This is a genomic window from Arcicella sp. GW821-FHT09D11, from assembly GCF_059416265.1.
The window spans coordinates 57,672-115,342 of sequence record NZ_JBWKOV010000002.1 but is presented as its reverse complement, the minus strand read 5'-3'; the positions used below and the strand labels follow the sequence as shown (position 1 = coordinate 115,342).

The window sequence follows — 57,671 nt, the reverse complement described above, 5'->3', positions numbered from 1 at the left end:
TCCCGAATATCAATTTTTAGATTAATTTCTTGGAAAAACAATAAATTCAGTCATTTTTAGTACAAAAGTCTATTTGCGAACAAACAAACTACTCATCCTTTGAAAAACGATTTTTTCTCAAAAAAAATTACGAATTGGTATCTTCAACACAAACGAGATTTACCTTGGCGAAACAGCCAAAACCCGTATTACATCTGGTTATCTGAAATTATTCTTCAACAAACCAGGGTAGCACAAGGCATGCCTTACTACTATAAATTCGTAAATGCCTTCCCTACTATCCAAGACTTAGCCAATGCCGAAGAAAACGAAGTATTGAGACTTTGGCAGGGTTTGGGGTATTATTCAAGGGCAAGGAATCTGCACAAAACAGCCAAAATGGTTGTTGAAGATTATAACGGTATATTTCCAGAAAAGTATTCAGAATTATTAAAATTAAAAGGAATTGGTACTTACACCGCCGCAGCTATTGCCTCTTTTTCTTCGGGCGAAAAAGTAGCTGTGCTGGATGGCAATGTGTATAGGGTACTCGCAAGGGTATTTGGTGAAACAACTGATATTTCGGGCAAGGATGCCAAAAAAGTATTTACCCAATTAGCCGAAAGCGTATTGCCAGATGATAATTCGGCGATGCACAATCAAGCCATTATGGAGTTCGGGGCGCTACAATGTACTCCTGCTTTGCCCAATTGTATGTTTTGTCCACTTTCTATGGAATGTATTGCTTATGCTACAGGACGCGTGGGGATACTTCCTGTAAAATCTAAAAAGATAAAAGTAAAAGAACGTTTTTTTAATTACTTTATCATTGAACAAAATGGTAATTTTGCCATGCGTAAACGAAAAGGAAGGGATGTTTGGGAAGGAATGTATGATTTTTATCTCAAAGAATGTGAAGAAAATATTCAAGATTTATTGTATCTTGCTACTGAAGATGTGTTCTTGACTGACCTTATGAAAAAATCATTAATCAAAAGAGAATCAATCACATACACTCATATACTTACTCATCAACGCATACAAACCAAATTTTGGCATTTAGAAGTACAAGAACATTTTCTTGTAGATTTGCCCCAAGAACTTGAATGGTACAGCCTCAATGAAGTAGACGATTTACCAAAATCAACCTTAGTAAACAATTACTTAAAAGAGTTTGTATTTTAATAGAAAATAAGTGTTCAATTTGAACTTTTTGTAGATATTTAACGATAAAATATAATATCAGTTCCTATCGACAAATTTGTAACTTGAACTGTTTTTCATTAAATTCACATAGGTTCTCAAACTTTTAAAACAATTAAACAATGGCTGGTGTAAACAAAGTAATTCTGCTAGGACGATTGGGTGCTGACCCAGAAGTAAGATCACTCCCTAGTGGTTCTAAAGTAACAACTTTTAGTATAGCAACTTCTGAAGCTTATAATAATAGAGATGGACAGAGAGTTGAACAAACAGAATGGCATAGAATAGAACTTTGGGATAATTTAGCCAACATTGCAGAGCAATACCTTCATAAAGGAGATTCTGTATATGTTGAAGGTAAAATTCGTACCGAAGAATATACTGACAAAGATAATATCGTCAGAAAAACAACTAAGATTAGAGGTACTTCTATGACTTTGGTAGGTGGCAGAAGTAATGAAGGAGGCTCTGAAAGTGCTCAGACAGTACCTGCGCAACAATCACGCCCTGCACCAGAAAGAACGCCTGCTCCGACTCCTGAATTCAGTAGCAATACTGGTAGTGACGATAGTGATGATTTACCATTTTAAATTATAAGTTAGTTAGTGATTGAAGATTGGTAATTAGTATGTTTGCTTTCAGAACTATCAGACAAAAAAGTATCTAAACAATTAATTACCAATCATTACCATTTAATCACTAAAGCACTAAAACCCATTATATTTTGGAAACCCGATTATCCGACGAACCTCACCCGATTTTGGTGCTTTTAGCCCAAGTTGAAAGCACCTCATCTTACAGCGTTTATGGCATCAATGCGTTGATTCTATTAGGCTTATTAATGTTATCAGCCCTGTTGGCTGGCTCTGAAGTCGCATTCTTTTCATTATCTTCTGACGAACGTGCTGCTTGCCGTGAAAGTGATAGTGGAACAGAAAGAACTATATCTAAATTACTAGACAAACCACAGCTACTACTAGCTACTTTATTAATTTCCATCAATTTAGTAAACATTACCTTTATCACGATTGCTACTTATGTAACCGAGCAAGTAGTAGGCGAAAAAGAAAAGGAAGGCTTAGTGGCTACCTTAGTACTATTGGTAGGGGTTACTTTTATCATTACTTTTTTTGGCGAATTAATTCCTAAAGTATGGGCTCAGCAAAACAACCTCCGCTTTGCTAAAATAACGGCTCCTTTATTAGAAATTGCTACAATCATCTTTCAACCTTTGTCTTCGCTATTGCTGGGTATCAGTAATATCATCGAAAAAAGAGTGGAACGAAAGGGCTATACCATCACTGCCGACGAACTAAACCATGCCCTAGAAATTACGACGGGTAAAGACACATCAGAACAAGAAAAAGACCTTTTAAAAGGCATTGTAAACTTTGGCAGTACCTCGGCCAAAAGTGTAATGCGTTCGAGAAGAGATATTACGGCCTTTGATATTGCTTTTGACTTTCATGAATTGATGGATAAAATCAACAAATCTGGTTATTCGCGTGTGCCAGTTTATAAAGAAACTGTTGATAAAATAGAGGGTATTTTATATATCAAAGACCTTTTGCCACATCTGGAAAAAGACGAGCATTTTAAATGGCAAGATTTACTACATCAAACTTTTTTCATTCCAGAAAGTAAAAAGATTGACGACTTGCTATACGATTTTCAAGAAAAAAGAGTGCACATGGCGGTTGTAGTAAACGAATACGGCGAAACAGAAGGCATTGTGACAATGGAGGATATTATCGAGGAGATAGTAGGTGATATTCATGATGAGTCAGATGTAGAAGATTTAGGCTATGTGAAGTTAAAAGATGGCTCTTTTGAATTTGAAGGCAAAGTTTCGTTGAATGATGTATGCCGTGCACTGAGTGTGGATAATGATTATTTTGATAAAGCCCGAGGAGATAGTGAATCATTGGCGGGTCTGTTGATTGAGTTATTTACTCGCTTGCCTCATGCTGGCGAAGAAGTGGAGTATGACAAATACAAATTTAGAATTTCTTCAGTAGATACTCGTAGAATCAAGAAAGTAAAAGTAACGCTTAAAGTGGAGGAAGAACCAAATCCATCTCCGCAAGAAGTTGAATAGGCTTTGCAAAATTAATCTTAATATGAAAAAGCTTATTTTCTTATGGCTACTATCATTGGTGGCTTGCGAAAAAAAACCTACCCCAATTACGGTTAGTGACAACTTCGACAATCCGATAGATGTAGGATTAATCGAAAACAAATCTATCGACGAAGCCTCAGGGTTAATAGCAAGTCAGAAAAACAAAGGCTACCTCTGGACACATAACGATAGTGGAGATAGCAATCGGATTTTTTTGATAGATAAATCAGGTAAAGGCTTGTATGAGTTTTTTTTACAAGGTGCTACAAATAGAGATTGGGAGGCTATTGCGATGGCTACCTTTCCAGAGGGTTCGTATTTGTACATTGGCGAGATTGGTGACAATAATGCTCAATACGGCGAATATGCTATTTATAAAGTAGCAGAACCTACTATTGCAGCGAATACACCAACTGTCAACACGTTGACTAACGTTCAAAAAATTACGTTTAAATATCCCGACGGTGCAAGAGATGCTGAGTGTATGCTGATTGACCAAGAAACAAAGGATATTTACATATTAAGCAAAAGAGAAAAAAACCAACGACTTTATAGAATTCCTTATCCACAGTCTTTTTCGCAAACAATTACGGCCGAATTTATAGAAGAGGTTTCATTTTCAGTAGCTAGCAATCAAGGATTTTATATTACAGATGGGAGTATTTCTGCTGATAATCAAGAAATACTTATCAAGAATTATCTGCAAGTATTTCACTGGCGACGCCAAACCAATGAAAGTATTCCGACGGCCTTGAAACGTGCGGGTAGTTTGTTGCCTTATACAGCCGAACCACAGGGAGAAGGCATTAGCTTTAGTAATGATGGTTCAAGCTTTTATACCATCAGCGAGGAAAGCGACAATAAAATTCCAGTGCATTTATATCAGAGCAAACGCAAATAAGAATGCAGTTATAGTAAAATCACTAGAGAGGGACTTAAGTCCCTCTCTAGTGATTTTAAGACATTTTTAATGTGTGGGCTTATCTGGTACTGGAGCCGACGCATGAAAATTTTGATAAATACGATGGGCGTAATCATCTAAAATTTCAATGACTCTTTCTCTATTATCTGATTTCACAATCATACCAATGTGATATTCTTCGTTCATTCTCCAATAAATCTCTGGCGCATCAAATCCTGCTAAATTGGGATATTGCTGTCTGGTTAAAGAAATAATAATTCCAGAATAATTATTTTCAACAGGCGGCAACGTATATTCTTCTTTTTTGGCTACAGCCGTTTCAATATTTGCCCATTCTCGCCATAGATTAATCCCTGATGAAGCCTCAACCATTTCAGCGAGGTTCGCCCCTCCTACCCTTGACGCCGTTTCTAAAAAGATAATCTCACCCGTTTCATGGTCTTTGATAAATTCTGAATGAGTAGCAGAATAATTCATACCAAAGGCTTTCATTACTTGGGCATTAGCTTCTTGTAAGGCAAGGTCGAGCTCAGAACCAATAGGTACCGTGACAGAACGGAAAATGCCTCCGCCATGTGCCACTTCCATCGGTGTTGAGAGGTATTGACTTGAACGCGTAAATACAAATTCACTTTTTAAAGAAATTGAATCTACATGAAATACATCCCCAGGCTTGAATTGTTCAACCAAATATTCATGGCGACGGTCACCCAAATAATGAACTACCTCCCATAATTGTTCGGAATTATATACTTTTCTAATCCCTGTAGCAGAGGCCTCTGAACGAGGTTTTATGACACACGGATAGGTTACTTTCTGGGTAAATTCAAAAATATCATTATCATTAAATAAGCTTGAAAACATAGGTACTTTTATACCAGCATCCTCAGCTTTCATCCGCATAGCTAATTTATCCCTAAAATGTCGGCCAGTGGTTTGTCCCATACCCGGAATACGGAAATGTTCTCGCAAATGAGCCGCCTTTTCTACATCAAAATCATCTAAAGCCACAATTCTATCTACCTTTCTTGAACGCATCATATAGGCTAAGCCTAGAATGACCTCGTTCATATCAATAGAACCGTCGGCTTTTTCTTCAACGTAAAATATTTCATCAATAAATTCTCGAACCCAAGGTTTATGTTCTAGCTTTTTATTCGTCAATAAATACACCTTGTTTCCAGCTTGTTTACAAGCTCGCAAAAACTCATTCCCTTTAAAATAAGTAGAAATACAAAGAAAAGAAAGCGTTGATGACATAGTTTATCAGGATTAAATAGATTTTGCAATTAATTAAAATTAATAAAATCAACGGATTAAGCCAAGAAAGTACTAACTATATTTTACTTAAAAAATCGACTAATAGTCTTACTCCAAAAGCCGTTCCAGTTCTGTGCGGAGCAAACTCTGTGTCACCAAAGGCTGTTCCTGCAATATCTAAATGAGCCCACTTTGGATGATTATCAGTAAATACTTCTAAGAATTTTGCCGCAGAGATAGCCCCAGCCATTGGCTTACCCGAATAGTTGCGAACATCGGCAATATCCGAAGTAATGTCTTCTTTATACACATCCCACAAAGGCAAACGCCATAGTCGTTCTCCTGTCTCGGTAGCAGATTGGTTCAGAGTATCGGCTAATTCATCATTACTCGTAAACATACCCGCAGCATGATAGCCCAACGTGGCCACGCAACTACCTGTCAGCGTGGCTAAATCTATGATAGTATCCACCTTAAAATTCTTGGTTAGGTAACTTAAGCCATCTGCCAGAATCAATCTTCCTTCGGCGTCAGTATCAATCACCTCAATCGTTTTTCCAGCATAAGAATTTATTACATCGCTTGGTTTGAACGATTTGCCATCTACCGCATTTTCGCAAGCAGGTATGATACTTATTAAATGTACAGGTAATTCAAGCTTGGCGGCTAATTCTATCGCACCAAAAACAGCAGCGGCACCTCCCATATCCGACTTCATCAAGTGCATATTAGTCGACGATTTTATGGATATTCCACCAGTATCAAAAGTTACACCCTTGCCTACTAAACCCACTGTTTGTGTAGCTTTGGGCGAACGATATTCCATGATAATCAACATCGGGGGATGTTCGCTACCTTGCCCTACCGCTAAAAGGGCATTTAATTTCTGGGTATTCAACTGCTGTTTTTCAAGCACCTTTACTGAATAATTATATTTTTCGCCAGATGCTAACGCCCATTTCGCTAAAGTATGCGGTATTTTTTTATTAGCAGGGGCATTCATCAAATCAAACATCTGCATTTGTGTTTCGGCAATTGCTTTTCCTTTTTGAATGAAGGCATCTAAATTTTTCAATTCACTGATGATATTCAGTGTTCCTTCATTCCCCAACAGTGGAATATTGGCTTTATCATCCGTTTTATATAACCCAAAATCATAAGTACCCAATATACAGCCATTCACAAGGTATTCAACCCATGCTTCGGGCAATGTTCTGGCATCAATACACACTGTGTTGGGTAGCTTTGTTTTTTGTTCGTGAATCAGTTTCCTGAATGCACGAATAATATCAGCAGTGTTGGGATTTTTTCCTAAACCCAACAATATTACTTTCTGATGCTGAGCAGAATACACTACATGAATTTCTTTGAAATCTGCCTTAAAGTCTTGTTTGAGCAACAGGGCATCTATTCCAAAATTTTGGGCTACTTTTTCTAGCTCATCCGTAGGCTCATTAGTCTGCAAAATCGGCACAATGATAGCTTTATCCTCCTGATTGAACTGACTAATAATATTAATCCTGATGTTATTTTTCATGTAAGTAGTTTATTTGTAGCAATGAGTGCTGAGCTGTGAGCAATAGGCTTTTTTTGTTATTAATGTTAGTAATATAAACAGCTTATAGCTCATTGCTTAAAGCAATAATATATAATATCAACAAAAAAAATGCCACCCTCAACAGGTGGCACTTCGTAATTACTTTCTATTATCCAATTTTAATACTCATCTTCGTTAAAGAAGAAATCATCTTTAGTAGGATAATCTGGCCAGATTTCTTCGATGCTTTCGTAAGGTTGACCGTCGTCTTCCAATTCTTGCAAATTTTCAACTACTTCAAGTGGCGATCCAGTACGGATGGCGAAATCGATTAGTTCATCTTTCGTGGCAGGCCATGGAGCATCTTCTAGATAGGATGCTAATTCAAGTGTCCAGTACATATTATATGAATTTGATTACAATTAATTACTAATTTAAAAAATAAAATACTGATTATAAGAGACTTATACAGCTATTATTTAACCTGTTTTTCTCAGGATTGCAAAAGTATACGTTTTTTATTTATGAAAAGCTTTTTTCTTTAAAATCTTGTGTTGAATTAACTAAATTTATTTGAAAAAAGTACATTTAAAGCTATAATTATTTACAATTTTGTAGCTATATTCTTTTATTATCCTGAAATTCAATAAAATACTATAATCTTCCTAAGAGATTAAATAAACATTAAATTTGTCCCAATGAAGTATTCAACCCTTACTTTACAACAAAAACCCCTCGTAGAAGTCTGTGCTTATTCTTTTGAATCGTGTGTAGCGGCAGAAAAAGCCCAAGCAAATAGAATAGAACTTTGTAGTTCAATGTTTGAAGGTGGTACTACGCCTTCGGCTGGTTTAGTAAAAATGGTCACTCAAAAAGTAAAACTTGGAATCAATGCGATGATTCGCCCTAGGGGTGGAGACTTTTGTTATACCGATGAAGAGATTGCTATCATGAAAGAGGATATACTTTCCATGAAAGCTTTAGGTTGTGCAGGTATCGTATTGGGAATTTTACACCCCGATGGCCGTGTAAACATTCAACAAACTGCTGAATTGGTAAAACTAGCCTCGCCTATGGAAGTAACTTTCCACAGAGCAATCGATATGACGCCTGATTATTCAGAAGCATTAGAAGCTATTATTGAAGCAGGTTGTGACAGAATATTAACTTCTGGTCAAAAGAATGTAGCGATAGATGGCATAGCACAAATTAAGGCTATCGTAGAACAGGCACAGGGAAGGATACAAATTATGGTGGGTAGTGGCATAAATCTGAGCAACGTCATACAAATTGCCCAAACAGGCGTGGATGCTATTCACCTAACAGGAAAATCTACCAGAGATTCGACGATGACTTTCCGAAAAGAAGGCATTGCAATGGGCGGTTTACCAGCAGTACCAGAGTATGAAATTGCTTATTCGGATAGTGAAAAAATAAAAGCGGTAGTAGATTTGCTCAGCCAAGAATTTCAAGTAAAAAAATGAAACAAAACCTTAAAATTTGAAGTATTTTTGATATACCTAATTACAATATTATTCGTTAGTAGGCTTGAAACTAAATTGCATTTAATTCTTTAAGGCAATATTATTCAATAACGACTTAAATAGATTTTCCTTAACTTTGAAGAACGGAAAATACTGATACAGACAAAATTGTCTTGAGAAATGTTTTTTTCTTCAATCTGCTATATATTAAATGATGAATTTTAATCTTCGATATATTTTTTCATTACTGGCTACTTTATTAATAATTAGTCAGTTTTCGTATGCCCAAAAACGTGAATCTTCTAAGAAAAAAGAAGAGCAATCGCAAGCTCAATTGCTTGAAGCAGAATCGTTTTTTACCGAAGGAATGAAGTTCTATATGATGGAAGACTATGACAAAGCGGTTGAATTTTATGAAAAGGCACTTGCTATCGTACCTGATAACAGCGGAATTTTGTATGCTTTGTCTAATAATTACCAAAAATTAAAAGACGAAAACAAGGCTATTTTATATGCTGAAAAAGCATTTCAACTGAATAGCGAAAACGAAGCGTATGGAGAGTTATTGGCAGACTTGTATGTCAGAAAACAAAAATATGATGCAGCAGCAAGGGTATATCAAAACCTCATTGCCCTGAATCCTTCAAAATCTGAATTATATGTAGCGCAAGCCGCCGTTTATATTTTCGATAATCACTTTGATGAGGCACTGAAATCATACAGCCGAGCTGAAAAAATCATTGGTATTAATGAAGAAATTACGCGTCAGAAACAGATGGTTTTGGTAAAAATCGGTAAAGTAGATGAAGCCATAAAAGAAGGCGAAAAACTAATTTTATCAGACCCTGAAGAAATTGATTATAATATAGACCAAGCAGAATTGCTGATGTCGAACAAACGTAATGAGCAAGCCATTCCATATCTTGAGAAGATTCTGAAAATGAATCCTGAAAATGCACAGGCTCATATCATGTTAGCACAGTTGTATCAGGAAAAAGGAGAAATTGATAAATGTAATCGTGAGTTAGAATTAGCTTTTGCCGATGCCAGCCTTGATGCTACCACGAAGGCACGTATCCTGATTGGTTACATGAACATGGCCAAAGATGAAAAATCAAAACAAACAGCATTTAATTTGGTGAAGGTATTGATTAAGGCTAATCCACAAGACCCAAAATCTCATGCTATTTATGGTGATTTGCTTTTTCAAAAAGGTGATGAGAAATCAGCCAGAGATGAGTATGTAAAAGCAGCTAGGCTGGATAAATCTATCAATGAAGTTTGGGGAAATATCATCAACATTGATTTTAAGTTAAGACAAATAGATAGCGCCATTGTTCATAGCGAAGAAGCCATAGAGGTTTTTCCAAATCAATCTGCATTTTGGTATTTGAATGGTTCGGCATATTATCAAAAAAGAAATCATAACAAAGCGGCAGAGTCGTTAGAAGAAGCTAGACGACTAACACCCACAAATTCTGAGTTATTCCAACACATCAATGCGCTATTGGGTGATACTTATAATAGTTTAAGTAAATATCAGAAGTCGGATGAAGCCTATGAGGCTGCCCTAAAAGCTGACCCAAACAATGACCATGTACTGAATAACTATAGTTATTTCCTATCTTTAAGAAAAGATAAACTGGAATTAGCCGCTGAAATGGGTGCAAGACTGGTGGAAAAGCATCCAGATAATGGTACGTATTTGGATACGTATGCTTGGGTACTTTATGTGATGAAAGACTATAACAAGGCTAGAATCTATTTAGAAAGAGCCGTTGTTCAGAATAAAAGTAATAGTGGTACAATTGTAGAACATTATGGTGATGTGCTTTTTCAATTAGGTGAAAAAGAAAAAGCTGTAGAACAGTGGAAGAAAGCTAAAACCATAGGTACAACCAGTACATTAATCGACAAAAAAATTGCGGAAATGAAATTAATAGAATAGATATTCAAATCAGTAAGCTATTAATTACCTAATCTTAAAATATGAAACATTACTCATTAATGCTCTTAGCGTTTACATTTTTTATTGCTTCTTGTAAACGTCAACATATCAATAAAACCTCCGATGCTTCGTCTATTGATTCATTAAAAGTAGCTGAGACGAAGCCAGTAATTGATTCCCTGACTATCATACCATCTTCTAAACCAGAAGTAACTGTAACAGAGGAAGAAAAAGTTAAAATCGATGAGATTGATTTTAAATACTTAAAAGCAAAAGCAAAAGTTTCGTACAAATCTCCTAATGATAACCAAAGCTTTACTGTTGATATCAGGATGCGTAAAGACAGTTTAATTTGGATGAACGTATCAGCATTTGGTATTACAGTGGCTACAGCGCTTTTCAATGATAGCGTTGTAAAGCTTTACGATAAATACCATGGAGAATACAAAGAATATACGTATGATGACTTTGCCGAAAAATTCAACTTCAAGGTAAGCTATGATATTTTACAAGCTTTGGTGGTCGGGAATCGTCCCTTCAAAAAAAATAAATCCAGAGTAGTGCGTAGCAATGAATACTTTTTATTAAAACAAGAAGAAAACAAAGTATTGATAGATAATTATATTGGAGAAAATAAAAAGCTAAAAAAAATCTTGCTTACACAAGAAGATACAAGTAATAAACTAACTTTAGACTTTGATGACTTTACGACATTGAATCAGTTTTTATTTCCTCAATCAAGCTTAATCACGCTAGATTATCAGTCGAAGGAAGATCAAAAAATGTATCAAACCGTTGTTAATATCAAGCACACAAAGGTTGAATTATTAGACACTCCTTTGGAATTTCCATTTAGAGTACCCGAAAAACTTCTAAATAAAAATTAAAACTTTATCAAAAAGTTGAATTTACATATCAGTAATCATCAAGCAGCCCTAAAATTCGTTTCAGGACTGCTTCTTGTTTTGTTATATTTCATTCCCAACCTATCAATTGCACAAAATTCAACCCTTGCTAAAAGGAAAAAGTTGGAGGCTGCCAAGCAAGAGAATATCCAGAAGATTCAGGAAATCAATAAAATCATTGAAAAAACTGAACAGAAAAAAGAGGCAAGTGTAGGTAAACTTAATGCCTTAGGAGAAAGAATTGATAAACAAGCCAAACAGATTGACATCATTTCTGAAAATCAGCAATTACTTCAAAATGAAGCCGAAGAACTAAAAAAGGCTACAGGGAAACTCTCGGGAAATCTTGAAGAATTAAAGGCAGAATATGCCAAAATGGTTTTTACAGCAGCTAAAACCAGTAATAAAGTAAACAAGCTAAGTTTTTTGTTTTCTTCTGCAAATTTCAACCAACTGATTCGTCGTTATAAATACCTTCAACAATATTCTTCAGCACGCGAAAAACAAGCAGTTTTAATACAACAAGTACGTTCGGAATTATTGACAGAACAAGTAAAAATCTTGCAAAAGAAACAAGAGCAAGATGCTGTTTTGCGTGAAAAGATTACAGAAACACAAAATTTACAAGTATTAAAAGGAAAACAAACAGAAGTAGTTACGGAATTAAGCCAGAAAGAAAAAAGCCTAAGAGCACAATTGGAAGCTAATAAAAAGGTAGTAGAGCGCTTAGAGACGATGATTGCTAAAATTGTAGAGCGTGAAATAAAACGCTCGCAAGAACGTGAGCAATTAGCCAATAGGCGTAATCAAAACAAGAAGCCTGTTATTACTTCAAATAGAAAAGCCATTGCCCTGAATGTGGAAGAAACAAGGTTGGCCACTTCTTTTTCGGCATTACGAGGCAGGATGCCTTGGCCTGTTAATTCTGGCTTTATTTCTAGTCGTTTTGGGGTACATAATCACCCTGTTTTGAAAGGAGTCAGAACAAACAATAATGGTATTGATATACAAACAAGTGCAGGGAATGATGTAAATGTAGTTTATGAAGGCGTTGTTCAGTCTGTGGTTTCTATTCCAGGAACTTATATGGTTGTAGCGATTCAGCATGGCGATTATTTTACCATTTATAGTAAATTATCTAACGTATCAGTAAGAAATGGACAAAAAGTAGGTGCTGGACAAAAAGTAGGTGAGGTTGCCTCTGATACTGATGGTACTTCGGAGTTAAATTTCCAAGTTTGGAAAACTTTTGATAAGCAAAATCCAGAAAATTGGCTTCGTCAGAAATAGATTTTAGAGACAGAATCGATGGGAAAATCATGCTATTATCTCAAAATGTTTCGCTAAAAAGCACCTAAATCCCTTATTTTTTGATACTTTTGAAATTAGGCTTGAAAAGATTACACAAAAACCTTTAAAGTTCCAAGAGATTTCCTAATTTTGCAATCCGATTTTGAAGCTAGTAAAAAATGATTAGTTATTTGCTTTGTAAACTCATTATCAATTCATTATACAAGGATAAATAACCGACAACAAATAAAGATAAAAACCAACAATGACAAAGAAAGACGAAAAAACGCCACTTGATTTTTTGGAAACTGCTGATGGCTTAAAAAGCGAATTAGAGCATGACATTCATAAAGTTCAAGCGACTGTTGAAAAAAACAAAGGCGTAATTTATGGTGTAGCAGGTATATTGGTAGTGGCGATATTAGGTTATTTTGGCTACAAATATTACTTAACGACAAAAGACGAAGAAGGACAGGCAAAATTATTTAATGCTGTTTATCAATTTGAAGCAGACTCAAATAAAGTAGCTGCTAAAGAATTAGGTAAAATTGCTGATGATTTTGGTGGAAATACTGGAAATTTAGCAAGCTTCTATGCGGGTGTTGCTAATTTAAAAGAAGGTAAATTTGATGCAGCCATTGATCAGTTAAAATCATTCAGTAGCTCAGATTTATTGGTGCAGGCTCGTGCGTATTCTTTAATTGGAGATGCTTATACAGAAAAGAAAGCATATAGCGATGCTATAACATATTATAAAAAAGCTGCTGAATATAAGGCTAACAAATTCTTCACGCCTACATATTTAATGAAATTGGCTGCTGCTTATGAAGCAAACAACGAACAAAAAGAAGCGTTGGCTGTTTATACTGAAATTGTAGACAAATATGCAGAGTCGTCAGAATCCATCAACGCTAAGAAGTATAAAGCGGTGTTAGAAGGCTCTGTCTCAGAATAAAGGAATCAATAAAATATTGATACGAGAGGGATAAGAGCATAAGTTCTTATCCCTTTTTTTATAGTTATTAGTTTTAAACTTTCGTACACACGCTTTAATCCGTAAACTTTCGTCATTACTTTTTAGAGCCAATACCAACTATAAAATGTCTTCAGCACATAAAAATCTAAGTATTTTTTCCACAGAAAACTTACCAAACGTAAGTGATAAAAAGTTTGCCCTTGTGGTGGCAGAGTGGAATGAGGAAGTTACTAATGCCTTGGCAGCGGGTGCTCATAAAACTCTTTTAGCCTACGGAGCAAAAGAAGAGAACGTGATAAGAGTAAACGTTCCGGGAAGCTATGAACTAACGTTTGCAGCCCAAAAGATGGCGCAAAAAGCAGAAATTGATGCAGTGATTTGTATTGGATGTGTGATTCAGGGCGAAACTAAACATAATGATTATATTAATAACGCCGTAGCCCAAGGACTTACTACAGTAAGCTTAAAATATGATAAACCTGTTATCTTTGGTGTACTTACGCCCAATACAGAACAACAGGCATTAGACCGTGCAGGAGGAATCCACGGAAATAAAGGGGATGAAGCTGCTATTACAGCAGTGAAAATGTTGGCGTTTTAGGGATTAGAGAATAAAGAAAACTTTCAATTGTCAGAAAGTTTAGCACATTTTAACAACAAAATTATGCTACAAGCCATCGAATTTCCGACCGTTCTTACGGATAATCAACACATTGATATTCCGAGTAATCTTCGTTCTCAACTCAAAGCAAATCAATCTGTTAGGGTGATTGTTTTGGTAACCAGCGATGTTGAAGAAACTCCTAAGAAAAAACGACAATTAGGTACTTTAGCAGGGAAAATTTCAATTCCTGATGATTTTGATGAGCCTTTAGAAGACTTAAATGAATATATGTATTGATATGAAAAAATATCTTATTGATACCCACATTCTTATTTGGGCCTTACAGAATAACCCTAAACTCTCTATTAAACTGAAACAGATACTAGAGGATGATAATAATGCTATTTGGGTCAGTCAAGTAAGCTTATTTGAAATTGCCATAAAACAGAAGCTAGGGAAAATTCCAGATATGAAAATGTCAATCGAAGAATTAATCAAAGAGTTAATCTTAGTCGATTTTCAAATTTTACCTATTAAAAACGAATATATCAACGCTTACAATACTATACAATTAGTAGAAAACCACAGAGACCCTTTTGATAGATTACTTATAGCAACGGCTTTTCAAGAGGACATCTCATTAATCTCAGCCGACGAGAAATTTAAAAACTATCAATCTCAAATACAAATCATTGATAATCAATAATTAAAGAAGAAAAAATGCAAGTCTGGAAATTTGGGGGAACTTCCGTTGGGAAGCCCGAGCGAATGCACTCAATTAAAAATTTGATTACTGAAGACGGTAATCGTAAAATTGTCGTTTTGTCTGCCCTTTCAGGTACTACAAACGCTTTAATTTCTATCGGAGAATCTTTGAAGGCGAATAATGATGATGAAGCTACTCAGAAAATAAACGAGTTATTTGCGCATTACGAAGTCTTTATTAAAGAGCTCTATAGTACAGAAGCGGGTTATGCTGAAGGTAAGGCAATTATTGAAAAAGAATTTTCGTTTATCCGTTCTTTAGAAAGTATCAAGCCATTTTCAATAAAACAAGAAAAGGAAATTGTAGCTGAAGGTGAATTGCTTTCTACCCAAATGTTCGAAGCATATTTACGTGAACAAGGTATTAGTGCGGCTTTATTACCAGCGTTAGACTTTATGCTCATTGATGCAGACAACGAACCTGTATTGAAGTTTACTGAAGAAAAATTAGGGGCTATTCTCTCACAATTGACAGACAAGCAAATCTTTATTACCCAAGGGTTTATTTGCAGAAATCCACGTGGAGAAGTAGATAACTTAAAAAGAGGTGGTTCAGACTATACAGCATCATTAATCGGTGGCGCCATTGTAGCGGAGGAAGTACAAATCTGGACAGATATTGATGGAATGCACAATAATGACCCACGTATCGTAAAGAAAACCTTCCCTATTCGTGAATTGACCTTTGAAGAAGCAGCCGAATTAGCCTATTTTGGAGCAAAAATTTTGCACCCAAGTACGATTACGCCAGCTAAAATGAAAGGTGTTCCTGTACGTTTAAAAAATACGATGGAACCAGCAGCTTTTGGTACTTTGATTGCTGACAAAACATCTGACCGTGAAATTAAAGCTATTGCTGCCAAGGATAATTTAACAGCTATTTATATTCATTCAACCAGAATGTTGAATGCTTATGGTTTCTTGCGTAGAGTATTTGAGGTATTCGAAAAATACAAAACGCCTGTTGATATGATTACGACATCGGAAGTCTCGGTTTCTGTAACCATTGATAATGACGAACATTTAGAAGAAATCATGGGCGAATTACGTCAATTTGCAGATTTAGAAGAATGTGATAAAGACCAGACTATCGTTTGTATCGTTGGAAACTTCTCGGCTGACAAAGAAGGCATTGCTTTGAAAGTATTAGAAGCAATGAAAAATATTCCAATCAGAATGATTTGCTATGGTGCTTCCGAGCATAATATTACTTTGTTAATTCACGGCAAAAACAAAGCTGCTGCTTTGAATGCTTTGAATGAACGTTGTTTTTTATATGAAGATGCGATGAAAGATATTTTCTCCGCTCCTTAATTATAACGACATTGCTTAATAGCCGTGTTGTGAAACCTGTTTCCAGCACGGCTATTTTTTTTATCTTTGTGGAAATAAATTTTATATATCATGAAAGCATTATCAGTAAATATTCCTGATGGAATTTATCTTGCATTCACGAATGCTTCTGAAAAGGAGAAAGAATCGGCTATGATAGCTATTGAAAATCTCTTAAAAATAAGATTCGTAGATTCTTTAAATAAAAGCTTATTAGAAAGTTCGGATATTTTAAGACAAGAATCCTCCCAAAATGGATTAACGAATCAAATGCTTGATGAGCTTTTAAAGGAAATTGATAATGAACAACGTTCTTAAATTCGTATTTGATACAAATACACTTTTAAGTGCTGTTATTTCACCTGATGGGAAAAGTACTACTGCACAAGCATATCACAAAGCACTTCAGCATGGTGTTTTATTAGCTTCAGAAGAAACTTTTGCAGAACTTGTCGATGTACTTTTTCGTAGAAAATTTGACAAATACTTCAGTGATGAAACCCGATTTAATTTTTTAAGTAGTTTTAGAAAAGCAGCCCTTTGGATTCAAATAGATAATCCTGTATTTGATTGTAGAGATCCAAAAGACAATAAATTTTTATCCCTCGCAGTAGCTGATGATGCAACTTTAATTATAACTGGAGATGATGATTTATTAGTATTGAACCCATACAAGCATATACAGATACTTAATTCAAGACAATTTTGTAAATTAGATTTAGAAAAAACTTATGTTACAAATACAACAAATTAAAGAAAACAAAGCCACTACAATTGAGGGCTTAAAACGTAAATACTTCAAGGATGCTGAAGAAATCGTTGAGAAAGTATTAGCATTAGACGAAAAGCGTCGTGAAACACAAGTTGAATTAGATACTACCCTAGCAAAATCAAATGCTCTTGCCAAAGAAATTGGTGGATTGATGAAAGCGGGTAAGAAAGAGGAAGCTGAAACAGCCAAAGCTGAAACTAGTTCTTTGAAAGTTCGTTCTAAAGAATTGGAAGAAGTATTGAAAAATACTGAAACTGACTTATATGAAGTATTAGTTACTTTGCCCAACTTGCCACACAGCAGTGTACCAGTAGGAAAAACACCTGAGGAAAATGAAGTGGTATTGGAAAATGGAGCTATTCCTACTTTACCAGAGAATGCTCAACCTCACTGGGACTTAATCAAAAAATATGATATCATTGATTTTGAATTAGGCAATAAAATCACAGGTGCAGGCTTTCCTGTTTATAAAGGAAAAGGTGCTAGAATTCAGCGTGCTTTGATTAATTTCTTCCTAGACGAAGCCATTAATGCAGGTTATACCGAAATTCAACCTCCTATTTTGATTAATAAAGAGTCTGGTTTTGGTACTGGTCAGTTACCTGATAAAGATGGGCAAATGTATCATGCGACTGAGGATGATTTGTTCTTGATTCCTACGGCTGAGGTACCTATTACCAATATGTATCGTGATGTAATTTTACAAGAAACAGATTTACCTATCAAGAATGCAGGTTATACGCCATGTTTCCGTCGTGAAGCAGGCTCTTGGGGCGCTCATGTTCGTGGGTTGAACCGTTTACATCAGTTCGATAAAATCGAAATTGTCCGCATCGAAAAGCCTGAAAACTCATACAATGCTTTAGAAGAAATGTCATTACACGTACAAAGCATTCTTCAAAAGCTAGCGCTGCCATACAGAGTATTGCGTTTATGTGGAGGCGATATGAGCTTTACATCTGCCCTTACTTATGATATGGAGGTTTGGTCTGCAGCACAAGGTCGTTGGCTAGAAGTTAGTTCTGTATCAAACTTCGAGACATATCAAGCCAACCGTTTAAAGTTAAGAATGAAAACTGAAGGCAAATCTCAGTTATTACATACACTTAATGGCTCTGCTTTAGCTTTACCTCGTATTTTAGCAGCCATTTTGGAGAACAATCAAACTGAAACAGGTATTAAAATACCAAAAGTATTAGTGCCTTATTGTGGTTTTGAAGAGATTGCTTAATATACTTAACTAATAAAAATTGCCTTTTAGCGTCATGGTTCTTATAAATCATGACGCTGCTTTATTCTATAAAATAAGCCACTATAATATTAATCTACTTGAACCTAAAACGTATGAAAACCCTCCGTTGTATTGTTCTTGAAGATGAAGAACCTGCTCAAAACCTTATCAAAAATTATTTATCTCGAATTCCTTCTATAGAACTCCTTCAAGTTTTTGATAATGCTATTGAAGCCTCTAATTTTCTAGCTCATCAAGTCGTTGATTTGATTATTACTGATATATCAATGCCTCATTTATCTGGACTAGATTTTATCAGGATGCTTTCACCAAGTCCACACATAATTATCATGACAGCCCATGCTGATTATGCTTTAGAAAGCTATGATTTGGATGTAATTGATTACCTTAAAAAGCCAATCTCTTTTGACCGATTCCAAAAATCGATTGAAAAGGTTCAACGTCTATATAGCCTTACAGATAAAGAAGACAAGCATCCTTCTTCAGAAACGATGGTGTATGTAAAAGAAGGTAGTAAGATGATAAAAGTAAATTTTAATGATATTATTTATGTAGAGGGACTAAGAGATTATATCAAAATTATCACTGATGCAGACCGCCCAACTGTTACCCATATTACCATGAAAAAGATGGTGGAGATTCTACCTCCTCAAAGTTTTATGAGAGTACATAAATCTTATATTATCGCTACTGATAAAATCACATCAATTGATAGTAGCAATAGTTTGATAGAACTCAAAAACAATATCATGATTCCAATGGGACAAAACTATAAGGAAACACTAATGAGTAAGATTAAACCTATTAATTAATATGGAAAAAATTGCCGAGTTGTTTTTAAAAATATATCCTATTGAAGGGGTATCTGTTAAGAGAAGGATTCTATTGCATTGTGTTTTTTGGGGATTAATGCTTGCTAGTCTTTGGGGTGTGATTCTTGCCCCTACTGTTAATATCTACTATCAAATCACTACATTATTATATGTATTCATTCCTGATATTATCTTTTTCTACAGCATAACGTACATTATCCTTCCCAGTTGGAAATCTGATAGTAAACGTAAATATTTTATTACTATTATCGGGATTACCTTCCTCCTTTTTATGGTAAGTATATTTTATTATTTTAGAGTTCAATTAATCTTTAACAATAATTGGATAAACGATAAAGAAATTACAGGTAGCAATAGTTATCTAAAGAAATTTTATGAAAAAGGATTTTGGTATTTTTTTGAATCTGGTGAAATTATTGGAAGTACTCTTGAAATACTAATAACAGCTTTACCCGCTTTCTTTATAATACTCTCTCGTTCTTTGGCTAAAAACATTTCTGAAAAAAAGCAAACAGAAATAGACTATTTAAGGTCTCAAATAAATCCTCACTTTTTAACCAATACCCTTAATAACATTTACTGCCTTTCTGTCACTGAGGATAAACGTAATAGTGAAGCTATTTTATCTTTATCTAGTTTGTTAGATTATGTCCTGTACGAAGCTAATCAACCAACAATCAGTTTGGAAAAAGAAGTAAGTTTCCTCACTAATTTTATTGAGCTAGAAAAAATGAGGAATACGAAAAGACTTCAAGTAAGCTTTGAAGTAGAAGGAGAGATTCATGGAAACATTCCTCCAATGATACTTATTACTTTTGTTGAAAATGCCTTCAAGCATAGTATAGGAGACTTATTGTCAAACTGTTTTATCAAAATATTACTTAAAGTTGACAATAAGAAGCTATACTTTGAAGTAGAAAATAGCAAATCAAATTTACCTAATAGTAATCAAAGAAAAACATTTGGAGGCATTGGTTTAACTAATGTAAAAAAACGGTTAGCTACGCTGTTTGCTGATACTCATTCTCTTCAAATAAAAAATGAAGAGAACGTATATACAGTCGATTTACAATTAAAATTAATGTAGAATGTCAAGCATATTTTGTCGAAAAGTTAATATGTTTTGTCGATTACAAAATTTGCATGATTTCTTTTATGGCAAATTTGCATAAGAAATTATTTACACCATTTTATTACTAAGAAACAATACGCCTATCTTAAAAATACCTGCTAACACCTTGAAACATTTAAATAACGAAGCTTACTAAAGATAAAGTTATGTCTCAAAACGTTAGGGCTCAATTTAGTTTTTTAATTAAGTATGAGTCTATACACCTATTATTAGATTTGTGATTTTATGACTAAGAATGCCACAAAATCACAAATCTTTTTTAAAATATTTCTCTTCAATATTATGAAACCTCTACAAAATGAAAAATCCACTCAAAACAGAGTGGATTCATTCAAAACGTATATTTTATTTAAAGGTAAGCCTACACAAATTCTTTCCCTTTTTTAGTAGCATCTGCTACAAAGCTTTTAACGAATTGCTCCTGCTCTTTTTCACAAATCATTAATACATTATCATACTCGGCTACGATATAACCATCTAGTCCCTGAATGACTACCAATCTATCTTTAGGTGTTTTAATAATACTATTTTTAACATCATAAAGCATCGTTGCCCCATCAATCACATTGGCATCTTCGTCCTTATCTGATACTTCATATAATGATTTCCAAGTACCTAAATCAGACCAACCAATATTTCCTAAAACGGTAAATACATTCTCGGCTTTCTCCATGATGGCATAGTCAATCGAGATGCTCTCACAGTTCTGGTATATTTCATTGATAAATGCCGTTTCTTGCTCAGTGTAATAAATATCATTACCTGCTTCAAAAACACTATGCACAGCAGGACTATTATCTGCAAATGCCTTTTTGATAGCCTTGGCAGTCCAGATAAAAATTCCAGCATTCCAAACATAGTCGCCACTTTCAATAAAAGCTTTTGCTAGTTCTAAATTTGGTTTCTCTCTGAATGTTTTTACTTTTTTAACTTCTGTATCAGACTGACCGTACTGAATATAACCATAACCAGTATCAGGTCTGGTTGGTGTAATTCCAAGCGTTACTAATACATCTCCGCTAGCAGCAGTTTCAAGCGCAATATTTATTCTTTTTTCAAACTCGTTTTCTTTCAATATAATATGATCGGCCGGAGCAACTACAATATTAGCATCTGGGTTTTGCTTGCCAATTTTATAACAAGCATACGCCACACAAGGTGCTGTATTTCTGCGGATAGGCTCTGCTAATATTTGGCTATCCGACAAAAAAGGTAATTGTGTTTTTATTAAATCAATGTAATCAGCACTTGTTACAATATAAATATTTTCATTTGGACAAATATTTTCAAAACGGTCAGCTGTTTGCTGTAAAAGTGTTCTACCCGTACCTAAAACATCATGAAATTGTTTTGGATTGTTTGTTCTACTAAATGGCCAAAAACGAGTACCAACCCCTCCTGCCATAATTACTACATAGTTATTTTTATTCATGATTTAGTATTAATTTTTATTTTTTTAGTCGTGTGCTATGATTCTGGAATTTAAAGATATGTATAGTTTTGAAAAAAAAGAAATTACCAAGGAAAGCTTCATAATTTAACAACAAAAACTATTTTAAATACTAAAAAATCTAATTTAACTACCTCATACATAAATAGTGTTAGTCGATAAATTCCTTACTTTGATAATTTCTAGTGAATGTGTGATTTACTAAAATTAAACTATTATCTTGATTGCAGAATGGATTACATCTAATATTTTATGCTTTTGTTTATTCATATTAGACAATTTTAAGAAAAAATGTAAAAAATTTACTCTGCTTGCATAATAAAATCCAAAATTTTCTTTCTATTTGTATAATAATTCAAAACATCACGGAGAAGATACTATTTCAATTTTTATTCACTAACAAAGAAACGTATGAAAAATTATTTTACGACAATCAGGCTTGGGTTAGTCACCTCACTATTGTTTTTGACCTCAATGCTATTTGCCCAAACAAAAATCTCGGGTAAGATAAGCGATGGTTCTACAAAAGAACCGTTGATTGGTGTAAGTATTTCAGTAAAAGGAAGAGTGATAGGAACAATATCGGATACTAAGGGTTCATTTTCCCTTACAACAAGTACGCCCACTCCCTTTACTGTAATTGTATCAAGCGTTGGTTATAATACACAGGAGTTTATTGTGGATGGTAGTAAAAGTAATTATGATATAACATTATCAGAACAAGTTATCATGGGGCAAGAAGTGGTAGTAGCAGCTTCTCGTGTTGAAGAAAGTGTAATGAAATCACCAGTCACAGTAGAGAAAATGGATCTTCGTGCCATTCAAAACACTCCTTCAGCATCTTTCTATGACGGTTTAGCTAATTTAAAAGGAGTTGATATGGCAACCCAAGGTTTGCTGTTCAAATCTATTAATATGCGTGGATTTGGCTCTACTGGTAACCCTCGTGTTGTACAAATGATTGATGGTATGGACAACTCTGCTCCTGGTCTAAATTTTGCGGTTGATAATATCATTGGTATGCCAGAGCTAGATGTTGAAAGTGTTGAATTATTGCCTGGAGCAGCTTCTGCATTATATGGACCAAATGCCATCAACGGTCTGATTTTAATGAATAGTAAAAGTCCATTTTTATATCAAGGTTTGAGTGCTTCTACTAAATTTGGATTAATGTCGGCAGATAATCGTTCAACTGTAACTACTCCATTTACAGATTTAAGTATCCGCTATGCAAAAGCATTCAATAATAAGATTGCATTCAAATTAAACTTCTCTCATATTCAAGCAAAAGATTGGCAAGCAACGAATTTTACCAACTTAAACTTAGGAGGAAATAACGACCCATCAAGAGGGCTTGGCACTAAAACTGACTATGATGGAATGAACGTTTATGGAGACGAAATCCAAGCAAATTTACAGACCCTGAATGCAGCATTGCCTAATGTAAATGTAAGTAGAACTGGATATAGAGAAATAGACTTGGTTGACCATAATACTAAATCCTTAAAATTTAATGCTGCCCTACATTATCGTTTAACTGAAAAGGTAGAAGCAATAGCACAAGTTAATTATGGAGAAGGTACAACCTTATACACAGGTACAGGACGATATTCTTTGCGTGATTTTAATATTACACAGGCAAAATTAGAATTAAGAGGTAATAACTTTACATTAAAGGCTTATACCACTCAAGAACGTTCTGGAAGCTCCTATACAGCAGGTTTAGCAGCTATCGGAATGCTAACAGAGATAAAATCAAACAATACTTGGTATTCTGAATATGCAGGTGCATATATGACTGCAAAAACAGCAGGTGGAACAGATGAAAACGCTCACCTATCTGCTCGTCAATATGCAGACCGCAATATGCCTCAGCCTGGTACTGCAGCTTTTAATACTTTATTAGACAAATATCGTAATACCTCTATTACTAGTGGTGGTGGAGCTTTTGCAGATAAAAGCAATTTATATCATGCAGAAGGTTTGTACAATTTCAAAGATCAAATCAAATTTGCGGAGGTAACAGTTGGTGCAAATTATCGTTTGTATGAGCTTCGTTCAGAAGGTACACTATTCTCTGATTTAAAAGATGGTCGTACTGGAACAATTACTATTAACGAATATGGTGCATTTGCTCAAGTTTCTAAAACACTTTTTGCTGAACATTTAAAATTAACAGGTTCACTTCGTTATGATAAAAACCAAAATTTTGATGGACAATATACACCTCGTTTTTCGGCGGTTTATTCACCTTCTCAAGAGCATAATGTTCGTTTATCTTATCAAACAGGTTTTAGAATTCCAACAACACAGAATCAGTATATCGACCTTCAAACGCCAGCTGGTACATTGATTGGTGGTCTATCTGAGTTTGATTCACGTTATAAATTAGCAACAGGTGTAACAAGAGAAGTTCTTACTGATTTTGCGGCTAATCCATCGAAATATATTACTCCAACAGTATTAGCAAATGCCCAAACCTATGCTACTGCTGCCGTGACAGCTCAATTACCTACCATTCAAAATGCAGTAATCGCTGGTGTTCAGGCACAAGTGACTGCCGCTGTAACTGCTCAAGTTCAAGCGGCAGTAGCGGCAGGGCAAATTCCTCCTGCTAACGCAGCAGCAGCCATTCAAGCTGGAGTTCAACAACAAATGGCATCTGCTTCGGTACAAACATTGATTCAAAATACAGTACAGTCTACAGTGGTTCAGAAAGTAACAGAGGTTACTAAACAAGTAGCTCCTGCTTATGCTTTGGCTTCTTTACCGAAATATAAAGCAAGACCATTAGTACCTGAAAAAATACAATCTTATGAAATAGGTTACAAAGGACTTATTAACAAAACGCTTTTTGTTGACGCTTCATATTATTATAGTGTTTATAAAAACTTTATTGGTGGTAATACAATTTTAGTCCCAACTGCTGCTGCAGGTCCAGGTTTACCAATAGAATCGGGTTTGGGAAGTGGTAGTACACGAGCTGGTTATTCACGTCCTGCTAATTCAGATGAAGATATTACTATCTCAGGTTGGTCTTTGGGCTTAAGCTATTTACTAGATAAAGGTTATACTGTCGGTGGGAGCATAAGTAACAATCAAATGAATAATTTTACTGCAAGTACTGAAGTACCTTATGCTGGATTTAATTCGCCTAAATACAGCTATAAAGTAAACTTTGGCAAGAGAATCACGAGTGGTAACAAATGGGGCTTCAACTTAGCCTATCGTTATCAAGATGCGTTTACGTGGGAGTCTAGCTTCCCTACTCCAACTACAACTAATGTGCCTCTTTTTTCTAATACTACTGTTCCTGCTATCAACAACTTTGATGCTCAGTTTAGCTATAAACTAAATAGTATTAAATCAATTGTAAAACTTGGAGGAACAAATCTTGGAGGAAAGCCATACATGCAAGCTTATGGAAGTGCATATGTTGGCTCTATGTATTATGTATCATTAACTTTTGACGAACTATTGAATAAATAAGCCAATCATTAGAAATAGATATTAACTGAGTTTATTATCAATAAAAAGAACCCTGAAAATTACCAGTTTTGGTTTTCTCAGGGTTCTTTTCTTTTTTACTCCTATAGTCACCAAGTCTTAAAGTCTTGAAACCTACTTTAATGGAGATTCCATTAACTTCATTTCTTGCTTTAAGTATTCTTCAAAACCATCTTTATTTTTAAAAAACTCTTCGCTTTTTTCCCATCCCGCATAAAATCTGAATGATGTTTTTCCATTGACTAATTTCAAATTGGCAGTATAAGTATTTAATATGCCTGTACCAGTATTAGATGTTTGTCCGAAGGACACCAGACTACTTTTAGGAACTAGAATCGCCATGCCTAAATTATCGTGGTTCTCACTTTGTTGGTCATACGTATAAAGCCCTGAAATTTTATTTGAAGCGATTTCATACGAATTTTTGCTATGCAAATTCACAATGCCAGTTGTTAAAACGGCACCTTTCGGCGCATTTTTTAAAGACACTGAGCTTTCATAAAAATACTGTCCACCCCAAATACTTATTACTTCTTCTACTTGCACAGGAGCTAAGTGCTTCGCTACTTTCCAGTTTTTATACTTCAATTTAAAGACTGCTCTAAGTGGTCCATTACTAATTTTTACATATTGTACCTCCTCAAAATTATTGTCTCCTAATCTTACTAAAGTATCTTTTCCAATAGCATTTTTGAAGTTCAAAGCTAAAGACCCTGCACCCAACGATTTTCCAACTTTTAATACATCCATTCCCCAATCGGCTTGTTTGTGGTAATTGTTAGCGGTATCTAGTCCTACTTCGTTCAGTACCATTTGCGTGGTGGTTTTACCCCAAATATCTTTGGCATTACGGGTATCAAAATAAACCCTAAAGCCGACTTTATCATTTTCCCAAGCAGGCCCTTCTGTAAGGAATGGAGGCAATGGCTGTTTTGAAAAGTCTGTAGCAGGTTGAGTGCCCTTTACAGCGTCTTTGTCCAATATATCTCCAAAGGTATCATCAGCATTTTTCCGACGATGACGTACATTGGCTCTTACCAAAGCTTTTATCGTAGCTGGTCTGTCAGATATTGAAATCTTAAAGCTTTTGGTTTGATTGGCTGCAAAAGACTGCAATAATACTATTTCATCCCATTTGCCGTCACCATTCATGTCGTCATATTGAGCCAAAATAGGTTGTTTGTTTTCATTAGCAAAAACTACATATTTGGATGCGGGTACTTTACCAAGTTTTGCCTCTAAGAAAGCTCTTTTCAATACAATCAATTCATTCTTTTTCTCGATAGCTAGTTCATTCTTAAAAGTAACTATGCTACTTTTTTGAGCATAACAGAGTGATGACAAACTTAATAGGCTGACATTAATAATTGTTTTTAGTTTGATGGATGTACTTTGTTTCATATTTGAATAGTTATATTAAAATTATTTTGCCCTGGTGAAATAGTTATTCATGAAAAGCAACTGATACTGAATAGCATTATACCAATATGGCCAATTATGACCGCCCGGTCTGGTAAGGTAATCGTGTGGAATATTTCTGTATAACAATTGCTCATGAAGTTTTTCATTTACTTTATAGAAAAAATCTTCTGTGCCACAGTCAATAATCAATGCCAAAGAATTGGGTGTTAGCAAATGTAATAGATTAATGACAGTGTTCTTCTCCCAACGTTCTGGCTGTTCAGAATATTTCCCAAGACGTTTTGTCATTTCCCAATTATTCGGGAATGGGCGAGTGTCAACGCCTCCGCTCATGCTTCCAGCCGTACCAAAAACGTCTTGATGTTTTAAAGCAAGGTATAATGCACCATGTCCACCCATACTCAAGCCTGTTATTCCTCTTGCTTTGCGGTCTTTGATGGTTTTGTAGTTCTCATCTACCCACTTTACCAATTCGGTTGACACATAGGTTTCATATTGATAGCTTGGGTCAATAGGGCTATCCCAATACCAGCTTGAAAAACCTCCATCTGGACAAACAATAATCATATTATGCTGGTCAACGGCTTTTTCAAAACCTTTTGCTTTGGTAAGCCATCCTGAATAGTTATCGCCATACCCGTGCAAAAGATATACAACAGGAAGGGCTTTTTGACTTTTATAATTATCTGGCACAATCACTACAGCTTTGATATTCTTTTGCATCGCAGCACTGTAGGTAACTACAGTATCAACAATAGCGGCACGACAAACAAGGCTGAAAAGGAGGAGGAAAGTCAGTAATGAATTTTGTAGGATTCTCATTTTGTTAAATTGTTTAAAATATATTTGATTAACAAAAGTGAAAAAAACATATTGATTTTACAGTATTTCCCTCAAAATAATAGCTAATTTTCAATAAATATAGCTACAAGAGGTTTTACTCTGTGTCTTTCTTCAAAGCCTTTTTGGGTAATTTAGCTTTTATCAAATCATACGATTCTTTGAGATACATCATCCATTCTTTATCAGTCAATATATCAAAACTAGTTATTTGCACCCATTTGAATTTAGCTCCTCCATAAGGAGCAGGAATGATACCTTCTCTATCGCAAAGCTCTTCAAATAGCTCATCAGCTACTTTAAAATTGGCTTTATCAAGATTCTTGATATTAGACGAGCAAAAAACTTTACCCACAACCATAAAACAGAGTTGGTCTCCGTATTTTATGCCCTCAGAAGTATCTTCAAAAGACAAACAGATTTCTCTAATTCTTTCTATGTTCATGGGTTGGTTTTTAGTTGCCTAGCTTAATTTTTAATTCCCCATTGACATAATCAACAACACTATTTTGATTGTTGATAGATACGCTTTGTGGCTTTTTATCTAGGCTAAAGGTAGCATTAATTATTGACTGACCGCTAACGTTTATATTAAACGTATTAGTTTGATTTTTGGCTATAAAAAATAATTTTGAGAGTGAGCTATACAATGTTTTGTTTTCTTTCCTTAAAAAACTTCCGTAACCGATAAAGTAATCACTTACTTCGTTAGGCTTATTTTCTGGATATGAAATACTCGTCAGGTAGGCATCTGTGGTATAACCATTAAAGGTTTTAATACTATTCAGGTGCATCAATCTTCCATCGGCCTGTAGGTTTAAATACACGTCCGTTACTTTTCCATTTTGTTTGATTCTTACACCTATCATTTCCTCTCCTTTCAAACGTTCGATTTCTGGAATATTTTTATCATTGACAGAATCCTTTAAAATAATAGCAGTTATAAATTTTGTTTGTCGCATAGGTTCTGGCGAAGCAATTGCATAATATTTTTCTTGTTCTTTTACATTGTCTTCTTTAGGAGCAAGTACTTCCGACAAAATCATTTTTTCTGGGAAATCATGATTAAAGCCTGTTTCAACCAATGTTTCAGGGAATAATGGACGCACTAACACAGACGCTTTCTTATTCACAATACTAATGTCGCCACGTTCTTTTTTAGATTCTCCTTCTGGATGCAAAAGCCATTCAAATTTTCCTGCTTCATAGGCTTTTACATCATCGATGATTAAAATGACCTTACCTATCCACAGAAAATGACGAAAGTTTCTAGCATAAATGCTTGACGTTGGGCCTGTACCATTCGCCATCACATATTTAATATCACCTGCATCAAGCAATTCACTCATTTCCCCTCGCAATGGCGAACCGCCATATTGTTGTTCCTTAGGTTGATATTTTCCATTAAAAGTAAGTACATTATGAGCAGGACTTTGGAAAAAATATTCTGGATATTCCTTTGTGCCATAACTGCTATTTCCAGCATCTTTAATCACAGCTTCGCCTTTATGGAATAGTATAAATGAATTAGCATCAGCGTGTGAATGGTTCCAAGTATGCCCCGATTTTATGCCTAACATCGTAGCATTTTTCTCCCAAGAAGTCCGCATGGTAGTCCAATCCATATCTTCAAAAATCTCAGAAGTTGGTAAATTTGGTAATTTAGGTGCTTTTGCCATATCGGGATGATATAGAATGCCCAAAGGAGCATTTTTAAACAAACCTTCGCGATGTTGAAAATTTTCGATTTGATTCAAATACCACAATGCATTAGGATTCTGATAGCCTAATGCCAATAATAATTTCACAGGACGTTCGCCTACAATATTTTTATGACTATCCCCAAAATTCAATGAGTACAACATTCCATCACGTGGATAACCAACGTGCATAAAAAAGTTTGGAATGTTTTTCAACAATGATATTTCTGGTTGCTTTACTTTTGGAAGTACATTTTGATGAGCCAAACGAAAGAATAAGTATTCAGATATGCCAAATGCAGCATAATTTACACTCTCATACATCCCTCCTTTAGCATCCCATGTTTTAGGTTTTGCTTGCAATTGGTCTCCTGCAAAACCAAACCATTCTTTGGAGGCTTGATTCATCTCCTCAATCCAAGCATTTACTTCTGGGGCATCATCTTTAATAGCTAATGAAGCCACACCTGCCATATATACACAGGCTGTCCACCAGTTGTGCCCCATAGAGTTCAAACTATGGATACGACTTTCAGGTAAAAGCCACTCGTTGACGGCTGGGCGAATCCCCATTCGCATTACACCATCAACGATTGTCTTCCGTTCTTCCTTCGTTAGTTCGTTATAAACACCTTCTAAACCCATTGCTACATTCCAACAGTTTTCAGCCGTCTTTAAATCAGAAGACCAAGCTGGTTGACGCTTCAACATTTCTGGGTTCGACCAAGTCGTGCGTGTACACAAATCCAACAAAAGAGCTTTTGTTTTATCTGCATATTTTTTTTCGCCTGTTACCAAATAGGCTAACGATAAGTAATCAATTTTACCATAGTCCTTTTTTGTCAACAATACATTTGCCTCTGAAAGTATATCCTTCCAATTATTCTTGAATTCTTCTTCCGTCGCTATCCTTTGCTTCAATAAATCAACCCTGTCTTTGGTGAAGTACAGGTTCTGATGTTTTTGGGCAAAGGTCGTTACTGAAAAATAACAAAAAATGGTAATGAGGAAGAATAGCTGTTTTACTTTCATTGGTTTGATGGTAATAAATTGTTTGGATGTTTATTTTTCAACCCTAAACCAATCAAAATCGGCATAGCCTGAATCGTTAATGGTTGTTTCTCTGGTAATAAAAAGACCCATTTTAGCCCCTACCCAACGTCCTGTTTCAGCTTGGAAGGCTTCTCCTACTTCTTTAAATGTTGTGCCGTCAGTACTATAACTAAAGGTGCAAAGTCCGCCATCAGCCACTTTCAATCTTAAATAGATTGCTTGACTAGCATCTATTTTGGCAATCGTATTTTCTTTTTCTGGCTTTAAATTGTCGGCATCTTTACCTATAGTATGTACCAAATACACACCATCTTTTTTTGATTTCAAGGCAATGTTTGCATAGCTATAACCCATTACCGTTAAACCTACTTTTTCGTTCTCAATACGCTCATTAGGCTTAAATACCAATTTCGTTGTGGCTGTAAAAACTGGTGCGGGAAACTTTTGTAACAATACATTCGGTGACCACCAAAGATTTTTATCGGCATCAATCTTATCAGAGAACAATCGCATTACTCCTTTGGATGGATTCATAAACGACCACGTAGCTTTAGGATTAGCATTCCATTGCCATTGTTTTCCAAGGTATAAATCATTGAATTCGTCTGATTCTTGTGGTGTTTCAATCGGGAATATGCCTGTTACTTTAGGCTTCTTGTAAGTTATCACTGGTTCGCCTTTTCCATCGCCGTCAGGGTCAATCCCTATTACTGGCCAATCGTTCACCCATTTCATTGGTTGCAAATGCGTAATTCTACCATACATGGTTTTCTCTTGAAAGTGAATAAACCAATCTTCCCCTGCTGTTGTATTTATCCAAGCACCTTGATGTGGTCCATTAACAGTACTTTTACCTTGGTCTAATACTACTTTACGTTCATAAGGACCATAAATATTTTTTGAACGCAAAGCCAATTGCCAGCCCGTAGCCACACCGCCTGCTGGTGCAAAAATGTAGTAATAACCATTACGTTTGTACATCTTAGGGCCTTCTAAGGTTGGGTCTAAATCATGTCCGTCAAAAACGAGTTTGCCGTCGTCCAATACTTTTGTTCCGTCATCACTTAGTGTTTTTAATACGATAATACTCTTGATTCCTGCTCTGCTTCCTGCATAGCCATGTACTAAGTAAGCTTTACCATTATCATCCCAAAACGGACAAGGGTCAATTAATCCTTTGCCTGCTTCAACCATAATAGGGTCTGACCATGGTCCTGCTGGATTTTTAGATTTTATTACATAAATCCCAAAGTCAGGATCTGGATAATAAATCATGAATTCGCCTTTATGATAACGAATGGCTGGAGCCCAAACACCTTTACCATGTTGTGGCGTAGCAAATACATCAAAAGGAGGTTGTTTGATTAAAGCATTGGTCAATATTTTCCAATTCACTAAATCTTTAGAATGTAGAATCGGTAGCCCAGGGATGTTTTCAAAAGAGGAGGCTACTAAATAATAATCTGCTCCCACCCTCACAACATCTGGGTCTGAATAATCAGCATGAATAATTGGATTGGTGTAAGTTCCATCTCCATTATCAGCTACCCAAACTTTTGATTTGTACTGCGACATTCCATCGTTAGCAAGCAACATGGCTCCCAACAAGCAGAACGCTTTAATAATTGTCTTTTTCATTTTTCTGAAATTTTACCTTTGACTTTAGTTTTTTTAGATGGTAGCGTATGCTTAATTTCATTTCTTAATAAGTAAGCCAACACTGGACTTGCATAAAAAGAGCTAAAATTATTCTTACCCATTTTTCCATCCACTATGTGTGTTAATAGAAAGCCAAATATTCCATTTTTATAATCAATCCAAGGGTAAGCTCCTGCCCAACTTGGGCTACTGATTAGCGTTGGATTTCCTTTTTTATCAATTTCTTCTCTCCATAAACCCAAGCCATAAATGCTTTTATTTTTGGCCGCACGTACTTTTTGAGGGAACTCTGGCATTTTCACAAAAGCATCACCAATTTGGTCTGCTTGCATTTCAGCAATGGCTTTTTCGGATAAAATTCTTTTGCCTTTGTAAACGCCTTTATTTAAAAACATCTGCAAAAAATGAGCATAGTCGTTTACCGTTGAAACGGCTCCTCCACCCAACATGGGGCTATGCCCTCCTCCTACTGAATCTACGGGACTAAAGTGTGTATGCCACATTCGTAAAGGACGAGCAATCTTTTCTTGAAATATTGTCTCCCAAGATTTTCCCGTTGCAATCTCGGCCATTCTACCTGCTACTTGCATGGCTAAACCACCATATTTGAATTGGCGTTTTATTGAAGCATCAGAGGAAGTTTCAATAGGCAATGGTAAAATATGTTTAATAGATTCCTCTAAAGTCTGGTAGTCATCCCGATGCTTGCCTTTAGGTTGATAATCGGGATAATTGGCAGTATGTGAAAACAATTGACGAAGCGTTGCTTGTCCTTTGGCATCGGTAAATTCGGGTAGCCATTTTACGACTTTATCGTCCCAAGATAATTTTCCTTCGTCTACCAACACTGCAATCGTAGCAGAAGCCAACCATTTACCTGCCGAAGCAATATAAGTACTGGTTTCGGGTTGATAATTCCCGAATGATTTTTGATAAAGGATTTTTTGACGATTCCCAATAATCAAATTCGCCCCATGATAGTATCCACTATCTACCCAAGTTTGTACTTGATGGTCGATTAAAGGAAAATCCTGTGAAAAAGCTTCAGTTTTTCCTAAAAATATCAAGCATATTATCAACAAAAAATGAAGCTTATTTTGTATCGTTTTCATTCTTGTTACAGAAATTATAAATATAAAGTCTGGTATTTTTGTATTATATAATATCTTACTTTCATCAAAAACATTTCCTTTCCTAAGACCTTACTTTTCTTGCCTTGATGCAAGAAAAGTAACCGCGCGGCGGACCGCAAAAGAAAATCAAGAAATTCCGAAACTCGCTTCGCTCAAACAGCGGAATTTCAGAAATGCTGACGCCAGAATAATATAAGACATTCCATATCCAGTATTTTAACTTTTCTCATTATTTTACCTTATACATTTTAAAGGCAAACAAAAAGATAATGGCATAGCATATAATTGGTAAATAATAAGCATGAGCCACATTTTGGTTAGCCACTAAACCCATCAATAACGGAAAGAAAGCACCGCCTACAACACCCATCGAAATAAAGGAAGAGGCTTGTTGCGTATGTTTTCCTAAACTTTTCAGCCCTAAACTAAAAATGGTTGGGAACATGATGCTAAAGAAGAAGTTGATAAACATCAGGGCAATATATGAAGTCCAGCCCCAAGCCTGAGCAACAATCAAACAAGAAATAATACTGCCTAAAGCAAAGAAAGACAACAGTATATTAGGCTGAATAAATTTCATTAAATAAGTACCTACAAAACGACCTAAGGCCATCATTGCCATAAAAATAATCATGTAATTACCAGCAGTTGCATCAGTAAAGCCCATTACTTCGTGACCATAGTTGATAAAATAAGACCAAGTACCAGCCTGAGCAGCCACATTAAAAAATTGCGCAATTACTGCCCATACAAAATGACGATTTTGCCATAAAGTTTTTTCGGTGGTATTGAATGATGGATTTTGAACATCGTTTTCAAGAATCTCGTGAGCATCCGTAAAGGCAGGGACTTTCACAAAAGCAAAGGATATAGCAATACAAGCAATGACAGAACCAATGGCTGTATAAAGGGTTTTAACAGAACTCAAATCATTAGAATGTTCAACACTGCCACTCAATAAAAAGTAGGACCCAATAGCAGGACCAATGATAGTACCCACGGCATTAAACGACTGAGAAAAGTTGATTCGCTGGTCGCTAGTTTGTTGGTTTCCTAAGGATGCTACAAAAGGGTGAGCAACGGTTTCGAGCGTAGCCATACCGCAACCTAAGACAAATAACGCCAAACGAAACATCGTAAACGACGTAGCATTGGCCGCAGGAACAAACAAAAATGTACCTATTGCGAAAAGTGACAAGCCAAACAATACACCGTTTTTATACCCGAATTTTTTCATAAATATTCCTGCAGGAATACTCATCACGGCATACGCACCAAAAACCGAAAGCTGAATAAGTCCCGATTGAGATTTAGAAACATTCAAAACGTTCTGAAAATGTTTATTCAATACATCGCTCATCGAATGGGCTATTCCCCAAAGCATAAAAAGGGAGGTAACGAAAATGAAAGTAACTAGGTATTGCTTTTCGGTTAGTTTTATCTTTTGAGTCATTATTGAAATTTATTTTAATTGTTTTTTCCATAGACCAACCGCACCCATCAAGGCCGCTTGTTCGTTCAGAGAAGATTTAATAAGTTGTATTTTATGAGTATTCTCTGATAACATTTTTTCTACTGCTGGAAAAAACAAAGGAGAAGCTCCTGCAATATTTCCACCTACTATAATTAATTCTGGGTGGAAAATCTTGGTAAAATCATCGATAAACAGGCATACATTTTTGGCAAATTCTGTAAATACTTCTTGCGAGGCTTCGTCATTTTCAATACTTTCTACTAATTGCTTGGCTCCATCAACAGTTTTACCTGTCAACTCATGGTAGCGTTTTACAAACCAACGGGTAGAGATATAGTCTTCGGCAACGCCTTCTAGTAATTGATGATTTATTCCCATGGCCATATCTTTGGCATCTCCCTCATGATAGATTGATGTACCCAAGCCCGTTCCCATGGTGATACCAATGGCTTTTTCATATTGCTGACCTGCTCCAAAAAGCATTTCTCCTTCCAAAAATGCCTCTGAGTCGTTTCTAAAGCTAATATTCTTAATGGGTATTGATAGTCGTTCTGAAAGCTCATTCCTGATATTTAAGCCATATAAACTCTCGTACTTATTCACATTCTTCATCAAGCATATTCCATTTTCATAATCAAACGGACCGGGCATAGCTATACCTAAGTAATAGTTTGCTCTTTGATTGCTTGTTTGGACAATAGCATTTGCCCAAGCCGTTAAAATTTCTTCTGACGAAGCATGAGGATTTAACTTGCTTCTTATAATAGAGGAGGTAATAATTTCTCCATCCTCAATATTTACTTGTGCCGCTGTGATGTGCGAGCCTCCGATGTCAACTCCGATGTACATACGTTTAAAGATTCTTATGAAAACAGTTAAGATTTGTGCTAGCTACAAATCCTAAAAGTATTTTTAGAAAGGTTTTATAATAATGCTATTAATGTATTTAAGTAGTGATTACTTAATAGATGGCTAATTGATTAACTATTTTAGTGGTGTAAGCCAAATGGCTTGTCCACCAGAGGGTAAAAGTTTGGCATCCAACACTGTCGTACTGTCTACAGTTATACGTTGGATACCAACTTTTGTAGTACTGGTTAAGGTACTGTCATCAGCATAAATATTGGCGGTATATTTAATTCCTTTGGGTAAAAAATCTAATTTTATTTTTAGCATTCTTCCTTCATTACTTGTTAACGTACCCACAAACCAATCTTTTCCGTTTCTTCTGGCAGTGGTGATATATTTTGATATTTCTCCTTGAATTACTCTTGTTTCATCCCAAGTAGTTGGAATTTTATTCCAAAATTCTAATTCTGGTTCATCATTACTAGCTTTTGGTTGGTCGTACCAAAACAAGGTTTGCAAAGGGCTATAATATACCGCTGCCATTGCCAATTGATGCGCGTGAGTAGTTTTGATGCGTTTATCAAAATAACAAATGGTATAGTCTGCTGCACCGCCAATATATCTTGTAAAAGGCAATGTTACGTTGTGTGTAGCATCTGGCATTTCTTCATTACCTCTTACTCCTTCGGCTGTCATTAGGTTTGGATAAGTACGCATTTCTCCTGTCGGACGCCAGTCGTCATGAACGTTCACCATCAACTGATTATCTGCACATTTCTTAATGGCCTCTTCTACCCAAGTAGTCCAACGATGGCTACCAGTTTGTACAAAGCCAAATTTCACCCCTTTTATTCCCCATTTTTTATACAATGGAAAAATCTCATCTGCTTGTTTATACAGTGACTGTAGATTTACATACAACCAAATTCCTACACCGCGCTCTTTGCCATAAGCCACTATTTCGGCCATATCCATTTTTGCTTTTACTTGCGTAGCATCGGTGTCCCAAGTAAGGGCGGGGCCATACCATTTCCAGTCGAACAATACATATTGTAAGTTCCTTTTTACGGCAAAATCAATAGCGGCTTTCGCACCTTCGGTGGTAAGGGTCATTTCTCTGATGATTTTCCCCGGCTTAATCCAATCCGTATTCGCTATTTTATTAGGCGTATTCAAATTCAGGATGATATCATTATTCTCAATCAGTTTGCCTTCGCTTTCAGCTATCATGATTACTCGCCAAGGCGTACCGAAATAAGTAATACCATCTACACCACCATATAATGCTGTTTGAATAGTGTTCTTTTTGGTTTTACTGATAATGAATTTAGCTCTGGCATAATCTACCATTTGAGCCTCTGCCAAACAAGCCCACAGGCCATTACTCAACCGCAAAGGCATTGGTCTTTCCCCAGCATCTACCCAATTTTCAAGGGGTAATTCAGCGTATTTACCTTGTGCCCACTGTGTATAAAATGCAGTTGTTCCCGTGGGTAAGGCAAATTCTGTATTTTCAGCCGTAATTTGGTAGTAAGAGCCTTTAGGATTTTCTGGGAAATAATAACGGATGGCTACGCCTGCATCATAAGCACGTACTTGGATTTCTAAGGTATAGTCGGCATTGCTAGCTTTTTTAAAAGCAAGATTTACTGCTTGATAATGGTCTCTAATCAACGAACGCTCGCCGTATAGGGGTTTCCAAGTAGTATCTTTCTGGCTAGTTTTAATGCCTACAAATTGTAAGTCCTCACACCACTTTTCTGTTTTATCTACTTTCAGTGCCATTGCCAATTCTGAAAGGTGATTATCCAACTGAATATCTAGCTCAGATTCCAATATTACTGCTTTGCCTTTATAGCTTACCGTATAAAAAATAGCTTTCTTTCCCTTTTCATCAATCTTCTGATAAACTGTGCAAAGGATATTTCTATCGGGTGATGCAATGGTCGTTTTTGTACTATCTATCATACCTTTTTGTGCTAATAAGGTATGGGTAAAAACCAAGGTAAAAATTATCGCTAAAATCTTTTTCATTATTAATTTTAATAAAGGGTATCAATCGTTATTTCTTTTGATTCATTTTCTTGTATCGCAACAAGGCTTCGATATAATAATAATCTGCATAAATAATAGAGGCGTCTATTTCTCCTCCTATCGGTACATTTCCCATTGAATGCAATAAAAAGGCATCGTTCACAGCCCCACTTTGATAATTTGTAGTGGAAAGACTTTCAAGCATTTTCTTGGCTTTAGTATAGTATAAGGCACTTTTCTTTTTATCCTTCACCAAAGTAGAAAGCTCAAACAAGGCCGAAGCTGTCACTGCCGCCGCTGAAGCATCGCGCGTAGTATTTGGAATATCAGGTGTATTAAAATCCCAAAACGGTATTAGGCTTTCGTCAGGTAGGTTTTTTAAATACACGTCTGTTACTTTCTGAGCAAAATCTAAAAATGCAGGATTTTTCGTTTCGCGATAACACATCGTAAAACCATAAATAGCCCACGACTGTCCCCTTGCCCACATCGTATTATCGGCATAGCCTTGGTGCGTCATTCCTTTGATTTTCTTGCCTGTGAGGGTATCATACAAAACCACATGATAAGACGTAAAATCATCTCTGAAATGGTTTTTCATCGTCGTTAAGGCATGTGTTTCAGCTATTTTATAGAGATTTTTATTGCCCCCATTTTTTGATGCCCAAAACAGTAACTCTAGGTTTATCATATTATCGATGATGGTATTATGCGCACCAAATTTCTTTACTTCTCTAGGCCACGAAAGGATTGTCCCTACTTTTGGGTTGTATAAAGTGGCTAATACATTGGCAGTATTGAGTATTACTTTTTTATAAGAGGGGTTTTTAGTAAGTCTGTAACCATTGCCATAGCTACAAAAAATCTGGAAGCCTAAATCATGGTCATAGGCTACTTTTTGTGCTGATAATGGTAATAATTGTTTATCAAATCGTTCGGCTTGGGTTTTGAAAAACGACTTTTTTGTTCCTTCGTATACATACCAAAGCGAACCCGACCAAAAGCCACTACACCAATCCTGATAATCTACCAATCGCCACGTCTTACTATCTTTATTGATACTTCTCGGAATATTCAATTGTCCATCGGGCGGTAAAGTACTAATCGTTTTGTTGGCTTGTACAGCACAATAATCAATGTTTTTCTGAACATTGAACTGAGCCTTGGTAGGCAAAACCAACGAGATAAGAAGAATTGATAAAACTAGGATTGTTTTTTTCATTGATTTGTAATTAATCGTACACTGAAATTTAGGCAATACTCGATTCTTTCAGATTCGATAAGAATACTAGCATTTTACTTCTTATTGCTCAAGAAGTGTATGTTAACGAAATGCCTAAATCTGGCTTGCTTAAATGATTAAGCAAATCTAATTTAAAAAAAATATATCACAAAATATTTCTATTGTTATATTTCAAAGACTCACGATAATTCAGGATAAACAGAAAAAAAACGTATTTTGAAGGGTATCTGTTTTGAAGGCACAAAAACTCATTATTTACAGTGATTTACCACCCTTTTTAATAAGATTCTATTAAAAAGAGCTCATATAAAAACACCAAATTTATTTTTTACTTAATCCGTTAAGCAATTTCATGTTTAGACGAAGAATCTCGTAAAATAATCGAGGCGGGTAAAATGTATTCTTTTGACAAATACTTGTCGGAATTCTCCATGTGAACCAACAAAGTATTAATCAATTGCTTAGACATTTCTTGGATGGGTTGGGCAATCGCTGAAATAGAAGGTTGGTGTATTCTAAACAAATCGTTGTCATCAAATACCATAATACCGATGTCTTTCCCTATTTTTATTCTTTTTCGGTTTAGCAACTCTATCCCACTAATGGCTAGGTAGTTGGTTGCAAAGAATATGGCATCTACTGAGGGGTTATCTATTAAAAACTGCCCTATTTCTTCGGTAATATTTTCGATTTTGGCAGAAGAATAATCAAATTTCTTGATGATTGAAGGAATACGTTTTTCAAAAATAGCCTTTTCATAGCCCAATAAACGGTCTATCATTTGTGCTTGCGAAGAATCCAGCGTGATGAGGGAAATATGCTTATAATCCTGCGCTATTAGGTGTTTTACGGCTTTGTAGGCACTATCAAAATTATCCATCCCTACATAGCTAACGTCAATGTCTGTACAATTTCTATCAAAAAGCACGACAGGTAAACCATTGCTAATCAGTTGGGTAATATCGTTTTCTATCCCTTCCGTCGGCGTGATGATATAGCCATCTACGTTTCTTTCTCTAAAAGTATTGATTAGTTCTTTGGCTTTGATAGGATTGTTTTTTGTACTACTGTAGATAATTTTATAGCCGTTTTCATAAGCGATGTTCTCGATATTTCCTGCTACACTGGCAAAGAATGGATCGGCAATGTCTTCAACGATTAAGCCAATTACGTTGGTTTTACCTGTTCTTAAGCTTTTAGCGAGGTGATTGGGCTTAAAATTGTTTTCTTCAACATACGACAATACTCTTTTGGTGAGTTCTTCACTAATGCGTTTTTCTTTGGCTTTGCCATTAAGGATATAGGAAACAGTTGCAGTAGAAATTTTTAACGTTTCGGCAACAGCCTTAATAGACATCTTTTTCATCGTAACGTATAATTAAATTGATTGCTTATAAAATTGGATAAATATAAGACAAGTTAAACGATTATTTTGATTTATCGAGAAGATATTGCCCATTATTCAATCATAACAGATACAAAACGCTATTTTGGAGAATCACAGGGGTGATTCACAAGTGGTTTTAATACTTAGACCATTAATCGTTTTTCCACAATAAGCTAACTCATTTTTAATGTTTTCCTTTGCCGAAAAGGTTAAAATTAGCCATTAGATAGCGGAATGATTTGGCAGAAAAATTATCAAAGATAATCACCGTCAATCCTTCTTTTCTTAATACAAAATACCCTGAAATGAGGATGAAAGCTTCTACAGAAATATAGGCTACTACCGAAGCATAGTATTGCAACACATTGATTAACAACAAGTTGATACCAACACTAACAATACCAGCAATCAGGGTAATATTCAGAATATACCTATCTAACTTTAAGCTTAACATCGTTTGGGCTTGAAACAAACTCAGACTTGATAAAATCGGAACAATGCACAAGTACTGGAATACACCTATGGAATCAAGGAATTTTTCGCCAAAAATGAAGGATACGATATAGGGAGCTACTAGATAAAGAAAGGCTGTTCCAAGGATAGTAATAAAGAACACCACAGGAATGATGTTTTGTACTAGCTCCAACCCTTTCTGAAGGTTAGCATTCATCTTATTGGCAATCTCTGGAAAGATGGATTGTGAGATAGGATTAATACAAACCGTTACGACAACTGTTATCAGCCTTACCGCAGCAGAATAAATCCCCACACTCCTATCATCTAGCAGAAAACCAATCAAGAAAACATTCGTAGTCGTATAAAGATTAATAACGATGGTAGAAACAAAATAGAAGCGTTCTTCTACCAACAAATCGATAATTCTTTGAAGTTTTATAAAGTAAAAAGTAAGGTTGTAGCGTTTCATGGCAATGTAAAATGCCCATAGTCCTGCTAATATTTGCCCTAAGCTTGTAAGAATATTAAACCAGAAAAAAGATTGCGTATCGTGTACAACAAAGAAAATGGCTATAGAAGACGCTAATTTAAAACACAGTGCAATGAGTGCTGCGGTTTGAATTTCTTGGATACCGTGAAAAAACCAAGTTGGAAAAAACACACAACCCAACACAAAACTAAATGAATAAAAATGAAGAGCAAACTCTGAACGAAGGGTAGGAACAGATAATGTACACACCAGAAATATGATGGTACTGATAAAAAATAGGAAAATTTTGGTGGAAATAATCTCATTAAAAGTATCTACTAGCTGTTCAGGATTATCCTTTACGACCGAAATACGTTTGGTTCCTGTTGTATCAAAGCCATAATTAATCAGTAATAAAAAATAATTAATGTATGACTGTGAAAAATTTATTTTACCAGTATAAATAGGGCCTATTGCCCTAAAAACATACGGTATAACAACTAAAGGCAATACAAAACTAACTAATTGAAGGAGTAGTAAACCTCTAATATTCCTTAATACAACATTCATTTTTATAAGTTTGACAATAAAATAGCGGTCATGCGGAGAATTTAACCCTCAAAGGTAAGCAAAACAAGCATAAACACTTACCATATTGCTATAGATTTATCTATGTCAATTCTTCTTAACTGTGTTTTTATTACAAACTTAGCTTAAATATTATAATTAGGGACACGTATAGTTTTTAATATTTTATGAAGATTATTGATTTTAAGCATTAAAACATCTTTTTCCAATGATTTGGAAACAATGCTCTTAGGGTAATTAATGCTTTTTGGAGATGGTTGGAAACAGATTGATTATTAATATTCATCATATTAGCAATATCCGAATGACTAACTCCTTGATAAAATTTCAGGAAAAGTACTTCACGCTGACGTTTTGGCAATAACTCTATTGCTTTGCGCATACGTTGCTCGTTTTGTGAATAGCGTTCATATTCGATTAAGCTATTTTCAATGGTTTGCTCATCTGTTAAGTTGTCTTCATCATCAAAATTATCATACAGCACATTCCATTGATTTTTTCGCAATTGTGATATCAGGTTATTACGGGTAGCACGAATCAAATAAATGGTCATTACATTTATTTCACCTACGATATTTCGTTTTTCCCAGAGATATAAAAAGAGGTCTTGAATTACATCCTTTACCAATTCTCTGTCTTTCGTAATGTTCAGTCCGTAGTTAAACAATATTCTATAATGGCTTTCACAAAGCTGTGCATACGCTTCCCTGCTGCCTAGCTTAGCTTGATTCCATAATTCGAGATAAAAATCATTTGATTTTGATAACGTTTCTAGCTGTTTATTTTCCATGACTGCTTAATTGATTAAGCAAATATAATAATAAAAATATTAAATAAAATAATTTTAGGATTTTTTAGCAAAAAATTTATTCTATTTACTCACCCCCCTTCTCTAATCCAACAATTAAAGTAAAAACAATAATGTCAAAAGTGCCTTGGTTGTATTTAAATGGCATAAATACAAAAATATACTTTATAAAAAAACCTCTGCAAGTATTCATCTTACAGAGGCAAAAACAGTATTTTTTAATACGTGATATGAGGTTAAACAATATTATGAGAACTAATTATTATTTAGCTTTCACAAATTTGGTTACGTTAAAACAGTTTTCTACCACAAGGGTATCGTTTTCAATTTTTTGAACCTTCCAGCCATCGCAAGCAATCGCTATACAAAGCACCTCTGGACAAGGCTTAAAATCAGAAAAAGTAATTTTGCTATCTTTGAATGTGTATTTATTGCCAACCCATCCGCAGCAATCTGCACCAGGCTTTCCGTCACTTAAAAAGTTACCATCTGCTGTAAATTCAATGGTTGGTAAAGCAACAAATGTATTAATGGTTGTCCATTTGGCATCTGCCCCTTTATCTTTTTGCATATAAGTAGGGTTCCATTTTCCTACTAATTGATTAGCAGAAACTTTGGCTGAACTTTCTTTTCCGGGTGTTACTTCGTCAACTGACTTGCAAGAACTAATCATTAAAAGTAGTCCTAGACTTAATGATAATAATTTCATGTTATTTAAAGTTTAAATTTTAATAAACTGTTTTTTATAAAGACGTAGAATTTATTTTTAAGGTTGGAATGATGGTTTTTTATTTTACCCTGACAAGTTTATTTCTTGTAGCACATTGTCTTAGTATCAATGTATCATTGCCCGCTTTGCCATAATCCCAGTCACTACAACGAACACAATACACTTCAGGACATATTGGTTTTAGTTCGGTAAAGGTAATTTTCTTATCATCAGAAACTGTATATTTATTCCCTGCAAAACAGCAATCACCACCGGGTTTGCCATCTATTAAAAAATTCCCATTACTGGCAAACTGCCAGATAGAAGGTGTTACAGCAGCAAAAGTTGGATTGATATGCCATTCACCCCAGCTACCATCCTGATTCATGGATTGCGTAATTCCTGTGGTTTGCCATTTCCCAACAATCCCTGTAGGGTCAATTGTTTCTTCGTTTGACTTACAAGAACCCAAAAACAAAAGAAATAAGAAACTAATCGCTAAAATTTTCATGTTATCAATGTTTAGTAATAAACGTATTTATAAGGTTATTGGTTAACTAATATTGTATTTTTTGCCTGTAAAATCATTGTTTCAAAAAACAAATCGCCTTTATAGACAAAGACACAATTATGATTAAATAAGTTGGAATCCTGAAATTTCTTTTCTTGATGCCTATTCCTTCCAAAAGCCAGTCATTTTTTGTACTTTTGCAGGAATTTTCCCAGCCTATTAGATAAAAAACATCTCAACAGATAATTTTTAACAACGTAATAAACGAATTATAGTCCATAATGAATTTTAAAGAATATAAAAACCTTGACTATGGTCAGGTTGCAGACGAAATCCTTAAATTTTGGCAAGACGAAAAGATTTTTGAAAAGTCTATCGAAACCCGTGAGGGCAATCCAACTTTCACTTTTTATGAAGGACCTCCTTCGGCAAATGGAACACCAGGTATTCACCACGTGATGGCTCGTGCGATTAAGGATATTTTCTGTCGTTATCAAACTTTAAAAGGCAAGCAAGTAAAACGCAAAGGCGGATGGGATACCCACGGTTTGCCTGTGGAATTACAAGTAGAAAAAGAATTAGGCATTACCAAAGACGATATTGGTAATCTTAAATCTCCAAAATATGTTTCGGTTGAGGAGTACAACAAGAAGTGTCGTGAAACGGTCATGAAATTCACTGACCAATGGAACGATTTGACCGAAAAAATGGGCTATTGGGTAGATTTGGATAATCCATACATTACTTATGAAAACGATTATATCGAGTCGGTTTGGCATTTGTTGAAAACCCTTTACGAAAAAGGTTTACTCTACAAAGGCTATACCATTCAGCCATATTCACCAGCAGCAGGAACGGGGCTTTCTTCACACGAGCTTAACCAGCCGGGTTGTTATCGTGAAGTAAAAGATACTTCACTGACGGCTCAGTTTAAAGTAAAATTGACTGGCAAATCGGGTTTCTTGTTTGACGGTGCCGATAGTAGCAATATTTATATCTTAGCTTGGACGACTACTCCTTGGACTTTGCCTGCGAACTCAGCTTTAACGGTTGGTAAAAACATAGAATATTCTTTAATTAAATCTTTCAATCCTTATACTTACGAACCCGTAAATGTAGTGTTGGCCAAAGATTTAGTTGGAAAATATTTCAACGAAAAAGGAAAAGATGGTGATTTCTCGAAATATAACGATGGAGATAAAATCATTCCTTGGAAAGAAGTATTCAGTTTCAAAGGGAATTTCCTAGAAGGCATCGAATACGAACAATTAATGCCTTATGTTCAGCCAGAAAGTGCTGCTTTCAGGGTAATCATTGGTGACTTCGTAACGACAGAAGATGGTACTGGCGTAGTTCATACTTCACCAACTTTTGGTGCAGACGACTTTAGAGTGGCGCAACAAAATGGCATTCCTTCTATTTTTGTCAAAGACGAAACGGGTAAAGAAGTACCAATTGTCAATCGCCAAGGTCGTTTTGTAGCTGAAATTACTGATTATGCTAATGAGCCTGTAAAAGAAGCTTATTTATCAGACGAAGAAAAAGAAGAGCAACGCATCAAACAAGGAAGAGATAAATATCTATCAGTAGATGAACGCATTGCTATTCAATTGAAAACGGAGAACAAAGCTTTCAACGTTCAGAAATTTGATCACTCTTATCCACATTGCTGGAGAACCGATAAACCTGTGTTATACTATCCATTGGATTCTTGGTTTATCCGCACAACGGCAGTAAAAGATAAAATGATTGCCTTAAACAATACCATCAACTGGAAACCAGAATCTACGGGTACTGGTCGTTTTGGTAATTGGTTGGAAAACTTAGTAGACTGGAATTTATCTCGTTCAAGATATTGGGGAACTCCCCTACCAATCTGGCGTTCGGAAGATGGTGAAGATGTATGTATCGGTTCATTAAAAGAATTAGAAAACGGTATAACACATGCTTTGAAAGATGATGTACTATCAGCAGAACAACGTGCGGCTAACGAGAAGTTTTTAGCCTTATTAAAAGCAGGTACTGAAGACTTACACCGTCCGTTTGTGGATGAAGTATATTTAGTTTCAGCTTCGGGTAAAGTAATGACGCGTGAAACTGACCTTATCGACGTTTGGTTTGATTCTGGAGCAATGCCTTATGCACAATGGCATTATCCGTTCGAGAACAAAGATATTTTTGATGAAGCTTATCCAGCCGATTTTATCTCAGAGGGAGTTGACCAGACACGTGGTTGGTTCTTTACCTTACATGCTATTTCGGCAATGGTCTCTGATTCCGTTGCCTTCAAAAACGTAGTTTCTACTGGCTTAGTATTGGATAAAAACGGCAACAAAATGTCTAAACGTTTAGGCAATGCTGTTGATCCATTTGAAACCTTGAAGAAATATGGTGCAGACCCAACGCGTTGGTACATGATTACGAATGCACAACCTTGGGATAACCTTAAATTTGATTTAGCAGGCATTACCGAAGTACGTAATAAATTTTTTGGAACGCTTACAAATACGTATAATTTCTTTGCGTTGTATGCCAATTTAGATGGCTATACGCCAACAGGGCAACTTGATAAAAGCATTGCTACCGAGCTGGACCAATGGATTTTATCAAAATTACAAACGTTGATAAAAGAAGTAGACGAAGCTTATAATACTTACGAACCAACCAAAGCGGGACGTGCCATCCAAGAGTTTGTGGGAGACCATCTTTCTAACTGGTACGTACGTTTAGGAAGAAGACGTTTCTGGAAAGGCGAGGTGACGTCGGACAAACAGTCGGCTTATGAAACATTAGCATATTGTTTGAAAACGATTGCTCAGTTGATGTCGCCAATTGCTCCTTTTTACGGTGATTGGCTGTACAAAAACTTAACCGATACTGAAACAAGTACGGACGTATCTGTCCACTTGACGAACTTCCCGAAAGTACAGCACGAATGGATTAATACTGAATTGGAAACTTCGATGGACTTGGCTCAAAGAATTTGTTCTTTGATTCACTCATTGAGAAAAACTAATCGTATTAAAGTACGTCAGCCATTGTCGAAGATTTTGATTCCGATATTAAGCGAGCAAACGCGTGAGCAAATCCGTCATGTAGACGAATTGATTAAGACAGAGGTAAACATCAAAGCAGTTGAATACTTAAATGATGCGTCGGGCGTATTATCGAAAAAGGTAAAACCCAACTTTAAAGCGTTAGGACCGAAATTCGGTAAAGACATGAAAGCAGTTGCTGCTGTAATCACTGCGATGACTGCCGAAGATTTGAAAGCTTTAGAGGAAAACAAGACGATAAGCCTTGATGCTTATACGATTGCCTTAGAAGATGTTGAAATTCAAACAGAAGATTTACCAGGATACTTAACGGCATCAGACGCAGGTATTACGGTGGCATTAGACATCAACATTACGCCTGAGCTGAAACAAGAAGGTATCGCTCGTGATTTTGTGAATCGTATTCAGAACCTACGTAAAGATTCAGGTTTTGAAGTAACGGATAAAATCAGCATTCAATTACTTGATTCAGATGCAGAAGTAACGGCTGGCGTTGTAGCCTTCAAAGACTTTATCAGTCAGGAAGTACAAGCACTTTCGCTAGAAGTAGTTAGTGAATTAGCCGACGGACAAGATGTTGAATTTGAAGAATTGACTTTGACAGTAAAAGTTGCAGTAGTGTAGTTCGAGTTTCCAACTCGAAAAATAGAAAGGGAAGTTTTCATGTATGAAGGCTTCCCTTTTATATTGGAGAGGAACTTAACAACCACATTAAATTCTGATAGCCCAAATATTAAACTATCCCTCAAATTTCTTGCAATATCATTGCATTAGCTATCTTTGTATAAAACATCAACAGCATGATAGCCACGCAAAACCTTACCTTCTCGTATTCTTCTGAAAAGAGCTTTGCTTTTCCAGATTTTTCCTGTGCCGACCGCGAAACAATGCTTATTTTGGGTAAGTCGGGGAAAGGCAAAACAACCTTTTTACATTTAATGGCGCTTTTACTAAAACCAACAGGGGGTAAAATCCAAATCAATAACCAAGAAATTAGCGATTTATCAGTCGGGTCAGCGGCAGATTTTAGGGCAAAAAATGTAGGCATTATTTATCAAAAACCTCATTTTGTTCATTCCCTTTCTGTGTTAGAAAATTTAGTTTTGACGAATTATTTAGCAGGGAAATCTCAAGCCAAAGACCTAGCCAAACACCTAGCTGAAAGTTTGGGCTTTGCCGAACATCTTCATAAAAAAACTACTCAATTATCACAGGGCGAACAACAACGTGTGAGCATCGCCAGAGCCTTGATGAATAAACCTTCTGTTATTTTAGCAGATGAGCCAACCTCTAGCTTGGATGATGACAATTGTTTGAAAGTGGTAGATTTATTGAAAACACAAATTGAAGAAATTGGCGCAAGTTTGGTAGTAGTAACCCATGACCAACGCTTGAAAGATGTGGTTGAAAAACGTATAAATTTATAGCAAATGAACTTACTAAAAATATCTTGGAGTAACCTAAAAGACAAACCCCTTACCAGCTTTTTAAGTATCTTACTGATGGCACTGGGGATTGCTATTATTTCATTATTACTCTTGGCAGGAAAACAATTAGAAGAGAAGTTTACCAGAAATGTGGCTGGGATAGATATGGTGGTTGGTGCAAAGGGCAGTCCACTACAATTGATTTTAGCGAGTATTTATCAAATAGATGCTCCGACGGGAAATATTTCTTTAGACGAAGCCAATAGGCTAACCCGTAATCCTTTGGTAAAATCGGCGATTCCGCTATCAATGGGTGATAGTTATCAAGGCTACAGAATAGTAGGCTCTAACGAAAAATATCTTCAACATTTTGAAGCAGCATTTGAATCAGGCAAAGCTTTTTCTGAACCTATGGAAATGGTATTGGGTGCGAAAGTAGCTAAAAATCTGGAATTAAAAGTTGGTGATACTTTTGCTTCGCAACACGGCTATGACAAAGAAGGTGATGTGCATGAAGAAAAGAAATTTAAAGTAGTGGGCATTCTAAAAAATACTAATGCTGTCCTCGACCAATTAATGGTTACGCCACTTGAGAGTGTTTGGGCAGTTCACGACGAACATCATGAAGAAGAAGTGGGTAAAGGAGCAAATGCCTTAAAATTATTAGAAGAAGATACCCCTCCTACTGACGAAGAACATCATCATGAAGAAGAATCTAAAGAAATCACTGCTATGTTGATTAAGTTTAGAAATCCTGCAATGGGCATGATGATGGCTAGAAGTATCAATCAAAATACTACGATGCAAACGGCTTCGCCTGCTATTGAAATCAATAGATTGTTTGCTTTGATGGGCTTTGGGATTGATACGCTTAAAATCATTGCCTTGGTTATCATCATCGTATCTGGCTTAAGCGTATTTGTATCGCTTTACAATTCGCTTAAAGAACGAAAATATGAAATGGCGTTGATGCTTTCAATGGGTGCTAGCAGAACTAAGCTATTCTTCTTATTATTACTAGAAGGCTTGATTATCAGCTCAATCGGATTTGTGATTGGCATTGCTTTAAGTAGACTGGGATTGTGGTTAATGTCGAAAAACGTAGAACAAAATTTTCATTATGACTTCAACGTTTTATCTTTGCTAACAGAAGAATTATGGTTATTCATTGGAGCATTAGTAATTGGATTGTTGGCAGCAGCTATTCCTTCGTTAGGAATTTATAAAATAGATATTTCAAGAACTTTGGCGGATGAATAATGAAAATTAATTTTACCCGCTGATTTACACAGAAAAAACACGGAGATAGCACAGATAAAGTTTAAAATCAGCGAAAATCTGCGATTTAAAATCTCTGAAATCAGCGGGTAAAAAATAAAATATCCCCGCTGATTCACGCGGAAAAAATACGCAGATAATGCAGATTAAAATAAGCCAAAAGTTAATCAGCGAAAATCAGCGGGTAAAAATCTCTAAAATCAGCGGGTAAAAAATTAAAATAAAAAAATCAACAAAAAGCTAAAAGCTCAAGGCTGATAGCATACAACTAAAATGAAAATCAAGACTTTAATCACATTCAGTGCCTTGTTGTTGACTTTGATGTCAGCAACTCCTATAAAAAAACCAGTTGCTCTTCCTTCAGAAAAACTCACTTGGGATATTTTGAAAGATGTGGTATTTAAGAAAAAATGGTATCCACAAGAATCTATTTTTATGCTATACCCTACTTTTGGACCAGCTGTAAAGAAATTAGAAAACAAGGAAGTTATCATCAAAGGTTATGTAATTCCTGTGGATGCTGCTACTAATATGTATGTGCTTTCAGCATTTCCGTATAGCCAGTGTTTTTTCTGTGGAGGTGCAGGACCAGAGTCAGTAATGTCTTTAAAACCTAAAAAGGGAGCTTCGCATAAATACAAAACTGACGAGATGCATACTTTTAAAGGCAAGTTAAAATTGAATGCTGATGATATTTATGAAATGAACTACATTTTAGAAGAAGCCGATTTAGAAGAATAACATCATCTATAAATACAGAAGCCAGAGGAAATCATTTCTCTGGCTTTTTTTATGCCTAACCTACTCCGCAAAAGTTTTTTATTTTTTATTCAACCAAAGAATATTTGGACGAGTAAATCAATCTCCATCACATTCAGGTTTGAATAGTATTTTACCAACATTACCAGTATACAATTACAGCTAATAGCCAAATATTTTATCAAGTCTTCATTTTTTCTAAAAATTACATTATCAAAAAATAATTGTAAATTATCAAAAAATAGTACTATTTATATTCATCAATAATCTCAAATCATCATCATACTATGGCTGTAAACAATAAGGAGTTTCATAAGCAATTGCTTACAGAAATGAATCAACGATTGGATAAAATAAAAGAAGGAGGGGGACTAAAAAACATACAAAAACAACATGAACGGGGTAAATTAGTCGCCCGAGAACGCATTAATTATTTAATAGATACCGACACTGAATTTCAGGAAATAGGGGCATTCGTTGGCTACGAAATGTACGAAGAATACGGTGGTTGCCCAGCAGGAGGAACAGTTGGTGGATTAGGCTACATTGCTGGGCAATTGTGCGTAATTGTAGCTAATGACCAAACCGTTAAAGCTGGAGCGTATTTTCCCATTACAGGTAAAAAAAATCTTCGCTTTCAGGAAATTGCTATGCAAAATCAATTGCCAATCATTTACTTGGTGGATAGTGCAGGCGTGTTTTTACCCATGCAAGATGAGATTTTTCCAGACAAAGAACATTTTGGTAAAGTATTCTACAACAACTCTGTGATGAGTGCCATGGGAATCACGCAAATATCTGCCGTGCTGGGCAGTTGCGTGGCTGGTGGAGCGTATTTACCTATTATGTCGGATGAAACCTTGATGGTCACAGGACAAAGCTCTATTTTTTTAGCAGGGCCTTATTTGGTAAAGGCTGCTATTGGTGAAGAAATAGATGCAGAGACTTTGGGAGGAGCCAATACTCATAATGCCATTTCGGGCAATGCCGATTATCAGTTTGATACCGAACAAGAATGTCTTGACCAAATAAAAAGGACTATCGGCAAATTAGGGAAATTTGAAAAGGCTGGTTTTAATAGGTCTACCCCAAAAGCACCTACTAAACATCTGGAAGAAATACTGGATATTCTTCCTGAACTTAGAACTAAACCTTATGATATGCGTGAAATCATTGAGCGGTTGGTAGATGATTCCGAGTTTGATGAGTTTAAAAAAGATTATGGCAAGACTATCCTGTGTGGATATGCTCGTATTGATGGTTGGGCAGTAGGCATTGTTGCTAATCAACGATTAGTCATTAAAAATACCAAAGGTGAGGTACAAATCGGGGGGGTTATTTACAACGATTCGGCAGATAAAGCAGCACGCTTTATCATGAATTGTAATCAAAAGAAAGTCCCTTTGGTTTTCCTACAGGATGTTACGGGCTTTATGGTCGGCAGTCGTTCAGAACATTCGGGCATTATCAAAGATGGAGCCAAAATGGTGAATGCTGTTTCTAATTCTGTTGTCCCAAAAATCACGATTATCATTGGCAATTCTTACGGTGCGGGAAATTATGCCATGTGTGGGAAGGCTTTCGACCCTCGTTTTATTTATGCTTGGCCAAGTGCTAAAATTGCAGTAATGGGTGGCGAACAGGCAGCCCAAACTTTGTTACAAACCCAAGTAGCCTCTATGAAAGCCAAAGGCAAAATCATTACGAAAGAAGAAGAAGACAACATTTTGAAAGGCATTAAAGATAAATATAATACGCAAACTACGCCTTATTATGCTGCTGCCCGATTGTGGGTTGATGAAATTATCGACCCATTGGCTACAAGAAGTATTATTTCAACCAGTATTCTGGCAGCTGACCATTCGCCAATTACGAAGGACTTTAAAATGGGACTTTTACAAGTTTAGATAGCGCGAAAATAGCTATTAAAAACGGCTTTGGTGGCGAACAATGTACTAAGCTCTTGAAAATTATGTTCTTGAAAATGATAAGGTTTAAGCATAAATTGGGTTAAAAAGGGTCAAAATTGACTATTTTTAACATTCTATCAATATTTATTAAAAACTTTTGAAAACATATTTGTCTAAAACTCAAACATTTACTACCTTTGCAGTCCTGTTTCAAAGACACATCTTCGTTTTTCAGTTTGATTGGGTTGTAATTTACTGATAATCAATAGAAAACGATTTTTTATAACCAATTAAGCAAACAAAGCAATGGCTAAGAAAGGCAATAGAATCCAAGTGATTTTGGAATGTACTGAGCAAAAAACTTCAGGCGTTCCAGGGATGTCTCGTTACATCACTAAGAAAAACCGTAAAAACACTACAGCTCGTTTAGAGTTAAAGAAATACAATCCTTTCTTGAAGAAAGTGACTGTTCATAAAGAAATTAAGTAATTCATTTAGTTGTCAATTACAAGTTATCAAGTCTGTGTTATCGTAATTGATGGGTTTTCTCATCAGTTAAGTTACAGCCAGTCGATAACTCAAAACGGATAACAATAACTTATACAAAGAAATGGCAAAGAAAGTAGTTGCAACCCTTAAGAAAGAAGGTGGCGTAAAGTACGCAAAAATCGTTAAAGCAGTGAAAAACCCTGCTACTGGTGCTTACACATTCAAAGAAGAAATCGTTCTTCAAGATGAAGTAGCAGCAGCGTTGAAAGGTTAATTCTTTCGACTTTAAAGAAAGTCCCCTATCTAAATAAGGTTAGGGGACTTTTTTTGTTTTATATTTGGGGAACTAGTTGTGCTTATTTAATATTAGTTTAAAGAGAAAAAATTGGGTAATTTCAGCTAATGATATTTAACATCCAACGCTTGACTACTACAAACCAAAACGATAACTGAAAACTGATAACCAAACATGGGCTTATTTGATTTTTTTAAGAAAAAAGAAACCTTAAATACCGAAGAAAAAGAAACACTTGACAAAGGATTAGAAAAAACCAAAGAAGGTCTTTTTTCTAAATTGAGTAGAGCGGTAGTCGGCAAATCGAAAGTCGATGAGGAGGTATTAGATGAATTAGAAGAAATTTTAATCTCTTCGGATGTGGGTGTTGATACAACCCTGAAAATTATTCGTAGAATTGAAGAACGTGTAGCAAGAGATAAATTTGTAACAACGACTGAGCTTGATAGCCTTCTGAGAGAAGAAATTGCTGAGCTCTTAGCACAGAATAAGTCGGAGGATGTGTCCGAGGCCTTTAAAAGCAATATCAAGCCTTATGTAATTATGGTGGTGGGCGTAAATGGCGTTGGTAAAACAACTACTATTGGTAAGTTGGCTTCACAATTCCACAAGGCGGGCAACAAAGTAATATTAGGTGCTGGAGATACCTTTAGAGCTGCCGCTGTCGACCAGCTTAAATTATGGGGTCAAAGAGTAGGTGTAACCGTAATAGACCACGGAATGAATAGCGACCCAGCCTCTGTAGCCTACGACACCGTAAAGCAGGCTGTAGAACAAAATGCTGACGTGGTAATCATTGATACAGCAGGACGCTTACACAATAAAGTAAACTTGATGAACGAGCTTTCTAAAATCAAGCGTGTAATGCAGAAGTTTTTGCCTGATGCTCCCCACGAAATTTTATTAGTGCTTGATGGCTCGACAGGACAAAATGCCTTCATTCAAGCACAAGAGTTTACTAAAACAACTGATGTAACGGCTTTGGCTATTACTAAGTTGGATGGAACGGCCAAAGGTGGCGTAGTAATCGGAATTTCTGACCAGTTTAAAATTCCTGTGAAATACATTGGCGTTGGTGAAAAGATAGAAGATTTGCAGGTTTTCAATAAAAAAGAGTTTGTTGATTCATTATTCAAAAGAAAATAATCTTTGATATGATCAAAGTTAAAATCTTCATACTTATTCTTGGGTGCCTTTCGATGATTGGTGCTTTTGGACAGAAGACCAAGAAAAAATTGAAAAGGAAAAATACGCTTCCTGCTTCTGTACAAAAGGCTACTATCAATCCCGACGCTCCTACTGGCACCAAACCAATCACCAATGAATCTGCTTTGGTTCAGCAGGGAATCTGTGGCACTATTTTCTGGAAATCTGGGAATATGATGCCTTCGCCTGATAGACCTATTCCTAAAGCAAAACCTGTTCAACGAGAATTAGTAGTGTATGATTTGACGAATACGGCTGAAACTACTCGTGAAAATGGGTTCTATCAAACCATTGCTACAAAATTTATTAAAAGTGTAAAGTCTGATGAAGAAGGGAAGTTTTGTGTTGATTTAGAAGAAGGACGTTACTCTTTATTTATTCGTGAAGGAAATAAAGGTTTGTATTCAAATTTGTTTGATGGAGATGGGAATATTTTTCCCATTAAAGTAAGTAAAGACAAAATATCTATCACTGTTTTTACAATTGACTATCAAGCTTCATATTAAACATGAGTCATTTCGAATTTTTAATATGTAATGATGAGTTGTTAGAAGGATAGTATTTATTATTGCCTTGTCCTTACTTTTCTTGTCTTGATACAAGAAAAGTAACCGCGCGGCGGACCGCAAAAGAAAATCAAGAATTCCTAATCGCAACGGCGACCCGTCTCGCTCCGCTCAAACAGTAGGAATTCATTGTACATCAATCATAAAAAAGCGGTCGAAATTAGTTTTTCGACCGCTTTTTTATGGCTTTAAAATTCGTAATGACTCAAGTCCTACTTTCCTTTTTCTTTTACCCAAGTATCTTTCAAGCCTACTGTTCTGTTGAATACCAAATGTTCGGCTGTTGAATCTGGATCTAAACAGAAATAGCCTTTGCGCATAAATTGGTAGTTCGTTCCTACTTGTGCTTCTTTCAAACTTGGTTCTACAAAAACTTCTGGAATAACCGTCAGAGAATCTGGATTGATAAACTTCTTGAAGTCGTCTCCTACTTGTGAAGCATCTTCTAAAATTAATAGTCTATCGTATATACGGACTTCTGCTTTGCTAGCATGCTGTACAGATACCCAGTGAATAGTACCTTTTACATGAATACCCGAAGTATCAGCACCTGAACGACTTTCTGGAATATAACTGCAATGTAGTTCGGTAATATTGCCAAATTCGTCTTTTACAAAATCATCGCACTGGATAATATAAGCACCTTTTAGACGCACCATCAAGCCAGGACCTAAACGGAAGAATTTCTTCATCGGCACTTCCATAAAGTCATCTTGTTCGATATAAATCTCACGACTAAATGGTACAATCCTACTGCCCGCATTTTCATCCTCTGGATTATTTTCTACGTGCAGTTCCTCTACTTGTCCTTCAGGATAATTGGTAATTACTACCTTCAATGGATCTAAAACAGCCATTACTCTGGTAGCAAGTTTGTTCAAATCTTCTCTGACACAGTAGTCTAATACACCTACGTCAATCAAATTATCTCTTTTGGCTACACCGATTTTTTCGCAAAAATTACGAATTGATGTTGGTGTAAAACCACGACGACGCAATGCCGAAATAGTTGGCATACGTGGGTCGTCCCAACCATTTACAATACCTTCATTTACTAATTGTAACAATTTTCGTTTACTCATTACTGTATGAGTAAGGTTCAATCTTGCAAATTCGTATTGATGTGAAGGATAAATGCCTAGCTTTTCAATAAACCATTCGTATAAAGGACGGTGAACATCAAATTCTAAAGTACAAACTGAATGGGTAATTTCTTCGATAGAATCTGACTGACCATGTGCAAAATCGTACATTGGATAAATACACCAAGCATCACCCGTACGGTGGTGTGGAGCGTGTTTAATACGATACATCAGAGGGTCGCGCATGTGCATATTCGGATGAGCCATATCAATTTTAGCTCTTAGCACTTTAGCTCCATCTTCAAACTCGCCAGCACGCATTCTACTGAATAAATCTAAATTTTCTTCTATGCTACGGTAACGGTATGGGCTATCTTCACCTGCGAAATTAGGATTTCCTTTTTGTGACGCAATTTGCTCAGATGTTTGGTCGTCTACATAAGCAAAGCCTTTTTTGATAAGCTCTACTGCAAAATTATATAAGGTTTCAAAATAATCAGAAGCATACAATTCTTCTCCTGCCCAATCAAACCCAAGCCAACGAACATCTGCTTTGATAGAATCTACGTATTCAGTCTCTTCCTTTTCAGGGTTTGTATCATCAAAACGAAGGTTAGTTTGTCCGCCATATTTAGCAGCCAAGCCAAAATTCAAGCATATTGATTTAGCGTGCCCAATGTGTAAATATCCATTAGGCTCAGGTGGAAAACGAGTCAAAACACGTCCTCCGTGTTTGCCCGCTTGTAAATCTTCTTCTACAATTTGTTCAAGGAAATTAAGTGATTTTTTTTCTTCTTCTGCCATAAGCTTAATCGTTATCAATTTGTTGGTTCTCGCATATTAGCACTTGTTTTGCTAATTAACAAAATCGTGACAAGACTATCTTACGAAATTACGGATTTTTTAGGGAATGAATCAGGGTTTTTACAGCAAATCAGCTTTTAAAAACTTTTTTTAACTCAGAAAGTTATAAAGTACGCCGTAGCACGAGTTTTCAACTCGTAGCCTTTACGGTTACAAAGTTTCAGATAATAATTTAAAATCTTGATGAGTGTAGCATAAACTAGTACAAGAAAGAGCAACTAAATGTCCTTTAAAAAGCCCTATTGACCATCCAATTTTTAACGATTCGCTACAAACAAAAGATTCTTTCCACAAAATTTCTAAACGAAAGTAAGCATTTATACAAAATAAGATTCTGTTTTGCACTTTTCTATTTTTAGCATATAAATTCTGTTTTCACAGAATTTTATGAATAGATAGGTATATAATTACCGAATAATAAAAATATTATTCTAAAAAATAGCTTTTTTGTAGAATTTCTTACAAAAATCACAAAAAAGCTATTAGATTTGCAATAGATTTCCTATCGCACTAAAAATAACCCATATTAAACAATCGTGTAATTCTGAAAAACCATTGAAATTATCAATGGCGTTTTTCGCTTTCATCAATTCTAAACTCCGAAGAAATGAGTATTAAACTAGATCAAATAGACCATAAAGTATTAGAAATTTTACAACAAAATGCCAAAATTACTAATGCACAATTATCAAAAGAAATAGGACTATCACCTGCCCCAACACTGGAACGTGTTAAGAAATTAGAAACTGCTGGAATAATTGAAAGCTATCATGCACAATTAAACCGCGAGAAAGTGGGTTTAGGAGTTACTACTTTTGTGACTGTTACTTTGATAGGACATAAAAAACAAGTTACTGAATCTTTCGTTTCACAAATAAACTCGATACCAGAAGTCATTGAATGTCACCACGTTACAGGTTCTGGAGATTTCTTGTTGAAAATAATTGCTAAAGATATTGCTTCATACCAGAAATTGATGCTTGAAAAAATCAATGAGATTGAAGAAGTAGCAGGAACACAAACGATGGTCATTCTTTCTACTTTCAAAGAAAGTAAGGTATTGCCTATCCCTTGAACTTTATTTAGATAGATAATCTTTCATAAAAAAGGTCGGAAATGATTTAACATTTCCGA

General features: G+C 35.7%; 49 protein-coding genes. 29 read left to right on the top strand and 20 right to left on the bottom strand.

Translation table 11 applies throughout. From position 1 onward, the window contains the following. The first annotated feature begins 99 nt into the window (after window positions 1–99). From mutY to AC07N0_RS05895, 4 genes are all read left to right on the top strand, one after another. The gene (gene mutY / locus AC07N0_RS05910; RefSeq protein ID WP_494588478.1) at window positions 100–1,164 is read left to right on the top strand and encodes an A/G-specific adenine glycosylase; all 1,065 of its coding nucleotides are present in this window, start codon (window positions 100–102) and stop codon (window positions 1,162–1,164) included. 140 nt (window positions 1,165–1,304) lie between these two features. Continuing rightward, on the top strand, window positions 1,305–1,772 hold the full coding sequence (locus tag AC07N0_RS05905; protein ID WP_494588477.1) for a single-stranded DNA-binding protein: 468 nt from the start codon (window positions 1,305–1,307) through the stop codon (window positions 1,770–1,772). Window positions 1,773–1,906: 134 nt separating this feature from the next. Then, the gene (gene gldE / locus AC07N0_RS05900) at window positions 1,907–3,280 is read left to right on the top strand and encodes a gliding motility-associated protein GldE (protein WP_492801436.1); all 1,374 of its coding nucleotides are present in this window, start codon (window positions 1,907–1,909) and stop codon (window positions 3,278–3,280) included. A 22-nt stretch (window positions 3,281–3,302) separates the two neighbouring features. Beyond that, complete coding sequence (locus AC07N0_RS05895) at window positions 3,303–4,202, top strand: hypothetical protein (RefSeq protein WP_494588476.1); 900 nt, start codon at window positions 3,303–3,305, stop codon at window positions 4,200–4,202. A gap of 66 nt (window positions 4,203–4,268) precedes the next feature. Here the strand turns inward: AC07N0_RS05895 and AC07N0_RS05890 are convergent, their stop codons facing one another. The 3 genes from AC07N0_RS05890 to AC07N0_RS05880 all read right to left on the bottom strand — a co-directional run bounded on the left by AC07N0_RS05890 (window position 4,269) and on the right by AC07N0_RS05880 (window position 7,421). Beyond that, window positions 4,269–5,483, bottom strand: coding sequence for an ATP-grasp domain-containing protein (locus tag AC07N0_RS05890; protein ID WP_494588475.1), 1,215 nt, complete (start codon window positions 5,481–5,483; stop codon window positions 4,269–4,271). A 76-nt stretch (window positions 5,484–5,559) separates the two neighbouring features. Next, window positions 5,560–7,020 (bottom strand): leucyl aminopeptidase family protein, encoded by a 1,461-nt coding sequence (locus AC07N0_RS05885; RefSeq protein WP_494588474.1) that lies wholly within the window; start codon window positions 7,018–7,020, stop codon window positions 5,560–5,562. A gap of 179 nt (window positions 7,021–7,199) precedes the next feature. Next, complete coding sequence (locus AC07N0_RS05880) at window positions 7,200–7,421, bottom strand: DUF2795 domain-containing protein (RefSeq protein WP_092018230.1); 222 nt, start codon at window positions 7,419–7,421, stop codon at window positions 7,200–7,202. Window positions 7,422–7,718: 297 nt separating this feature from the next. Between AC07N0_RS05880 and AC07N0_RS05875 the strand changes: the two genes are divergently transcribed. From AC07N0_RS05875 to AC07N0_RS05810, 14 genes are all read left to right on the top strand, one after another. Then, window positions 7,719–8,504: a copper homeostasis protein CutC gene (locus tag AC07N0_RS05875; protein WP_494588473.1), complete on the top strand. Its 786-nt coding sequence runs from the start codon at window positions 7,719–7,721 to the stop codon at window positions 8,502–8,504. A 211-nt stretch (window positions 8,505–8,715) separates the two neighbouring features. Further along, the gene (locus tag AC07N0_RS05870) at window positions 8,716–10,452 is read left to right on the top strand and encodes a tetratricopeptide repeat protein (protein WP_494588472.1); all 1,737 of its coding nucleotides are present in this window, start codon (window positions 8,716–8,718) and stop codon (window positions 10,450–10,452) included. 41 nt (window positions 10,453–10,493) lie between these two features. Then, the gene (gene lolB1, locus AC07N0_RS05865) at window positions 10,494–11,339 is read left to right on the top strand and encodes a lipoprotein insertase outer membrane protein LolB1 (protein ID WP_494588471.1); all 846 of its coding nucleotides are present in this window, start codon (window positions 10,494–10,496) and stop codon (window positions 11,337–11,339) included. A 15-nt stretch (window positions 11,340–11,354) separates the two neighbouring features. Further along, window positions 11,355–12,647 carry a murein hydrolase activator EnvC family protein gene (locus AC07N0_RS05860; protein WP_494588470.1) on the top strand — a complete coding sequence of 431 codons (1,293 nt, stop codon included), beginning with the start codon at window positions 11,355–11,357 and terminating at the stop codon, window positions 12,645–12,647. Window positions 12,648–12,912: 265 nt separating this feature from the next. Next, window positions 12,913–13,602 carry a tetratricopeptide repeat protein gene (locus AC07N0_RS05855; protein WP_492801428.1) on the top strand — a complete coding sequence of 230 codons (690 nt, stop codon included), beginning with the start codon at window positions 12,913–12,915 and terminating at the stop codon, window positions 13,600–13,602. A 145-nt stretch (window positions 13,603–13,747) separates the two neighbouring features. Then, on the top strand, window positions 13,748–14,224 hold the full coding sequence (gene ribH, locus AC07N0_RS05850; protein WP_494588469.1) for a 6,7-dimethyl-8-ribityllumazine synthase: 477 nt from the start codon (window positions 13,748–13,750) through the stop codon (window positions 14,222–14,224). 63 nt (window positions 14,225–14,287) lie between these two features. Continuing rightward, the gene (locus AC07N0_RS05845; protein WP_494588468.1) at window positions 14,288–14,524 is read left to right on the top strand and encodes a DUF2281 domain-containing protein; all 237 of its coding nucleotides are present in this window, start codon (window positions 14,288–14,290) and stop codon (window positions 14,522–14,524) included. Between the two features lies 1 nt (window position 14,525). Beyond that, a complete protein-coding gene (locus AC07N0_RS05840) occupies window positions 14,526–14,933 on the top strand; it encodes a type II toxin-antitoxin system VapC family toxin (RefSeq protein ID WP_494588467.1) in 408 nt (135 codons plus the stop codon). A 14-nt stretch (window positions 14,934–14,947) separates the two neighbouring features. Continuing rightward, window positions 14,948–16,306, top strand: coding sequence for an aspartate kinase (locus tag AC07N0_RS05835; RefSeq protein ID WP_494588466.1), 1,359 nt, complete (start codon window positions 14,948–14,950; stop codon window positions 16,304–16,306). A gap of 90 nt (window positions 16,307–16,396) precedes the next feature. Next, complete coding sequence (locus AC07N0_RS05830; protein WP_492801423.1) at window positions 16,397–16,642, top strand: hypothetical protein; 246 nt, start codon at window positions 16,397–16,399, stop codon at window positions 16,640–16,642. Next, window positions 16,626–17,078 carry a putative toxin-antitoxin system toxin component, PIN family gene (locus AC07N0_RS05825; RefSeq protein WP_494588465.1) on the top strand — a complete coding sequence of 151 codons (453 nt, stop codon included), beginning with the start codon at window positions 16,626–16,628 and terminating at the stop codon, window positions 17,076–17,078. The genes AC07N0_RS05830 and AC07N0_RS05825 overlap by 17 nt, the downstream gene beginning before the upstream one ends. Next, window positions 17,056–18,327, top strand: coding sequence for a serine--tRNA ligase (gene serS / locus AC07N0_RS05820; RefSeq protein ID WP_494588464.1), 1,272 nt, complete (start codon window positions 17,056–17,058; stop codon window positions 18,325–18,327). Before AC07N0_RS05825 ends, serS begins: the two co-directional genes overlap by 23 nt. Window positions 18,328–18,440: 113 nt before the next feature. Further along, window positions 18,441–19,160 (top strand): LytR/AlgR family response regulator transcription factor, encoded by a 720-nt coding sequence (locus AC07N0_RS05815; protein ID WP_494588463.1) that lies wholly within the window; start codon window positions 18,441–18,443, stop codon window positions 19,158–19,160. Between the two features lies 1 nt (window position 19,161). Continuing rightward, window positions 19,162–20,268 carry a sensor histidine kinase gene (locus AC07N0_RS05810; protein ID WP_494588462.1) on the top strand — a complete coding sequence of 369 codons (1,107 nt, stop codon included), beginning with the start codon at window positions 19,162–19,164 and terminating at the stop codon, window positions 20,266–20,268. Between the two features lie 406 nt (window positions 20,269–20,674). On the opposite strand, the gene AC07N0_RS05805 is transcribed toward AC07N0_RS05810, so the two are convergent. Then, the gene (locus AC07N0_RS05805) at window positions 20,675–21,745 is read right to left on the bottom strand and encodes a mannose-1-phosphate guanylyltransferase (protein WP_494588461.1); all 1,071 of its coding nucleotides are present in this window, start codon (window positions 21,743–21,745) and stop codon (window positions 20,675–20,677) included. 429 nt (window positions 21,746–22,174) lie between these two features. On the opposite strand from AC07N0_RS05805, the gene AC07N0_RS05800 reads away from it, so the two are divergent. Beyond that, entirely contained in the window at window positions 22,175–25,252 is a 3,078-nt protein-coding gene (locus AC07N0_RS05800; RefSeq protein WP_492801419.1) for a TonB-dependent receptor, read from the top strand. 132 nt (window positions 25,253–25,384) lie between these two features. On the opposite strand, the gene AC07N0_RS05795 is transcribed toward AC07N0_RS05800, so the two are convergent. From AC07N0_RS05795 to AC07N0_RS05725, 15 genes are all read right to left on the bottom strand, one after another. Next, window positions 25,385–26,671 (bottom strand): DUF4861 domain-containing protein, encoded by a 1,287-nt coding sequence (locus tag AC07N0_RS05795; protein ID WP_494588460.1) that lies wholly within the window; start codon window positions 26,669–26,671, stop codon window positions 25,385–25,387. Between the two features lie 21 nt (window positions 26,672–26,692). Next, window positions 26,693–27,514, bottom strand: a complete 822-nt coding sequence (locus tag AC07N0_RS05790) for an alpha/beta hydrolase (RefSeq protein ID WP_494588459.1) — start codon at window positions 27,512–27,514, stop codon at window positions 26,693–26,695. Between the two features lie 115 nt (window positions 27,515–27,629). Then, window positions 27,630–27,977 (bottom strand): MmcQ/YjbR family DNA-binding protein, encoded by a 348-nt coding sequence (locus AC07N0_RS05785; protein WP_494588458.1) that lies wholly within the window; start codon window positions 27,975–27,977, stop codon window positions 27,630–27,632. Window positions 27,978–27,987: 10 nt separating this feature from the next. Next, a complete protein-coding gene (locus AC07N0_RS05780; protein ID WP_494588457.1) occupies window positions 27,988–30,264 on the bottom strand; it encodes a heparinase II/III domain-containing protein in 2,277 nt (758 codons plus the stop codon). 30 nt (window positions 30,265–30,294) lie between these two features. After that, on the bottom strand, window positions 30,295–31,881 hold the full coding sequence (locus AC07N0_RS05775; RefSeq protein ID WP_494589089.1) for a glycoside hydrolase family 43 protein: 1,587 nt from the start codon (window positions 31,879–31,881) through the stop codon (window positions 30,295–30,297). Window positions 31,882–31,919: 38 nt separating this feature from the next. Next, the gene (locus AC07N0_RS05770; RefSeq protein ID WP_494588456.1) at window positions 31,920–33,056 is read right to left on the bottom strand and encodes a serine hydrolase domain-containing protein; all 1,137 of its coding nucleotides are present in this window, start codon (window positions 33,054–33,056) and stop codon (window positions 31,920–31,922) included. 250 nt (window positions 33,057–33,306) lie between these two features. Next, complete coding sequence (locus AC07N0_RS05765) at window positions 33,307–34,530, bottom strand: sugar MFS transporter (protein ID WP_494588455.1); 1,224 nt, start codon at window positions 34,528–34,530, stop codon at window positions 33,307–33,309. Window positions 34,531–34,539: 9 nt separating this feature from the next. Continuing rightward, complete coding sequence (locus tag AC07N0_RS05760) at window positions 34,540–35,400, bottom strand: ROK family protein (protein ID WP_494588454.1); 861 nt, start codon at window positions 35,398–35,400, stop codon at window positions 34,540–34,542. Between the two features lie 135 nt (window positions 35,401–35,535). Then, the gene (locus AC07N0_RS05755) at window positions 35,536–37,434 is read right to left on the bottom strand and encodes a glycoside hydrolase family 97 protein (protein WP_494588453.1); all 1,899 of its coding nucleotides are present in this window, start codon (window positions 37,432–37,434) and stop codon (window positions 35,536–35,538) included. A 28-nt stretch (window positions 37,435–37,462) separates the two neighbouring features. Further along, complete coding sequence (locus AC07N0_RS05750) at window positions 37,463–38,656, bottom strand: glycoside hydrolase family 88 protein (protein ID WP_494588452.1); 1,194 nt, start codon at window positions 38,654–38,656, stop codon at window positions 37,463–37,465. Between the two features lie 361 nt (window positions 38,657–39,017). Further along, complete coding sequence (locus AC07N0_RS05745) at window positions 39,018–40,043, bottom strand: LacI family DNA-binding transcriptional regulator (RefSeq protein ID WP_494588451.1); 1,026 nt, start codon at window positions 40,041–40,043, stop codon at window positions 39,018–39,020. A 205-nt stretch (window positions 40,044–40,248) separates the two neighbouring features. Next, window positions 40,249–41,559: an oligosaccharide flippase family protein gene (locus AC07N0_RS05740; RefSeq protein WP_492801408.1), complete on the bottom strand. Its 1,311-nt coding sequence runs from the start codon at window positions 41,557–41,559 to the stop codon at window positions 40,249–40,251. A 208-nt stretch (window positions 41,560–41,767) separates the two neighbouring features. Next, window positions 41,768–42,367 carry an RNA polymerase sigma factor gene (locus tag AC07N0_RS05735; protein ID WP_492801407.1) on the bottom strand — a complete coding sequence of 200 codons (600 nt, stop codon included), beginning with the start codon at window positions 42,365–42,367 and terminating at the stop codon, window positions 41,768–41,770. Window positions 42,368–42,647: 280 nt separating this feature from the next. Then, window positions 42,648–43,094, bottom strand: a complete 447-nt coding sequence (locus AC07N0_RS05730) for a hypothetical protein (protein ID WP_494588450.1) — start codon at window positions 43,092–43,094, stop codon at window positions 42,648–42,650. 79 nt (window positions 43,095–43,173) lie between these two features. Then, window positions 43,174–43,605, bottom strand: a complete 432-nt coding sequence (locus AC07N0_RS05725; RefSeq protein ID WP_494588449.1) for a hypothetical protein — start codon at window positions 43,603–43,605, stop codon at window positions 43,174–43,176. A gap of 281 nt (window positions 43,606–43,886) precedes the next feature. Between AC07N0_RS05725 and ileS the strand changes: the two genes are divergently transcribed. From ileS to AC07N0_RS05680, 9 genes are all read left to right on the top strand, one after another. After that, complete coding sequence (gene ileS / locus AC07N0_RS05720; protein ID WP_494588448.1) at window positions 43,887–47,285, top strand: isoleucine--tRNA ligase; 3,399 nt, start codon at window positions 43,887–43,889, stop codon at window positions 47,283–47,285. 176 nt (window positions 47,286–47,461) lie between these two features. Continuing rightward, entirely contained in the window at window positions 47,462–48,088 is a 627-nt protein-coding gene (locus AC07N0_RS05715) for an ABC transporter ATP-binding protein (RefSeq protein ID WP_323247203.1), read from the top strand. A 3-nt stretch (window positions 48,089–48,091) separates the two neighbouring features. Then, window positions 48,092–49,348, top strand: coding sequence for an ABC transporter permease (locus AC07N0_RS05710; protein ID WP_494588447.1), 1,257 nt, complete (start codon window positions 48,092–48,094; stop codon window positions 49,346–49,348). A 291-nt stretch (window positions 49,349–49,639) separates the two neighbouring features. Continuing rightward, window positions 49,640–50,107 (top strand): DUF3299 domain-containing protein, encoded by a 468-nt coding sequence (locus AC07N0_RS05705; RefSeq protein WP_494588446.1) that lies wholly within the window; start codon window positions 49,640–49,642, stop codon window positions 50,105–50,107. A 305-nt stretch (window positions 50,108–50,412) separates the two neighbouring features. Continuing rightward, window positions 50,413–52,032 (top strand): acyl-CoA carboxylase subunit beta, encoded by a 1,620-nt coding sequence (locus tag AC07N0_RS05700; protein ID WP_494588445.1) that lies wholly within the window; start codon window positions 50,413–50,415, stop codon window positions 52,030–52,032. A 309-nt stretch (window positions 52,033–52,341) separates the two neighbouring features. Next, window positions 52,342–52,524 (top strand): 50S ribosomal protein L33, encoded by a 183-nt coding sequence (gene rpmG, locus AC07N0_RS05695; protein ID WP_109742450.1) that lies wholly within the window; start codon window positions 52,342–52,344, stop codon window positions 52,522–52,524. 121 nt (window positions 52,525–52,645) lie between these two features. After that, window positions 52,646–52,798 carry a DUF4295 domain-containing protein gene (locus tag AC07N0_RS05690; protein WP_309924211.1) on the top strand — a complete coding sequence of 51 codons (153 nt, stop codon included), beginning with the start codon at window positions 52,646–52,648 and terminating at the stop codon, window positions 52,796–52,798. A gap of 195 nt (window positions 52,799–52,993) precedes the next feature. Next, window positions 52,994–53,965, top strand: a complete 972-nt coding sequence (ftsY, locus tag AC07N0_RS05685; protein ID WP_323247207.1) for a signal recognition particle-docking protein FtsY — start codon at window positions 52,994–52,996, stop codon at window positions 53,963–53,965. An 8-nt stretch (window positions 53,966–53,973) separates the two neighbouring features. Further along, window positions 53,974–54,531, top strand: a complete 558-nt coding sequence (locus AC07N0_RS05680) for a carboxypeptidase regulatory-like domain-containing protein (RefSeq protein ID WP_494588444.1) — start codon at window positions 53,974–53,976, stop codon at window positions 54,529–54,531. A gap of 272 nt (window positions 54,532–54,803) precedes the next feature. Here the strand turns inward: AC07N0_RS05680 and AC07N0_RS05675 are convergent, their stop codons facing one another. Beyond that, on the bottom strand, window positions 54,804–56,477 hold the full coding sequence (locus AC07N0_RS05675) for a glutamine--tRNA ligase/YqeY domain fusion protein (protein ID WP_494588443.1): 1,674 nt from the start codon (window positions 56,475–56,477) through the stop codon (window positions 54,804–54,806). A 667-nt stretch (window positions 56,478–57,144) separates the two neighbouring features. Between AC07N0_RS05675 and AC07N0_RS05670 the strand changes: the two genes are divergently transcribed. Next, complete coding sequence (locus tag AC07N0_RS05670; protein ID WP_309924199.1) at window positions 57,145–57,612, top strand: Lrp/AsnC family transcriptional regulator; 468 nt, start codon at window positions 57,145–57,147, stop codon at window positions 57,610–57,612. The last annotated feature ends 59 nt before the right edge of the window (window positions 57,613–57,671 follow it).

Coding starts and splice junctions, on each gene's coding strand:
- AC07N0_RS05770 (WP_494588456.1), bottom strand. CDS start 33,056: ATGAAAACGATACAAAATAAGCTTCATTTTTTGTTGATAATATGCTTG.
- AC07N0_RS05680 (WP_494588444.1), top strand. CDS start 53,974: ATGATCAAAGTTAAAATCTTCATACTTATTCTTGGGTGCCTTTCGATG.
- AC07N0_RS05735 (WP_492801407.1), bottom strand. CDS start 42,367: ATGGAAAATAAACAGCTAGAAACGTTATCAAAATCAAATGATTTTTAT.
- AC07N0_RS05740 (WP_492801408.1), bottom strand. CDS start 41,559: ATGAATGTTGTATTAAGGAATATTAGAGGTTTACTACTCCTTCAATTA.
- AC07N0_RS05885 (WP_494588474.1), bottom strand. CDS start 7,020: ATGAAAAATAACATCAGGATTAATATTATTAGTCAGTTCAATCAGGAG.
- AC07N0_RS05670 (WP_309924199.1), top strand. CDS start 57,145: ATGAGTATTAAACTAGATCAAATAGACCATAAAGTATTAGAAATTTTA.
- AC07N0_RS05715 (WP_323247203.1), top strand. CDS start 47,462: ATGATAGCCACGCAAAACCTTACCTTCTCGTATTCTTCTGAAAAGAGC.
- AC07N0_RS05830 (WP_492801423.1), top strand. CDS start 16,397: ATGAAAGCATTATCAGTAAATATTCCTGATGGAATTTATCTTGCATTC.
- AC07N0_RS05690 (WP_309924211.1), top strand. CDS start 52,646: ATGGCAAAGAAAGTAGTTGCAACCCTTAAGAAAGAAGGTGGCGTAAAG.
- AC07N0_RS05750 (WP_494588452.1), bottom strand. CDS start 38,656: ATGAAAAAAACAATCCTAGTTTTATCAATTCTTCTTATCTCGTTGGTT.
- AC07N0_RS05730 (WP_494588450.1), bottom strand. CDS start 43,094: ATGAAATTATTATCATTAAGTCTAGGACTACTTTTAATGATTAGTTCT.
- ftsY (WP_323247207.1), top strand. CDS start 52,994: ATGGGCTTATTTGATTTTTTTAAGAAAAAAGAAACCTTAAATACCGAA.
- serS (WP_494588464.1), top strand. CDS start 17,056: ATGTTACAAATACAACAAATTAAAGAAAACAAAGCCACTACAATTGAG.
- AC07N0_RS05890 (WP_494588475.1), bottom strand. CDS start 5,483: ATGTCATCAACGCTTTCTTTTCTTTGTATTTCTACTTATTTTAAAGGG.
- AC07N0_RS05805 (WP_494588461.1), bottom strand. CDS start 21,745: ATGAATAAAAATAACTATGTAGTAATTATGGCAGGAGGGGTTGGTACT.
- AC07N0_RS05880 (WP_092018230.1), bottom strand. CDS start 7,421: ATGTACTGGACACTTGAATTAGCATCCTATCTAGAAGATGCTCCATGG.
- AC07N0_RS05755 (WP_494588453.1), bottom strand. CDS start 37,434: ATGAAAAAGATTTTAGCGATAATTTTTACCTTGGTTTTTACCCATACC.
- AC07N0_RS05745 (WP_494588451.1), bottom strand. CDS start 40,043: ATGAAAAAGATGTCTATTAAGGCTGTTGCCGAAACGTTAAAAATTTCT.
- AC07N0_RS05700 (WP_494588445.1), top strand. CDS start 50,413: ATGGCTGTAAACAATAAGGAGTTTCATAAGCAATTGCTTACAGAAATG.
- AC07N0_RS05870 (WP_494588472.1), top strand. CDS start 8,716: ATGATGAATTTTAATCTTCGATATATTTTTTCATTACTGGCTACTTTA.
- AC07N0_RS05835 (WP_494588466.1), top strand. CDS start 14,948: ATGCAAGTCTGGAAATTTGGGGGAACTTCCGTTGGGAAGCCCGAGCGA.
- AC07N0_RS05790 (WP_494588459.1), bottom strand. CDS start 27,514: ATGAGAATCCTACAAAATTCATTACTGACTTTCCTCCTCCTTTTCAGC.
- AC07N0_RS05710 (WP_494588447.1), top strand. CDS start 48,092: ATGAACTTACTAAAAATATCTTGGAGTAACCTAAAAGACAAACCCCTT.
- AC07N0_RS05675 (WP_494588443.1), bottom strand. CDS start 56,477: ATGGCAGAAGAAGAAAAAAAATCACTTAATTTCCTTGAACAAATTGTA.
- AC07N0_RS05855 (WP_492801428.1), top strand. CDS start 12,913: ATGACAAAGAAAGACGAAAAAACGCCACTTGATTTTTTGGAAACTGCT.
- AC07N0_RS05780 (WP_494588457.1), bottom strand. CDS start 30,264: ATGAAAGTAAAACAGCTATTCTTCCTCATTACCATTTTTTGTTATTTT.
- AC07N0_RS05800 (WP_492801419.1), top strand. CDS start 22,175: ATGAAAAATTATTTTACGACAATCAGGCTTGGGTTAGTCACCTCACTA.
- ileS (WP_494588448.1), top strand. CDS start 43,887: ATGAATTTTAAAGAATATAAAAACCTTGACTATGGTCAGGTTGCAGAC.
- AC07N0_RS05760 (WP_494588454.1), bottom strand. CDS start 35,400: ATGTACATCGGAGTTGACATCGGAGGCTCGCACATCACAGCGGCACAA.
- AC07N0_RS05725 (WP_494588449.1), bottom strand. CDS start 43,605: ATGAAAATTTTAGCGATTAGTTTCTTATTTCTTTTGTTTTTGGGTTCT.
- AC07N0_RS05815 (WP_494588463.1), top strand. CDS start 18,441: ATGAAAACCCTCCGTTGTATTGTTCTTGAAGATGAAGAACCTGCTCAA.
- AC07N0_RS05775 (WP_494589089.1), bottom strand. CDS start 31,881: ATGTTGCTTGCTAACGATGGAATGTCGCAGTACAAATCAAAAGTTTGG.
- AC07N0_RS05705 (WP_494588446.1), top strand. CDS start 49,640: ATGAAAATCAAGACTTTAATCACATTCAGTGCCTTGTTGTTGACTTTG.
- AC07N0_RS05785 (WP_494588458.1), bottom strand. CDS start 27,977: ATGAACATAGAAAGAATTAGAGAAATCTGTTTGTCTTTTGAAGATACT.
- AC07N0_RS05875 (WP_494588473.1), top strand. CDS start 7,719: ATGAAGTATTCAACCCTTACTTTACAACAAAAACCCCTCGTAGAAGTC.
- AC07N0_RS05825 (WP_494588465.1), top strand. CDS start 16,626: ATGAACAACGTTCTTAAATTCGTATTTGATACAAATACACTTTTAAGT.
- AC07N0_RS05795 (WP_494588460.1), bottom strand. CDS start 26,671: ATGAAACAAAGTACATCCATCAAACTAAAAACAATTATTAATGTCAGC.
- rpmG (WP_109742450.1), top strand. CDS start 52,342: ATGGCTAAGAAAGGCAATAGAATCCAAGTGATTTTGGAATGTACTGAG.
- AC07N0_RS05845 (WP_494588468.1), top strand. CDS start 14,288: ATGCTACAAGCCATCGAATTTCCGACCGTTCTTACGGATAATCAACAC.
- ribH (WP_494588469.1), top strand. CDS start 13,748: ATGTCTTCAGCACATAAAAATCTAAGTATTTTTTCCACAGAAAACTTA.
- AC07N0_RS05810 (WP_494588462.1), top strand. CDS start 19,162: ATGGAAAAAATTGCCGAGTTGTTTTTAAAAATATATCCTATTGAAGGG.
- AC07N0_RS05895 (WP_494588476.1), top strand. CDS start 3,303: ATGAAAAAGCTTATTTTCTTATGGCTACTATCATTGGTGGCTTGCGAA.
- AC07N0_RS05840 (WP_494588467.1), top strand. CDS start 14,526: ATGAAAAAATATCTTATTGATACCCACATTCTTATTTGGGCCTTACAG.
- AC07N0_RS05905 (WP_494588477.1), top strand. CDS start 1,305: ATGGCTGGTGTAAACAAAGTAATTCTGCTAGGACGATTGGGTGCTGAC.
- AC07N0_RS05765 (WP_494588455.1), bottom strand. CDS start 34,530: ATGACTCAAAAGATAAAACTAACCGAAAAGCAATACCTAGTTACTTTC.
- lolB1 (WP_494588471.1), top strand. CDS start 10,494: ATGAAACATTACTCATTAATGCTCTTAGCGTTTACATTTTTTATTGCT.